The sequence below is a fragment of the Neomesorhizobium albiziae genome, from assembly GCF_900114255.1.
GTDB classification, from domain to species: domain Bacteria; phylum Pseudomonadota; class Alphaproteobacteria; order Rhizobiales; family Rhizobiaceae; genus Neomesorhizobium; species Neomesorhizobium albiziae.
Genome location: NZ_FOSL01000006.1, coordinates 225632 through 272513, shown reverse-complemented (window position 1 = coordinate 272513; position 46882 = coordinate 225632). Strand labels below are relative to the sequence as shown.

The 46882-nt window shown below is 59.2% G+C and carries 42 protein-coding genes and 9 pseudogenes (1 of these 51 only partly in view); 22 read left to right on the top strand and 29 right to left on the bottom strand.

Features of this window, described 5'->3' with window-relative positions:
• From F3H98_RS13195 to F3H98_RS31750, 9 genes and pseudogenes are all read right to left on the bottom strand, one after another.
• Window positions 1-92, bottom strand: a pseudogene (locus F3H98_RS13195) (IS6 family transposase); the annotation flags it as partial.
• Window positions 93-159: 67 nt separating this feature from the next.
• Window positions 160-342, bottom strand: a pseudogene (locus F3H98_RS13190) (LysR family transcriptional regulator); the annotation flags it as partial.
• A 399-nt stretch (window positions 343-741) separates the two neighbouring features.
• Window positions 742-966: a sensor histidine kinase gene (locus F3H98_RS13185; protein WP_188130412.1), complete on the bottom strand. Its 225-nt coding sequence runs from the start codon at window positions 964-966 to the stop codon at window positions 742-744.
• A 197-nt stretch (window positions 967-1163) separates the two neighbouring features.
• The gene (locus F3H98_RS13180; RefSeq protein WP_149760596.1) at window positions 1164-2621 is read right to left on the bottom strand and encodes an efflux transporter outer membrane subunit; all 1458 of its coding nucleotides are present in this window, start codon (window positions 2619-2621) and stop codon (window positions 1164-1166) included.
• A 2-nt stretch (window positions 2622-2623) separates the two neighbouring features.
• On the bottom strand, window positions 2624-4573 hold the full coding sequence (locus tag F3H98_RS13175) for a MacB family efflux pump subunit (protein WP_149760595.1): 1950 nt from the start codon (window positions 4571-4573) through the stop codon (window positions 2624-2626).
• A gap of 4 nt (window positions 4574-4577) precedes the next feature.
• Window positions 4578-5750, bottom strand: a complete 1173-nt coding sequence (locus tag F3H98_RS13170; RefSeq protein WP_149760594.1) for an efflux RND transporter periplasmic adaptor subunit — start codon at window positions 5748-5750, stop codon at window positions 4578-4580.
• Window positions 5751-5939: 189 nt separating this feature from the next.
• On the bottom strand, window positions 5940-6932 hold the full coding sequence (locus F3H98_RS32535; RefSeq protein ID WP_425294841.1) for a DUF930 domain-containing protein: 993 nt from the start codon (window positions 6930-6932) through the stop codon (window positions 5940-5942).
• Window positions 6851-7345: a cytochrome b/b6 domain-containing protein gene (locus F3H98_RS32530; protein ID WP_425294840.1), complete on the bottom strand. Its 495-nt coding sequence runs from the start codon at window positions 7343-7345 to the stop codon at window positions 6851-6853. Before F3H98_RS32530 ends, F3H98_RS32535 begins: the two co-directional genes overlap by 82 nt.
• 103 nt (window positions 7346-7448) lie before the next feature.
• On the bottom strand, window positions 7449-7628 hold the full coding sequence (locus tag F3H98_RS31750; RefSeq protein ID WP_244621701.1) for a PepSY domain-containing protein: 180 nt from the start codon (window positions 7626-7628) through the stop codon (window positions 7449-7451).
• A gap of 163 nt (window positions 7629-7791) precedes the next feature.
• Between F3H98_RS31750 and F3H98_RS13150 the strand changes: the two genes are divergently transcribed.
• Both F3H98_RS13150 and F3H98_RS13145 read left to right on the top strand, forming a co-directional pair.
• Window positions 7792-8451: a response regulator transcription factor gene (locus F3H98_RS13150; RefSeq protein ID WP_149760593.1), complete on the top strand. Its 660-nt coding sequence runs from the start codon at window positions 7792-7794 to the stop codon at window positions 8449-8451.
• Complete coding sequence (locus tag F3H98_RS13145) at window positions 8448-9788, top strand: sensor histidine kinase (RefSeq protein ID WP_149760592.1); 1341 nt, start codon at window positions 8448-8450, stop codon at window positions 9786-9788. The genes F3H98_RS13150 and F3H98_RS13145 overlap by 4 nt, the downstream gene beginning before the upstream one ends.
• Window positions 9789-10823: 1035 nt before the next feature.
• Here the strand turns inward: F3H98_RS13145 and F3H98_RS13140 are convergent.
• A pseudogene (locus F3H98_RS13140) lies at window positions 10824-11741 on the bottom strand (LysR family transcriptional regulator); the annotation flags it as partial.
• Between the two features lie 228 nt (window positions 11742-11969).
• Between F3H98_RS13140 and F3H98_RS31745 the strand changes: the two are divergent.
• The 5 genes and pseudogenes from F3H98_RS31745 to F3H98_RS13115 form a co-directional block, all read left to right on the top strand.
• Window positions 11970-12086, top strand: a pseudogene (locus tag F3H98_RS31745) (acyltransferase); the annotation flags it as partial.
• Window positions 12060-12290 (top strand): annotated as a pseudogene (locus F3H98_RS13135) (polysaccharide deacetylase family protein); the annotation flags it as partial. The pseudogenes F3H98_RS31745 and F3H98_RS13135, both read left to right, overlap by 27 nt.
• A 115-nt stretch (window positions 12291-12405) precedes the next feature.
• On the top strand, window positions 12406-12684 hold the full coding sequence (locus tag F3H98_RS13130) for an acyl carrier protein (RefSeq protein WP_149760590.1): 279 nt from the start codon (window positions 12406-12408) through the stop codon (window positions 12682-12684).
• A 2-nt stretch (window positions 12685-12686) separates the two neighbouring features.
• Window positions 12687-13892, top strand: coding sequence for a beta-ketoacyl-[acyl-carrier-protein] synthase family protein (locus tag F3H98_RS13125; protein ID WP_149760589.1), 1206 nt, complete (start codon window positions 12687-12689; stop codon window positions 13890-13892).
• 667 nt (window positions 13893-14559) lie between these two features.
• Complete coding sequence (locus F3H98_RS13115; RefSeq protein WP_149760588.1) at window positions 14560-15600, top strand: IS110 family RNA-guided transposase; 1041 nt, start codon at window positions 14560-14562, stop codon at window positions 15598-15600.
• 428 nt (window positions 15601-16028) lie between these two features.
• On the opposite strand, the gene F3H98_RS13110 is transcribed toward F3H98_RS13115, so the two are convergent.
• Window positions 16029-16973, bottom strand: a complete 945-nt coding sequence (locus F3H98_RS13110; protein WP_149760587.1) for a LysR family transcriptional regulator — start codon at window positions 16971-16973, stop codon at window positions 16029-16031.
• Window positions 16974-17278: 305 nt separating this feature from the next.
• Here F3H98_RS13110 and F3H98_RS13105 point away from each other — a divergent pair, with 305 nt between their 5' ends.
• The 8 genes from F3H98_RS13105 to nolL all read left to right on the top strand — a co-directional run bounded on the left by F3H98_RS13105 (window position 17279) and on the right by nolL (window position 25116).
• Window positions 17279-17869, top strand: a complete 591-nt coding sequence (locus F3H98_RS13105) for a NodA family N-acyltransferase (protein WP_149760586.1) — start codon at window positions 17279-17281, stop codon at window positions 17867-17869.
• Window positions 17866-18525: a chitooligosaccharide deacetylase NodB gene (nodB, locus tag F3H98_RS13100; protein ID WP_149760585.1), complete on the top strand. Its 660-nt coding sequence runs from the start codon at window positions 17866-17868 to the stop codon at window positions 18523-18525. The genes F3H98_RS13105 and nodB overlap by 4 nt, the downstream gene beginning before the upstream one ends.
• 15 nt (window positions 18526-18540) lie before the next feature.
• A complete protein-coding gene (gene nodC, locus F3H98_RS13095; RefSeq protein WP_149760584.1) occupies window positions 18541-19896 on the top strand; it encodes a chitooligosaccharide synthase NodC in 1356 nt (451 codons plus the stop codon).
• A 337-nt stretch (window positions 19897-20233) separates the two neighbouring features.
• Window positions 20234-21148 carry a nodulation factor ABC transporter ATP-binding protein NodI gene (gene nodI, locus F3H98_RS13085; protein ID WP_149760582.1) on the top strand — a complete coding sequence of 305 codons (915 nt, stop codon included), beginning with the start codon at window positions 20234-20236 and terminating at the stop codon, window positions 21146-21148.
• 3 nt (window positions 21149-21151) lie between these two features.
• The gene (locus F3H98_RS13080) at window positions 21152-21940 is read left to right on the top strand and encodes an ABC transporter permease (protein ID WP_149760619.1); all 789 of its coding nucleotides are present in this window, start codon (window positions 21152-21154) and stop codon (window positions 21938-21940) included.
• A 493-nt stretch (window positions 21941-22433) separates the two neighbouring features.
• Window positions 22434-23423 carry a nodulation protein NodZ gene (locus F3H98_RS13075; RefSeq protein WP_149760581.1) on the top strand — a complete coding sequence of 330 codons (990 nt, stop codon included), beginning with the start codon at window positions 22434-22436 and terminating at the stop codon, window positions 23421-23423.
• A 329-nt stretch (window positions 23424-23752) separates the two neighbouring features.
• Window positions 23753-23995: a hypothetical protein gene (locus F3H98_RS13070; RefSeq protein WP_149760580.1), complete on the top strand. Its 243-nt coding sequence runs from the start codon at window positions 23753-23755 to the stop codon at window positions 23993-23995.
• Window positions 23995-25116, top strand: coding sequence for a nodulation factor fucose acetyltransferase NolL (nolL, locus tag F3H98_RS13065; RefSeq protein WP_149760579.1), 1122 nt, complete (start codon window positions 23995-23997; stop codon window positions 25114-25116). Before F3H98_RS13070 ends, nolL begins: the two co-directional genes overlap by 1 nt.
• Before the next feature lie 74 nt (window positions 25117-25190).
• Here nolL and F3H98_RS13060 read toward each other — a convergent pair.
• A pseudogene (locus F3H98_RS13060) lies at window positions 25191-26062 on the bottom strand (IS3 family transposase); the annotation flags it as partial.
• A gap of 70 nt (window positions 26063-26132) precedes the next feature.
• Between F3H98_RS13060 and F3H98_RS13055 the strand changes: the two are divergent.
• Window positions 26133-27164: an IS110 family RNA-guided transposase gene (locus F3H98_RS13055; RefSeq protein WP_149760578.1), complete on the top strand. Its 1032-nt coding sequence runs from the start codon at window positions 26133-26135 to the stop codon at window positions 27162-27164.
• 248 nt (window positions 27165-27412) lie between these two features.
• Here the strand turns inward: F3H98_RS13055 and F3H98_RS13050 are convergent.
• Window positions 27413-27757 (bottom strand): annotated as a pseudogene (locus tag F3H98_RS13050) (transposase); the annotation flags it as partial.
• 251 nt (window positions 27758-28008) lie between these two features.
• On the opposite strand from F3H98_RS13050, the gene tnpA reads away from it, so the two are divergent.
• Window positions 28009-28377, top strand: coding sequence for an IS66-like element accessory protein TnpA (tnpA, locus tag F3H98_RS13040; protein ID WP_188130411.1), 369 nt, complete (start codon window positions 28009-28011; stop codon window positions 28375-28377).
• Between the two features lie 22 nt (window positions 28378-28399).
• The gene (gene tnpB, locus F3H98_RS13035) at window positions 28400-28738 is read left to right on the top strand and encodes an IS66 family insertion sequence element accessory protein TnpB (protein WP_280177990.1); all 339 of its coding nucleotides are present in this window, start codon (window positions 28400-28402) and stop codon (window positions 28736-28738) included.
• A gap of 231 nt (window positions 28739-28969) precedes the next feature.
• Here tnpB and F3H98_RS13030 read toward each other — a convergent pair whose 3' ends face one another.
• The 11 genes and pseudogenes from F3H98_RS13030 to ccoN all read right to left on the bottom strand — a co-directional run bounded on the left by F3H98_RS13030 (window position 28970) and on the right by ccoN (window position 40219).
• A complete protein-coding gene (locus tag F3H98_RS13030) occupies window positions 28970-30145 on the bottom strand; it encodes an NAD-dependent epimerase/dehydratase family protein (protein WP_149760575.1) in 1176 nt (391 codons plus the stop codon).
• On the bottom strand, window positions 30142-31293 hold the full coding sequence (locus F3H98_RS13025; RefSeq protein ID WP_149760574.1) for a polysaccharide biosynthesis protein: 1152 nt from the start codon (window positions 31291-31293) through the stop codon (window positions 30142-30144). The genes F3H98_RS13030 and F3H98_RS13025 overlap by 4 nt, the downstream gene beginning before the upstream one ends.
• Before the next feature lie 385 nt (window positions 31294-31678).
• Window positions 31679-31828, bottom strand: a pseudogene (locus tag F3H98_RS13020) (mobile mystery protein A); the annotation flags it as partial.
• 322 nt (window positions 31829-32150) lie between these two features.
• On the bottom strand, window positions 32151-32327 hold the full coding sequence (gene ccoS / locus F3H98_RS13010) for a cbb3-type cytochrome oxidase assembly protein CcoS (protein ID WP_149760573.1): 177 nt from the start codon (window positions 32325-32327) through the stop codon (window positions 32151-32153).
• On the bottom strand, window positions 32324-34612 hold the full coding sequence (locus F3H98_RS13005) for a cation-translocating P-type ATPase (protein WP_149760572.1): 2289 nt from the start codon (window positions 34610-34612) through the stop codon (window positions 32324-32326). Before F3H98_RS13005 ends, ccoS begins: the two co-directional genes overlap by 4 nt.
• Window positions 34609-35106, bottom strand: a complete 498-nt coding sequence (locus tag F3H98_RS13000) for a FixH family protein (protein WP_149760571.1) — start codon at window positions 35104-35106, stop codon at window positions 34609-34611. The genes F3H98_RS13005 and F3H98_RS13000 overlap by 4 nt, the downstream gene beginning before the upstream one ends.
• Complete coding sequence (gene ccoG / locus F3H98_RS12995; protein ID WP_149760570.1) at window positions 35103-36662, bottom strand: cytochrome c oxidase accessory protein CcoG; 1560 nt, start codon at window positions 36660-36662, stop codon at window positions 35103-35105. Before ccoG ends, F3H98_RS13000 begins: the two co-directional genes overlap by 4 nt.
• Before the next feature lie 168 nt (window positions 36663-36830).
• Complete coding sequence (gene ccoP / locus F3H98_RS12990; protein ID WP_149760569.1) at window positions 36831-37694, bottom strand: cytochrome-c oxidase, cbb3-type subunit III; 864 nt, start codon at window positions 37692-37694, stop codon at window positions 36831-36833.
• A gap of 3 nt (window positions 37695-37697) precedes the next feature.
• Window positions 37698-37847: a cbb3-type cytochrome c oxidase subunit 3 gene (locus F3H98_RS12985; RefSeq protein WP_149760568.1), complete on the bottom strand. Its 150-nt coding sequence runs from the start codon at window positions 37845-37847 to the stop codon at window positions 37698-37700.
• Between the two features lie 11 nt (window positions 37848-37858).
• A complete protein-coding gene (gene ccoO / locus F3H98_RS12980) occupies window positions 37859-38590 on the bottom strand; it encodes a cytochrome-c oxidase, cbb3-type subunit II (RefSeq protein ID WP_149760567.1) in 732 nt (243 codons plus the stop codon).
• A gap of 12 nt (window positions 38591-38602) precedes the next feature.
• A complete protein-coding gene (ccoN, locus tag F3H98_RS12975) occupies window positions 38603-40219 on the bottom strand; it encodes a cytochrome-c oxidase, cbb3-type subunit I (RefSeq protein ID WP_149760566.1) in 1617 nt (538 codons plus the stop codon).
• Between the two features lie 162 nt (window positions 40220-40381).
• On the opposite strand from ccoN, the gene F3H98_RS12970 reads away from it, so the two are divergent.
• A complete protein-coding gene (locus tag F3H98_RS12970; protein WP_244621700.1) occupies window positions 40382-40903 on the top strand; it encodes a hemerythrin domain-containing protein in 522 nt (173 codons plus the stop codon).
• Here F3H98_RS12970 and F3H98_RS12965 read toward each other — a convergent pair.
• Entirely contained in the window at window positions 40900-41628 is a 729-nt protein-coding gene (locus F3H98_RS12965) for a Crp/Fnr family transcriptional regulator (RefSeq protein WP_149760565.1), read from the bottom strand. The genes F3H98_RS12970 and F3H98_RS12965 overlap by 4 nt on opposite strands.
• 147 nt (window positions 41629-41775) lie before the next feature.
• Here F3H98_RS12965 and hemN point away from each other — a divergent pair, with 147 nt between their 5' ends.
• Window positions 41776-43119: an oxygen-independent coproporphyrinogen III oxidase gene (hemN, locus tag F3H98_RS12960; RefSeq protein WP_149760617.1), complete on the top strand. Its 1344-nt coding sequence runs from the start codon at window positions 41776-41778 to the stop codon at window positions 43117-43119.
• A 324-nt stretch (window positions 43120-43443) separates the two neighbouring features.
• Here the strand turns inward: hemN and F3H98_RS32525 are convergent.
• From F3H98_RS32525 to F3H98_RS32410, 4 genes and pseudogenes are all read right to left on the bottom strand, one after another.
• Window positions 43444-43623, bottom strand: a pseudogene (locus tag F3H98_RS32525) (UbiX family flavin prenyltransferase); the annotation flags it as partial.
• Window positions 43624-43667: 44 nt separating this feature from the next.
• Entirely contained in the window at window positions 43668-44024 is a 357-nt protein-coding gene (locus tag F3H98_RS32520; protein WP_188130418.1) for an HFCD family protein, read from the bottom strand.
• On the bottom strand, window positions 44021-45139 hold the full coding sequence (locus F3H98_RS12950; RefSeq protein WP_342211610.1) for a UbiD family decarboxylase: 1119 nt from the start codon (window positions 45137-45139) through the stop codon (window positions 44021-44023). The genes F3H98_RS32520 and F3H98_RS12950 overlap by 4 nt, the downstream gene beginning before the upstream one ends.
• Window positions 45021-45389 (bottom strand): hypothetical protein, encoded by a 369-nt coding sequence (locus F3H98_RS32410; RefSeq protein ID WP_342211609.1) that lies wholly within the window; start codon window positions 45387-45389, stop codon window positions 45021-45023. Before F3H98_RS32410 ends, F3H98_RS12950 begins: the two co-directional genes overlap by 119 nt.
• A gap of 310 nt (window positions 45390-45699) precedes the next feature.
• Here F3H98_RS32410 and ubiT point away from each other — a divergent pair, with 310 nt between their 5' ends.
• A complete protein-coding gene (gene ubiT, locus F3H98_RS12945; protein WP_244621698.1) occupies window positions 45700-46251 on the top strand; it encodes a ubiquinone anaerobic biosynthesis accessory factor UbiT in 552 nt (183 codons plus the stop codon).
• Window positions 46251-46882, top strand: the 5' portion of a protein-coding gene (ubiU, locus tag F3H98_RS12940; RefSeq protein ID WP_149760563.1) for a ubiquinone anaerobic biosynthesis protein UbiU. It continues 355 nt past the right edge of the window; only the first 632 of its 987 coding nucleotides appear in the window; the start codon lies at window positions 46251-46253; its stop codon lies beyond the right edge, outside the window. Before ubiT ends, ubiU begins: the two co-directional genes overlap by 1 nt.

The following is a 46882-nucleotide window of genomic DNA, read 5'->3' as shown; positions in this document are numbered from 1 at the left end:
TCCTCAAGTTCACGCAGGCTCAGATTGTAGGCCAGGTACCAGCGCACGCAAAGCAGGATCACAGATTGGTCGAACTGGCGGCCTTTGAACATCGCAATCGTCCGAAATGGTTGAAGGATCCCTTGCCACTCGCGAGTAACAAAACGTTGCAACACATCCATCGGTGAATGCGGGAAGTGGCAGCGGAAGGTCGACGATCTGCAGGGGGATCGTTTTTGCGAAATGCTTAACGAGCCGAAGGGGCATGGTCGCTATACGATCTGTATCTGAGGCCATGGGCGGGATCATGCTAAAGGCCTGCACGACGACCTCGACACGTCTCTTAAGACCATGCTCAAGCAAAACCTTTCTCGACCAGGCCAACCAACGTTTGTCCAAAGGCAGGGGAAGACGAGACATCTGAGATGGAGCGGGAACACCGGATCCACCCGCCCGACACCTCAGGCGATCTGCCACGGGTGGGTGGCCCTCAAGATGAGAAGCCGTCGTCGCAATGCTCAGCGGACGACGAGAATTGCGGCTATGAATCCCTCAATTGAAGGAGATGTGACGACGGCGACAGTCGAGGTCATTTAATCGGCTGCTGGACTTTGTCGAACAGCTCGCAACGGCAGCGAGATTGGATGATGGTGCCGCTCCCGTGCGTCGAACTGTCGACGGCATCGCCGCCATGAGCTCGGGCGATGGCCCGCACGACGGATAGTCCCAGACCCGTATTCCCGCTTTTTTCGGTATCGTGAATTATCGGCCCCAAAACCGCTCGAAGACCTTTTCGTGCATCCCGGCCGGCAGTCCTGGGCCAGTATCGGAGCAGCGGATAACGCCGGTCAGGCCGACGGCGCAGATTTCTACACGGATTGTGCTCTGCGGCGCATACCGACGGGCATTGTCGAGTACGGCTAGCAACGCCTGCCGAATGCGCGTGCGCGCCGGCAGCTCGTCGATCAGCGTGATCGAGCGGGACATTACGGTCATCGTGGATACAATCGCTGGCTCGGCAGCTTCGCCTTAGGGAGGCGCACCGCCCTTCTCTGGCGAAAAAGCGGCCAGGAGCATGCACAAGAGTGCAGGCGGTGGTCCGGTCGTGCGAGGTCGAGTGGGGTAAGACGGTCATAGTGGAAAGACGTTCTCCGAAAGCCATCCTTCGTCACGCGAATTTTGGTTCAACGTCGAGAATGCGTGGAGATTGGTAGGGAAGGTCGAACCCCTTGGCCCGCCTTTGACCTTTGTTCCATCGCGGTGCTCTTGCGATCCGGTCCGGCCGTGGCGGCGCTGCCACCCAGGGCACGGTACAGCAACGATTCGTTGAGCAACTGGTCGAGGCGGACATTGGCAAGCTCTACCTCGGCTGAGCGGCGGCTCTCCTGGGCCTCGAGCCACTCGCGGAGGCTGATGGCACCCGCCCGGTAACGGGCCTCTTTCAGCTGCTCAACTTCCTGCGCGGCCGCTAGCGCATTGCGGAGGCGTCGAACCTGTTCGGCATAGTTGGCCCGAGCACCGAGTGCCTTGGCAACGTCTGAGAAGGCCGTGAGCAAGGCATTGCGGAACTCCAGGACGCGTTCTTCATACTCAGCCCTGGAAACCGCGACCTCCAGCTTCATGTCCTTGAGCTTGAGGAAGGACAAAGCAACGTCTGCAGTTAACGTCGCGACGGGATTGGAGATGAACGCGAGCAATTGCGGGCTGCTGGTGCCGAGAGTGCCGGTGAGCGAAATCGGCGGATAGAAACTGGCCCTCTTCTCATCGACGGTTTTCAGCGTGGCACGCAGCCTTGCCTCTGCGGCTCGCAAGTCTGGGCGACGGGCGAGCAGATCGGCCGGCAGCCCAGCCTGGATTGAGGGCAGCTTCTTGCGTGGGAGACGCTGCGGCTCCGGAACAGGATTGGGTGCGCCATTCAAGAGCACAGTCAGGTCGTTCCGCAGTTCAAGACGCTTCTGCTTCAACGCCGAAACCGCCGCTGCCTGCGTCTCGACCTTCTGCTCGGCCTCCCTTAGTTCTAGATCGGAGACCGCACCGCCCGCCATCTGGGTGCGCACAAGCGCCTGAATCTGCTTGACATCGGCAAGGCTGCTTTCCGCCGACGCGAGCGACTGATTGGCGTGTGCGATCCGGAAATAGGTCTCGATGGTTCGGCCGATAGTTGTGAGGCGCGCGGCTTCGTAATCTTCTGCTGTCGCGTGGGCCTCAAAATTCGCCCTGTCCCTCTGTGCTGCGAGCTTGCCCCACAGATCAATCTCATATGACACATAGATAGAAGCCGACGACGACGTGGCCGCCTTTCCGTCAAGAGGTTGATTGTTGCCTGTGGCGAGATAGCCGTTCAGCTTGGGGAACAAGGCGTTTGCAGCGATATCTGCCTTAAGTCGGGTACGATAAGCGCGAGCGGCCGCGAGTAGGACATCGTTGTTTCGGCCGATGACGTCGCCGACAAGTTTGTCGAGATTGGGATCCCCGAACGCCAGCCACCAGCGGTCTGCGCTGGCCTGCACAGCACCCGCGGCCGCAGCGGTCGACCAGCGGGGCCCGGCTGGGAGTTCGGGGCGAAGATATGTGCTCGACAGGCTGCTGCAACCCGCGAGCAAGACAAGGGAATAGGGTACGATCAGTCTGACGAGCTTCATTTTCACTCTCTTGAGAGCGCGTCCACGGGATCGAGGCGGGAGGCGTTACGGGCGGGAAGGAAGCCGAAGGTCAGGCCGATCCAGAGCGCGACCAGGCAGGCAGCGACAATCGCATTGGCGGTGATGATCATCGGGAACTTGCTGCCCGGTCCGCCCAAGACGGTTGCTATGCCGAGCGCCAATGCCACGCCGAGAATTGAACCGGCAATGCAGATGGTGACGGCCTCGATCAGGAACTGAAGCATGATGTCGATGCGGCGCGCTCCGACGGCCATGCGCAAGCCGATCTCGCGGGTCCGTTCGGTCACGGAGACCAGCATGATGTTCATGACACCAATGCCCCCGACAACCAGCGAGATCACGGCAACGGAGGAGATCAGCAGCGACATTTTCTGAGATATGCGCTCGATCGTCTTGCGCACCTGGTCGCTGTTGAAGACGAAGAAGTCCTTCGTGCCGTGCCGACGAGTCATCAGGCCGACGACGGCGCGCTCGGCGACGGTCGTGTCGACAGAATCGGCGACCCGTACCGTCAGAGCGGCAAGACTTGTACCGGCACCCAGCAGTCTGCCCGTCATGCCCGTAAAGGGAAGATAGACCTGCAGACTCCTGCCACCCGAAGACGACGATGGTCGCGCAGAAACGCCGATAGTGACGATGGGAACACGGCCGATCATGAAGATCTTGCCGAGCGGAGATTCGCCGCCAGGGAAGAGAGTTGCGGCCGTCCTGTCATCAATCACCGCTTCCTGGCGGCGTTCAGAGATGGTCTCGGCCGAAAAGAATGAGCCCTTCAGCCGCTTGAGCCCGTTGACCCGGAAATAGTCCTGGCCGACGCCGATGACGTCCGCCGCGACGGAGATGCGCCCAAAGCGGATTTTTGCGGATGTCTGGACTTCCGGGGTAACGCTATCGACATAGGTTTGGGCGGCGAGCGCATCGGCATCCGAGACGACCAGCGTCGTGATGCTCGAAGAGCGCTCGTCACCCCAATGGCTCCCGGGAAGGATCGCCAGGGTGCTGGCTCCGAGTTCACTAATCTCGGCCAGAACCTTCTGACGGGTGCCCTCGCCGATACCGACGACCGCCACGACCGCCGCTATTCCGATAATGATGCCAAGCATTGTGAGGAAGGTACGCACGCGATGCGCGGCCATCGATCGTATCGCCATCGGAAGGGCCTCCGCCAGGCGATGCCTGAAGGCCGAGAGCGCACCGACCGGCCTGCCGTCGTGGAACGTGAGCGCCTGCGCATCGGTCTTCTGGTCGCGAGTCCGGCGGTCGGAGAGGATGACACCGTCGCGGATCTCGATAATGCGGTCAGCGTGACCTGCGACCTCCATGTCGTGAGTCACGATGATGATCGTATGACCGTCGGCATGAAGTTCCTTCAGGATATCGAGAACGGTTTCGCCGCTCTTGCTGTCGAGAGCGCCGGTCGGCTCGTCGGCGAGGATGATGCGGCCGCCGTTCATCAATGCGCGGGCGATCGAAACCCTCTGTTGCTGGCCGCCGGAGAGCTGGTTCGGACGGTGGTCGAGACGATCACCGAGACCCAGCCTGCGCAGAAGAGACGTCGACCTTTCCCGGCGTGAGGCGGCGTCGAGACCGGCATAGACGGCAGGCATCGCCACGTTGTCGGCCGCGTTCAGCGTTCCGAGAAGATGATAGCGTTGGAAGATGAAACCGAAGTGTTCCCGTCGCAACGCCGCCAGGTTGTCCGGGGTCAAGCCGGCAACGCTGCGTCCGCCGACGCGATAGTCACCAGAACTCGGCTGGTCCAAGCAGCCCAGGATGTTCATCAGCGTCGATTTGCCCGAGCCGCTTGCGCCGACGATCGCCACCAGTTCGCCACTCGCGATGGACAGGCTGACGCCGGCCAGCGCCATGATCGTCTCGTCTCCGGCCTGGAAAACCCGCGAAACGTTCTTGATCTCAAGGAGTGCGCTCACATTATCACCACGCGCCAAGATCGGATGCCTCTCCGTCGGCAGGGATGACGACTTCGTCACCAACAGCGAGGCCGTCGATCACCTGCGCCTTGATCCTGTCAGTCAAACCTATCGTGACGAGGCGCTCCGTGAGTTCGTCGGTTGGCGTGCGCACCTGCACATGGTAGCGACCTTGCTCATCGCGCTCAGTCAGTGCCGACCATGCTACGAGCGGTACGTTTTCGGCATGGCCACAAATAACCGTAACGACGGCGCTCATCATGGGTCGAAGTCGCCCTTCCGGGTTTGGCGTGGCGAAAAGTCCGTTGTAGTAGACTGGCGGCGCCGTGATTTCCGCACCTGTTGTGACTACCGTGCTGGGATCATTGGCAATTGATTCCGGTGCTGGCTCGATCTGTTCCAGTACGCCTGCAGTAGCGGTTCGAGTGTCCCCCATGATTGTGAAGCGAACCTTCTGGCCTGGCTTTACCCGGGCGATGTCGGCTTCCGATATCTGCACCTTGACCCGCATGACGTCGAGCTGTGCAAGAACCACAATCGTCGGCACGTCCTGATTTGAGTTCAACGTCTGACCGGCTTTGGTCACCACTGCAACAACGACGCCGTCCATGGGCGCGCTGACCTTCGTGTAGTCGAGTTTTGCGCGAGCATTCTCAACCTCGACCGTCGACTGAGCGATCTGCGCTTCAAGTGACTCGACTTGCGTCTCCAGCGTCAAGAACTCCGCTTGCGCCTTCTCCAAATCGGCGGCCGATGCTGCCTTTTGCCCACTCAGCGTCTTCTCTCTCCGGAAGACCAATTCGGCCTTTTTCAGCTCTATTCCGCGTCCCTTGCGCTGCGCTTTGACATCGGCGAGTTTGGCTTCGGCGGTGCGCAGTGCGTTCTGCTGTTGCGTAGAATCGATTTCGGCGATCAAGTCGCCAGCCTTGATGGTTTGACCGAGCACGACATGCAGCGCCTTCAACTGGCCCGATACTTGGGCGCCAACGCTTACCATACGGGCAGGTTCCAAAACGCCGTTCGCAAGAACGGTCTCCTCGACCGAACCGAGCACCACAGGTTCCGTGAGGACAGGATCGCGCTTTTTGCCTTCGAAAGCGCCGGTCGCGGATGCGATCGCGAACACCACCGGGGCGATCCCCAGGACCCAGACGAGCGCCCTTGCCTTACCCTTCAACAAAACTCACATCCGCTTTGAGAACACATTGTTTTTGCCGGACGCAGTCGTGCGACGGAAACGCCGAGATGGTGAAGTGCCGGGCGAGCATCATTGTCCCTTTCCGAGGTAGGTACCCATCGCTGAGCAGTCTTCGTCTTTCGTTCAACCGCCACGAAGGTTGTGGGGAGGTTTTGTGGAGGCGCCTGATCAGCAATCGGATCGGCCGTCGAAGACGGGCAAAGAATGCTCTTCCCACTCGCTTTCGGGGATTTCCGCTCCTAGCGAGAACCCAAACGCGACGACTTGTTCCAGATCGGGGGTGACCTCGCATCTGAACTTGACGTCGTACCAATGCCGTTTGCTTCGAAGTGCTCCGCCATCCGCTTGGAGCGTCAGACCAGACAGCTTTGTGTCGGCCTTGGCGTAAGCGGACACGGAATCCGGCTGGTAGTCGGAATTCCATCTGTGAACTTGCTCCATGACCTCGAAGTTGCAGAGCTGAATAATCCGATCATCTCTGGCGAGCTGCCTAAGCGCGGCCAGCGCTCCCTTGCTCCGCGGATCCGCCAGTATTTTTGCTGATAACAGCTGTTTCGCGTGCACCATCCTGCCTCCTTCCGGGGCTGGTTCAACAGACGCAATCAGCTTCGTGCCCGCTTCTTTATGTGCCTCATCAGCCGACGCAGGTAATGGGAGGGGCGTGCTTCCCTTCTCGATAATAGCGGGGGCTCGCGACACTGCAGCTTGCGGCTCCACCAGAATTTCGACGGTGATGCTTTGTTCTGATGGCGGGGGCACAGGTTTGTTAGCCGGAAGCAGCCCAACTGCGAAAGATGAAACTCCGAACGAATTCTGAATAACTGGGCAATTGCGCCTCGTACCTCGTGTCCGGTCTGATAAGCAGCGGGCGCTCAAGTGCTTGCGGTCATGTGTCAGGTCGGATGGCAGCAGCAACACGCTGAGGGCTAGTGCGATCGGGCCGAAGAGAAGGCTGGCCCGAACAAAGCTCCTGTGTCGGTGCATTCGCGAAATTCGGACGTTTGCTTTGGCCGCACTCCGGGGACGGTTTCCCGTCAAGAGACGTCGCCCGCTTCGGGGAGCCTGCTTGCGACCAGTGATCATGGCGCGCATGAGGTTCTCGCTGTGACGGAAGCTCCCCAGGACGACACAACCCATATGAAGCGCGACCAGAGCCAGCATGAGATTGGCAAGCGCCTCATGCGCCTCCTCGACCCATTCGATGCCCCAAAAGGCGTCAGTCGTTTGTAGCCAACGGTGACGGCCACGAGTGTTGTCGAGGTCAGCAAGGCAACCACCATCAATGCTCCCAACGGATTGTGGCCGAGATAGCGCGCTTCACGATTGAAGATCATGTCCTCGGTGTATGAGAGTGTCTCCTTCTGGCCGCGGATGAATTGCGTAAAGCAGGCATATCGCGACCCGACGATTCCCATGCCCAGCCGAAATATGATGAGCGCCGCGGCTGCGGAGCCAACCCACTCATGCAGATCCTTGACTTCGTCGGCAAAGAACCACGCCACCGCAAAGCTGGCCACGAGGCTCCAGTGGAAGATCCGAACACACGGATCCCAGACCTTCACGGTGGCGCGCATCGGTTCAGCCGTCGCTCTCTTCGTCGGCACCACGCACACGCTCGAAGGTCTTAGGGCCGAAGTGCGCTTCGACCTTGTTCCCCTTCGAATCGTCGGCATAAGCCTAGTAGCAGCCGTCTTCGGTCTTGATCGAACGGATCTGCCATCCGTCAGCTTCAAGCTTGGTCTGTAGCGCTTCGCGCGGTTGCCATTCGGCGATCGGCACGTCGCATTTCTTGCCGGCCAGTGCAGCGCCGACGGCGGTCACGTTCAGAAAAAGTGCTGAGATCAGGAGGGTCTTCATAAGGGATCTCTATTGGGGTGTTGCAATAACAGCCCTTCTGGCAGCCGAAGCTGACAGCAACCTGAAAGCTTCCAGCGATTTGCGCGACGGCGATTCAGCGTGGCGTCAGGTTCTGTCAATAAGGGAAGAGTCTTGCCCTCGATCTGGAAGCTCGGCACGCCTGATGCGAATACTGCTCATTGAAGACGACAAGGCCATTGGCAGTGCTGTACGCGAACATGCGGCGGCGGGTGGCCACGCGGTCGACTGGGCCAGAACCCTGTCCACAGCGCGGGATTACGCAGCTGTGGCCCCCTACGGGCTTGTCCTGCTCGACCTTCACTTGCCAGACGGCAACGGTATCGACTACCTGCGCGAGATGCGGGACCGGCTGGATGCGACTCCGGTCATCATCCTGACCGCCCGCGATCAGATCTCGGTTCGTATCGAGGGGCTCAACGCCGGTGCCGACGACTATCTGGTCAAGCCGTTCGATCTCGGCGAACTCTCCGCGCGCATCCATGCCGTGGCGCGTCGCTACGGGCTCCGCCCGGAACCTATATTTTCTCTCGGGACGCTGACCATAGTGCCGGCCGAGCGACGCGTCGACCGCGACGGCCAGACAGTCGACTTGACCGCACGGGAATGGGCGGTGCTCGACAGCCTTCTGCGTCGGCCCGGAGCAATCGTGTCGAAGACGCAGATCGAGGACGCGCTCTATTCTTTCGGTTCGGAGATCGCGAGCAATGCGGTGGAGGTCTATGTCAGCCGGCTCCGCAAGAAGATCGGCGCGGACCGAATAGCGACCGTGCGTGGCGTCGGCTACCGGCTCGCGGTCACATGACGAAGTCGGCCAGCATGACGCGCAGGCTGATGCTGTGGCTGGGCGGCGCAACCCTCCTGTTTTGGGTTTGTGCCGCGCCCATCGGTGCGCTCGTGATGCGCGAAGAGTTCGACGAGGTCTTCGACAGCGCGCTGCAGCGAAACGCGCAGCGCCTGATGCCGCTGGTGATCGATGATCTGTTTCAGCGCGCGCATTCCCATGATCCGCGTCGCATAGGTAACCTTGCGCCCGAGCACAAAGAGTATTTCACCTACCAGGTTCGCGATCGTGTGGGGCGCGTGCTCCTCCCTTCGCATGGCGCGCTGGCGCAGTCGTTCGATGATGCTCCCTTGCGTCACGGCTTTTGGGAAACCGCTACTCACTGCATCTATACGGAGGAGGTCGTAAGCGGCACGCTGTTTCTTCAGATCGCCGATCCGCTCGATCATCGCCGTGAGGCGGCCATGGAAGGCGCACTTTCTCTCTTCGTTCCGATCCTCCTGCTCGCGCCTTTGAGCATGGCTGTCATCTGGGTCGTGATCCGGCGGTCGCTGGCGCCGATCGAAGTACTGCGACAGGAGATCGGAGCGCGCGACGGCGGCAATCTCTCACCGATCGGAATGATCGGTCTCCCGGTTGAATTGGACACCATCGCCGCCTCCGTCGACCGCCTTCTCGAACGTCTGCGGACGGCCCTCGATGCCGAACGCGAGTTCGCCGCCAACAGTGCGCATGAACTGCGCACGCCGATCGCAGGCGCGCTCGCCCAGACGCAGAGACTGGTGGCCGAACTTCCCCAGGGCGCGGCGAAAGCGCGGGCGCGCGGCATCGAGACATCGCTGTCGAGCCTCGCCCATCTTGTCGAAAAGCTGCTTCAGCTCGCACGGGCCGAATCGGGGATCGGCATAGCAGACCATGCGATCGATCTCGTCCCGACGATCCGGCTGGTCGTGGACGACTTCGGGCGAAAGCCGGAAAATGCCGGACGACTGATTCTCGATATCGACGGCTGCGCCACGTTGATCCGCAAGGTCGACGTCGACGCCTTCGCTATCGTCCTTCGCAACCTGATAGAGAATGCACTCATTCATGGACTGCCCGACACTCCGACAACAGTTTCCGTCCGTATTGACGGAACCATCGCCATCGCAAACGCGGGACCGGGGGTCCCAATCCCAGAGCTTCAAGAGGTAACAAAGCGATTCAGGCGTGGTGCGACGACCATAGCGGCGGGCTCAGGCCTTGGTCTACCCATCGCCGCTATGCTTATCCAGCGGATGGGTGCCAGTCTCGAACTTGCGTCGCCTGCCCGTGGTCGCGAGGATGGTTTTGAGGCGATAATTCGCATCTCTCGATGACCCTCCCCCGAGTGCGACTTTCGGGAAGTCGAAGGATCGCTCGCCTTTGCCGACCTTCTCCGAAGCAAGACCACGGGCAAATCCTGATCGATGGACGGCATCGCCCCGAAGCAGTCTTCGCCGAGAGAGCGCGAGCCGGAGAACGAGAAGCCGAAAACGCGAAACTTTCGAATCCGAGCGGGATTGGGACGGAATCCTTGCGAACTAACGTAGCGGCGACCGGACGGACTGCGGCCTGTTTCAGAAACCCAGCCTTCGCGCCGCCCGTGTCACAAGGGCAGGCGAGGCCCTCGCGCCGTCGGCTTTGCCCTTCTCGAAATTGCCCTCGACACTGGCGCGAGGACACGCGTTTTCACGGCAACCGCCGCCAGACTTTTAGCCTCCTGCGCACGGTACGGGCGCGGACAACCTCCCCGCTTCCTCTCCGGCTACTGGCAGGGCAACAAGCCCTCGGATCTGATCTGCGAAGGCAAGGCCGTCGTCTAGGCGGCGATCTCCCCTAACCATTTCACTGCCGTCGACCCTTTCCGGCCCGGCGCGCACGCCCTCGCTTGACCAGGGAATTGAGGGCGACCGAACCGTGCGTCGTTAATTTGCGCCAGTGACGGACCGTCGGCTGGAATTCCGTTCCGTGCGGCAATGAACGACACGCATTGCGCGATCGACAGGGGTTCTCCGCCTCCCGCAAGACTTCCAGCACGTTTTGCATCTTGCGGATCTCAGTCAACCTGCGGGAAGCGCAATGGTACGCCACTTCGACCATGCCTTCGCGCCACTTTCCGGCGCCTACGACGGATCATAGATAGCGATCAAATGGTCGATCGCGGCGACGCCATTCTGAAGGCTTCGCAACCTGTCCTTCAGAGCCCTCCGTCTCGGCGGACAACTCCGCCCCGCTTTTCACTTCAATTCGTCTACGACATCCAATTTCGCGCACCGCAAAGAGGCTGCGAATTTAACAGAGTGCCGAAGGCGAGACTGGTGGTTTTTGCTACCTAATGCCGGTAAATTAGGAGTGGCTGAGACGTCCCTGCTCTCACTTGGAGTAGCCATGCAGGACGCCTCCTGCAACATTATCTCCCGCATCCAGATGCTTGCCGGATCACTATTGTGAAGGGCCGGCCATTGGACGGCCTCGGTGAATGCGGGAAGTGGCAGCGGAAGTTCGATGATCTGCAGGGGGAACGATTTTTCGAAATGCTTGACCAGCCGGAAGGGCATGGTCCCTATACGAGCTGTGCCCGACACCATGGGCGGGATCATGCTAAAGGCCTGCACGACGACCTCGACACGTCTCTTAAGACCATGCTCAAGCAAAAACCATTCCTCGATGGAGGGCTTCATCGTACGCCCGAACCTGGCCACGACGTGCCTCATCGACATGTACCTCTCGAATGTAAGCTGCCGTGGCAGCTGCTTGTTCGTGGGACAGCCCACGCACACGAGCGTCTCGTCGAACAGAGCCACTTTTGGATGCGCGCTCGACATGAACATTTCCGGAAGAATTAGAAAATCGACGTCACCGCGCCGGAGAAGCTCATCGGGGTTGTCGTCGAGAGGCAGCAATTCGAAGCTGACGGCGGGTGCTTCCCGTGCAACACGCTCCACGACCTTTTCAAAAAACACGAGTGTGACGAAATCGGAAACAATGATCTTGAAGCGGCGATCGGATTGAGCTGGGTTAAACGGATCCCCAGACACAATCGAGCACTGGATACGCAGGAGCGCGTCGCGAACTGCGGGGGCGAGTGCTTCTGCACGCGGTGTTAGAGTACGTTCGCGGCCGCTCATCGCAAATAGTTCATCGCGGAAAAAATCGCGCAGCCGGGCGACAGCCGCACTCATGGCCGGCTGACTTAGGTTGATGCTGCGTGCCGCCGCCGTGAGATTGCGCTCTGTCAGCAGTGCGTCGAGCACAACGAGGAGATTTAGATCAAGCCCTTTGAAACGCATGTCTTCAGCTAGCTATCCATAGCGTGGATGCGTCTAATCGAAACAAACGATTTTATCAATTTTCCGAAAGATTGCATAGACAAAAGCACCTGACGCGCACCGATCGCCCACTGCCTCTATCGCGTGACGAGTGCGTTAAAAAAGAGCCCGAAAAGAGAAAAACTTTCCATGCGCTCTGACGTGCGGTGGAGGTTGTGCTGAGAAAATGAGTTGCAACTGGCCGACCATATGCGGTCCACCCTCGCAGATGTGTATCCCGACCTGCCCCCCACGCGCGTGGAGGACTTACTCGTTGTGGTTTTGCCGATTGGATGCTCGATGAGGGAGTGGCCGTCCGGCACCCTGATTGATCGGAAACATCTGGACTACATATGCGAAGTGCCGAGTGCCTGCGCTGACGGCACCGAAGATCGCAGCGACTATTTGACGTTCGACGACGGTCCCAATTCATTTTTCACACCGCAGATCCTCGATGTGCTGGCGGAACATCGGGTGCCGGCGACGTTCTTCGTCATCGGGGCCTACGCCGCAGAGCAGCCGGATCTCATCCCGTTTCTATAAGCATTGGGCTTGGTCAGTCGCACAAGCTCGACGAGGGCAATTTTCGCAACGCGGCGCGGCTCAGCATTGAGCCAGGTCGAAAACGCAAGCTGGAAGGAACAAGATGGCAGATCAACTGACTAACGAAATAATCGCAATTATCAAGAGGCGCGCCGCGTTGGAGGGCGGCAACATAACGCCTGCGTCGGGCGGCGAGATAACAACTGCCACGGGACTGACTTCGCTCGGCATCGATTCACTGGGATTGGCGGACATGCTCTGGGACCTGGAGCAAGCCTACGGCATCAAGATCGAGATGAACACGGCCGATGCCTGGTCGGATCTCCAGAATGTCGGCGACATAGTGGAAGCCGTCCGCGGCTTGCTCGCTAAGGAGGCTTGAAAATGGACAGGCGCGTCGTCATCACCGGAATGGGCGGGCTGTGCGGGCTGGGCACTGACGCCGCCTCCATCTGGACAGGAATGCGCGAAGGCCGCTCCGCCATCGGCCCAATCGTCAACTCCGAGTTCCATGAATTGAGGGTCAGGATCGGTGCCGAGATCAAGGCGCTGCCGGAGCATGACATCGACGGCAAGCAGCTCGTCTCCATGGACCGCTTCAGCGTGCTCGCTGTGCTTGCGGCGCGCGAAGCCATGCGTCAGGCCGGACTTTCCTCCAAAGAAGGAAATACCTATCGCTTCGGTGCGACGGTGGGCGTTGGCGGCTGCGGCTGGGATGCGATCGAGCAAACCTACCGCGCCTTGCTTCTGGGCGGTAAGCGTGCCGCCCTCTTGACTGTACCCAAGGCGATGCCGGGCGCCGCCACCGGCCAGGTCAGCATGAGTCTCGGCCTGCGCGGGCCGGTCTTCGGCGTCACGTCCGCCTGTTCCTCGGCAAACCATGCGATTGCCTCCGCGGTGGACCAGATCAGGCTCGGCCGGGCCGACGTGATGCTTGCCGGCGGCAGCGAAGCGCCGCTCATATGGGGTGTGCTGAAGGCATGGGAATCGATCCGCGTGCTTTCGCCCGATACTTGCCGGCCCTTCTCCGCCGACAGACAGGGATTGGTGCTAGGCGAGGGTGCGAGCATGGCCGTGCTGGAAAGCTATGAGCATGCCGCGGCCCGCGGTGCCACAATGCTTGCCGAGATCGCCGGCATCGGCCTTTCCGCCGATGCCTCCGACATCGTCGCGCCGACTGTCGAGGGGCCGGAGGCAGCAATGCGCGCCTGCCTTGCCGATGCCGGGCTGGCTGCAACGGATGTCGATTATCTCAACGCGCACGGCACCGGCACCAAGGCCAACGACCAGATCGAGACGGCGGCGATCAAGCGCGTCTTCGGTCAGCACGCCTATTCAATGTCCATCTCTTCTACCAAGTCCATGCACGCGCATTGCCTCGGCGCGTCCGGCGCGCTCGAGTTGATCGCCTGCGTGATGGCTATCCGCGAGAGCGTCGTGCCGCCGACTGCCAATTATCGTGAGCTGGACCCCGATTGCGATCTCGACGTCACGCCCAATGTGCCACGCGAGCGCAAGGTGCGCGTGGCACTGAGCAACGCCTTCGCCTTCGGCGGCACGAACGCGGTTCTGGCATTCAGGCAGGTGTAGAAGCCATGAGAGATACTCCCTGTAACTTATCTCTCGCATCCAGATGCTTGCCGGATAACTATTGTGAAGAGCGGGTCATTGGCCGCCTCGGCGAATGCGGGAAGTGGCAGCGGAAGCTCGACGATCCGCGGGGTATCGATTTTGCGAAATTCTTAAATGTTGAAGCGGCGTGGACGTATCGCTACCCCGTAAAAGGTAAGCGAGGCCCTGCGGGCTCCGCTCGAGGGTTTGTCTAAAGCTGTACGCGACAATGTCTGGAAGGCGCAGGGCCGGCTCTGCGCCCGCTATAGTCGCCTGAGTGCTGCCGGCAAGAAGCCACGGGTGGTCATGGCCGAGATCGTGCATGAGATGGCCCCTTCTTGTGGTCGTCGGGCGAGAGGTCTCACCGTCATTGCGGTCTCGAGCCAACGTGCGGCACAGCGCCCGGGGCGGAGCCACGGTGGGGAACTCCCGTCGGTAGTTATGTGGCCGAGCCAAGTCCGCCCTGCGCCCGCTCCTAGACCAAGGACAGCCCCGAGCTGAAGACACTGAAGGCGGTACCTCACCCGAGGATGAGAGATGGGATATTCGGCTTGAGCCCCATCTTTGACGGAGGTGCTGCGCTTCGAGCTGATGGTAAACGTGGTCTGCGTGGAGCAGCCACAAGCATCAGAAGGAGAAGCGCAGCATGAAACATTATGCAGGATTGGACGTCTCGGTGAAAGAGACCGCCGTTTGCATAGTCAACGAAACCGGCGAGATCTGCCGCGAGGTGAAGGTTGTTAGCCACCCCGACGACCTCACTGCGGTTCTGAAGGATTCTGCCTGGAATTTTGACCGGATCGGTCTTGAAGCCGGGCCCTTATCGCAGTGGCTGTTCGAGGGGCTTGCCAAAGCCGGCTTGCCGTTGATCTGCATCGAGACCCGGCACACGAAGGCATTCCTGAAAGCGCAGCCCAACAAATCCGATCGCATAGATGCCCGCGGGATCGCTCAGATGATGCGGGTCAACCTGTTCCGCCCGGTGCACGTGAAGACAATGACAAGCCAGAAGCGCCGGGCGCTGCTGACGGCGCGCAAGCTGCTGCAGGAAAAGGCGATCGCCATTGAGAACGACATCCGCGGGCTCTTGCGCAACTTCGGGCTCAAGGTTGGCATGGTCGGTGCCGTGAAATTCGAACAACGTATCCGTGAACTCGTCGATGGCATGCCCGATCTGGCCGAGATCATCGAACCGCTGCTCGACGCGCGCAGCAAGCTGCGCCGGAATTCTGCCGCCCTTCACCGCAAGCTTCTGGTGATCGTCCGGAATGATCAGGTCTGCCGCCGGCTGATGTCGATCCCCGGTGTCGGCCCGGTCGTGGCGCTGGCCTACACCGCGACCATCGACATTCCGGCCCGCTTCCGCAACTCCAAAGCGGTCGGGCCGATTTTGGGTCTGACTCCAGTGCTCCATGAGTCAGGCGAGAGCCGCCGCATCGGCCGGATCTCGCTGTGCGGTGATGGCATGATGCGAACGCTGCTTTACGAGGCCGCGCAAGTCCTGCTGACCAACGTGAGAAAATGGTCATGGTTGAAAGCCTGGGCGATGAACGTCGCCAAGCGGCGCGGTCGGCAGAAGGCCGTTGTTGCGCTCGCACGACGACTGGCGGTGATCATGCATCGCATGTGGAGTGATGGCACACAGTTCCGCTGGACCAGGAAGGAAATTATGCCGGTTGCGGTCTGATTTGGTCCGTTAAGTCAGGAAGGAGACAACAAGTTCCACTTGCCGGTGGAGAAGACGTCCTTCGCGGGACGATGGATGAGGGTGAGTTCGCTGATCAAGGAGTACCGATCGCATCGCAGCGATCAGGACGCATGAGAGATTGTTCCACCTCATTCTGGTGAATCCCATGGAGGGAGGGCCAGAGAGCCGATCCCGTAGAGAAGCAAGACCCCGCGAAAGACGTCAGACGCCAGCAAAGCGGAAAGCTCGAAAGTGCTTGCTCTCAACCCGCCGAATAGAGAAGTCTGATCAACCGTCGTTCTGAGCTCCACTTCTCGCCCCGTGCAGCTTCAGCCGATCCGACTGCTCGCAACAGCTGCCGAGCAGCCGATCTCTCGCCCTCAGTCTTGACAGGGAACATGAGAGTCGGTGTGAGGCGCTGAGTAAATCTAGGAGCGCGTGCGACGTTCCGGGGTCTTGCGTGGAGTAGCCATGCGGGACGCCTCCTGCAACATTATCTCCCGCATCCAGATGCTTGCCGGATCACTGTTGTGAAGGGCCGGCCATTGGAGGGTCTCGGTAAATCCGGGAAGTGGCAGCGGAAGTTCGATGATCTGCAGGGGGAACGTTTTTTCGAAATGCTTGACCAGCCGCAAGGGCATGGTCGCTATACGATCTGTGCCTGATACCATCGGCGGGATCATGCTGAAGCCCTGCACGGCGACCTCGACACGTCTCTTAAGACCATGCTCAAGCAAAAACCATTCCTCGATGGAGGGCTTCAGAATTCGCCCGAACTTGACCGAAACGTGCTTCATTGACATGTATCTCTCGAACGTGAGCTGCCGTGGCAGCTGCTTGTTCGTGGCGCAGCCCACGCACACGAGCGTCTCGTCGAACAGCGCCACTCTTGAATGCGCGCTCGACTTGAACAAATCCGGAAGAATTAGAAAATCAACGTCACCGCGCCGGAGAAGCTCATCGGGGCTGTCGTCGATAGGCAGCAATTCGAAGCTGACGGCGGGTGCTTCCCGTGCAACACGCTCCACGACCTTTTCAAAAAACACGAGTGTGACGAAATCGGAAAGAATGACCCTGAAGCGTCGGTCGGATTGAGCCGGGTTAAACGGATCCCAAGAAATAATCGAGCCCTGGATGCGCAAGAGTGCGTCGCGAACTGCGGGGGCGAGTGCTTCTGCACGCGGTGTCAGAATACGTTCGCGGCCGCTCATCGTAAATAGTTCATCGTGGAAATAGTCACGCAGCCGAGCGACGGCCGCACTCATGGCCGGCTGACTTAGGTTGATGCGGCGTGCCGCCGCCGTGAGGCCGCGCTCGGTCAGCAGCGCGTCGAGCACGACGAGGAGATTTAGATCAAGCCCTTTGAAACGCATGTCTTCAGCTATTCATAGCGTGGATGCGTCAAATCGAAACAAACGATTTTACCGATTTTGCAGAACGTCGCATAGGGAGAATTCAAAGAAGCCCTAAAGGAAGTTGTCGATGTTTGCGTTGGCTCCGAGGAGCATTTTCTGGTGTACGCCTTCCGGTGTACGCCACAACATCAACCAAGTCGTATGTCCATTGCGGCTAGGTTCCTCGGTGATCCGCGCAAGCTACATCGCGTCGGCTCGACGCGACACGCTCTCCATGCGTAGGCGCTTACCTCAAGAAACAGCAATAAAGATGAGGTTTTTCCATGCGCTCTGAGGTGCGGTGGAGGTTGTGTTGGGAAAATGAGTTGCACCTGGCCGACCATGTCGAACTCTCCGACTTCTTCCGAAAGACCTATGGACCGACTGGGGCCTTTAATGGAAAGCTATTCGAAGGCGGTCGTAGTTGGGCTAGGGCAAGGCCTGAGTTCCGTGCGATCGGCTACGACTCGCGCGGTGTAGCGGCTCATATGGGCCTACTGCGCCGCTTCATCAAGGTTGGCGAGGTCGATCTATTAGTGGCCGAACTGGGGTTGTACGGGGTGCGTCCGGATCTTGAGGGGCTCGGAATCAGCCATTCATTCCGCGTTGTGTATCCAGTGCTACAGCAGCTTGGCGTTCCATTCGCTTTCGGCACGGTTCGGCACGCGCTGCGGAACCATGTTGAGAGGTTCTGCAGAGACGGCCTGGCGACCATGGTGTCGGGCGTTCGCGTGCGGTCGACCCACCCAGATGTGTATCTCGACCTGCCGCCCACGCGCGTCGAGGACGTGCTTGTTGTGGTTATGCCGATTGCGCGGCCGATGAACGAATGGCCGACCGGTACAATAATTGATCGGAACGGGCCAGAGCTATGAAACAGCCCAATTACATATCCGAGGCGCCGAGTGAATGCGCTGACGGCACTAGCCGACGCAGCGTTTATCTGACGTTTGACGACGGTCCCAACCCACTTTTCACACCGCAGATCCTCGATGTGCTGGCGCAACATCGGGTGCCGGCGACTTTCTTCGTCGTCGGTGCCCACGCCGCAGACCAGCCGGAACTCATCCAACGAATGATCGCAGAAGGGCACGAGATAGGCAACCACACGATGACTCATCCGGATCTGTCCAGATGCGGATTGGGCGAAGTACAACGTGAGGTATTTGAGGCGAACGGGGCCATAATCATGGCGTGCCCGCAGGCCTCGGTGCGCTACATTCGCGCGCCATATGGGGCCTGGAGCGAAGAAGTGTTCACTGCGTCAGAGATCGCTGGGCTGGCGGCCCTTCATTGGTCGGTAGACCCACGAGACTGGTCGCGCCCCGGCATCGACGCGATTGTCGATGCAGTGCTCGCCTCTGTCCGGCCGGGCGCAATCGTGCTCTTGCACGACGGGTGCCCTCCCGACGTGTTGAGACGGGGCACTCACGCCAGTCTGCGCGACCAAACCGCCGGGGCGCTGTCCCGCCTGATTCCGGCATTACATGCCTGCGGATATGAAATTCGCTGCCTCCCACAACATCACTGAACAAAGCGAGATCCTATGGACCTGCTTGCCCCAGCCAGTACCTTCGTCGTCTCGCTTTATGCGCTGTTCTCGGCTGCCTATAAAGGGTTACAGGCGGTTTATGCCCTGCGGACAAACGCTTCGTCGGCATCGGACGAACTGGTCGGCTCCGACCTTTGGCCGAGCGTAGATGTCATCGTCCCCTGCTACAACGAGGACCCGCGCACGCTGTCGGCATGCCTAACTTCCATTGCAAGCCAACAATACGCCGGAAAACTACAAGTCTACGTGATCGATGACGGTTCTGCAAATCGCGACGCTGTCGTACCTGTACACGACACCTATGCGCGCGACCCGAGATTCAACTTCATTCTCCTTCGCAAAAATGTCGGAAAGCGCAAGGCGCAGATCACCGCGATACGCCGCTCATCTGGAGATTTGGTGCTCAACATCGACTCGGACACGACAATCGCATCCGACGTCATCACCAAGCTTGCACGGAAGATGCGAAATCCAGCGATCGGCGCGGCCATGGGCCAGTTGACGGCCAGCAACCGGAGAGACACTTGGTTGACCCGGTTGATCGATATGGAGTACTGGCTGGCTTGCAACGAGGAACGCGCGGCACAGGCTCGCTTCGGTGCGGTTATGTGCTGCTGCGGCCCATGCGCTATGTACCGCCGTTCCGCACTCGTTTCGCTGCTGGATGAGTACGAGACGCAACTGTTTCGGGGCAAGCCAAGCGACTTCGGTGAGGACCGCCATCTTACGATCCTCATGCTGAAAGCAGGCTTTCAAACCGAATACGTTGCGGACGCTATCGCCGCAACAGTCGTTCCGGACAGGCTAGTGCCGTATCTGCGCCAACAACTCCGCTGGGCGCGGAGCACTTATCGGGACACGCTGCTGGGGCTGCACCTACTGCCCAGTCTCGATGGCTACCTCACGTTAGACGTGGTCGGACAGAATTTCGGCCCGCTATTGCTCGCCCTTTCGGTACTAACAGGGATCGCGGAGCTCGCATTCACGGGCACAGTGCCGTGGTGGACAGTCCTGATGATTGCATCAATGACCTTGATTCGCTGCAGCGTGGCAGCGTTTCGTGCTCGTGAACTTCGATTTTTCGGCTTTGCTCTGCACACATTCATCCACGTCTTTCTGATAATTCCCGTGAAAGCCTATGCGCTGTGTACATTGAGCAATAGTGATTGGTTGTCGCGCAAGATTCCCACGGTGCCAAACGGGGAAAACAAGCAAGTCATCGTGCGAAGCCCGATGGCCGGGTCAAATACCACAGCAGGTTCGGCAATTACTGAGTCAACTCACAGGGCGGATCTTTCGCACAGGTCTGCGAGGCTGGTGACGTCTGACGGGATTTGCAGCGACGAGTGATAGCCGGTTTCGTGGCATTCCGGCGACCTGCGCTGTTTCAACAGGCCGATCACACTGACGACGGGACACGCGCCCGATAACTAGCGTCGCGAAAGCCGAAGTGACGCCTGGCTCGATTAGGTGCGAGATTTTGAGGCAGTACAAAGAGAATCAACTGTTGGATCGGGAAGTGAGACGGTCATTGCCAATCACCAGGGACATGAGTTTTTTCCAGATGCCGCTGCGGCCTGCCAGTGGGGACGCCGTGAACACATATGGCGACGGGGTGCTTTCGACGAAACGCCCGCAACGGAGATAGGGTCGGCCGAATAGCTTTTTGAAGGCTGACATAAAACGCATGTCTACAGTCGCAATCGAACTTACCGGGGTAAAAAAGTCGTACGGCGACAAAATCGTTGTCGACGGGCTGTCGTTCACCGTTGCACCGGGAGAGTGCTTCGGTCTTCTGGGACCGAATGGTGCGGGCAAAAGCACGATCGCACGTATGGTCCTTGGCATGATATCGCCTGACGCGGGTAAGATCACGGTTCTTGGTGAACCAGTGCCGTCACGCGCTCGCTTGGCCCGCATGCGCGTCGGCGTGGTCCCGCAATTCGACAACCTTGATCTCGAGTTCACGGCGCGCGAGAATCTGCTGGTCTTCGGACGCTATTTTGGCATGAGCGCTCGCGAGCTTGAAGCGGTCATCCCATCGCTCCTCGAGTTCGCCCGCCTTGAGAGCAAGGCGGATGCACGTGTCGCCGAATTATCCGGCGGCATGAAGCGGCGCCTGACGCTGGCACGTGCGCTGATCAACGACCCGCAGCTACTCGTAATGGACGAGCCGACCACCGGCCTGGACCCGCACGCGCGCCACCTGATCTGGGAGCGCCTGCGTTTCCTGCTGGCGCGCGGCAAGACGATCATTTTGACGACCCACTTTATGGAAGAGGCTGAGCGGCTGTGCGATCGGCTGTGCGTACTCGAGCATGGACGCAACATCGCCGAAGGCAGCCCTCACGCCCTCATTGAGGAGCATATCGGGTGCCACGTGATCGAGATCTTCGGCGGCAACCCACACGAGCTGAGTTCGCTAATCAGGCCATACGTTCAGCACATCGAGGTGAGCGGCGAGACGCTCTTTTGCTATGCTCCCGATCCCGAGCAGGTGCACGTGCAGCTGCGCGAGCGCGCGGGTCTGCGGCTTCTGCAGCGTCCACCTAATCTGGAGGACGTCTTCTTGCGGCTGACCGGGCGCGAGATAGAGAGGTGAATGATGGGTGAAGGTTTTGCGGCGGCTCTACCCGCCAACGCGTGGAACTGGGTTGCGGTGTGGCGCCGCAACTATCTGGCATGGAAGAAGGTTGCCCTTGCGTCAATTCTCGGCAACCTCGCCGATCCTATGATCTACTTTTTCGGACTCGGCACTGGCCTCGGAATAATGGTAGGTCGCGTTGAAGGTACCTCGTACATTGCATTTTTGGCAGCCGGAATGGTCGCCGCAAGCGCGATGACCGCGTCGACCTTCGAAACAATTTATGCGGCTTTCGCTCGCATGCGAGATCACCGCACCTGGGAAGCAATCCTGTACACACAACTTACCCTCGGCGACATCGTCCTCGGTGAGTTGGCGTGGGCAGCCAGCAGGGCCTTTCTGGCCGGTACGGCAATTACGATTGTTGCCGCCATGCTGGGCTATGCGGCATGGCCGTCCGTCCTCTATGCGCTGCCAGTCATCGCTCTCACTGGGTTCGCCTTTGCGAGCCTGGCGATGATCGTCACGGCGCTTGCGCCCAGTTACGACTATTTCATATTCTACCAGACGCTCATCCTCACACCCATGCTGTTCCTGTCCGGCGCGGTCTTCCCAGTCACCCAATTGCCCGGCCCCTTTCAGCAGGTAGCGCGTTTCTTGCCGCTGGCACATTCGATCGACCTCATTCGTCCGGCGATGCTTGATCGCCCGGCCGGCGGCATCACCCTGCATATCGGTGCGCTTTGCATGTACGCGGTGTTGCCGTTCTTCCTCTCAATGGGGCTATTTCGCCGGCGCCTAATGCGTTGACACTAGTTCCGCAAAAGCGAACGAGATACGCGATGCAGTACCGGGAACTTAGGTGCAGGAAAGGAACTGCGCCGATTGTGGGAGCAGCGCCGTGGGTGAAGGCGTGAGTTCTTGTCCGAGAGCCGGATGCGGGAGATCTGCATGTCCGGTTCGACGAGCGGGGTGTGGAAACGGAGCCAGGGTTGAACCAGTGAGGCACCGCCAGACGAAAGAGGCGGCAAACAGATATGTTCAACCTACCGCCACCGCGCCACACCTCGACTCTACCATCGCGTTTGGTTGCATCCCTCATATGCTGCTCGCGTCCATCAAGACCGCGATCAACCGCTGGACGAAGCATAACAGGCTCTCACAAAAATGGCTCTCTCCCCAGTGCGGTGTTGCGAAGGTTCTACCGCTGCAATTGGCTAGAATCGCGATCGCTCATGATTGGATCGGGCGAGGCCATACATTGTCCGTAACCCCCTAATCCCTTTGGTATTCCGGAACGCAAATGCTTGTTAGTGGCTCAGTGAAGGATCGATTCGTTGTATCTCGACGGCGTACTGGTTTCGGTGATTGCCTGTGGTCTCTGGCGGCAGCTTGGTCCTACGCGCAGCGGACCGGGCGGACGCTAGCGATAGATTGGCGTGGCTCCTGTTATCTCGATGAACCCCTCACGAACGCCTTTCCGGTGTTCTTCGAGCCAATTCAGGACATCGCTGGCGTACAGGTCATTTGCGACGATCAGATCAACCAGCTCTCATTTCCTGGGCCTTTCTTCCCGCCGTGGTGGAATAAGCCATCGATCGACTGCGTTTACCGCCCAGATGAACAGATTTTCCGGGAACGCGACGAGCTGAGAGAGCTTTTCGAGGGTCAAGATGATACTCAAGCCAACACCGTAGTGTGTGATGCTTGCTTGATGTGGCGTTGCGGGGAGGATGCCGAACGACAGGTTTTTCAGAACATCAAACCGAGGCCTGAAATTGAGGCGCGGATTGAAGCCATCTACCAGGAACACTTTAAGGGGCACAGCATAATCGGGGTTCATGTCCGGCACGGCAACGGCGAAGATATTATGGGGCACACGCCCTACTGGGCTGATTCGGAGCTCGCCTTGCGGCAGGTATGCACTGCTATTCATAAGGCCACAGCTCTACCGCATCCAAGACCTGTGAGGGTGTTCTTGTGTACGGACAGCGCGCAGGTGCTTCATGACTTGTCGGGCGTGTTTCCCGATCTTTTCACTATCCCAAAACGCCTTCTGGCGGATCGGGCTGGGCCATTACATAGTGCAGCACTGGGGGTTGAAGGCGGCTTTTCTGCTCTCGTTGAGATGTATCTCCTTGGGCGATGCGATACCGTGATTCGCTTCCCGCCCACTAGCGCCTTCTCGCGCTATGCCCGCCTCTTCGTGCCGCGCGTTGTTGAGTTCCATTTGAACGATCCGGGTTGTTTGATCTTGATTGACAACTCGTCCGAACATCTCTCGATTTCATAAAAGTCCCTACTATCCCCGCGGAGTGGAGGGTGATGTATTGCTTAGGAACACGAGCCTCTAGAAAACGCCCAGTTCTGCTTCTGTCCCGCTGCAGGTCCCCCATCCTCTATTGGAGAATCCATAGCGGCTGGATTGGGGTGTGAGGATTGCACCTTGACCGTGCGCAGTCGCAGCATGCTTGATTGGCCCGAAGACTGGCTGCCCTTACAGATCCGCAGGACGTTCTGCAAGGGTGAGGCAGGGGCATTGGGCCCCGTGAAGCACTCAAACTTCAGCTTGAAGCGACCTGAATCGCGGGCTTGAGCCGGGTTAGGAGTTGGAGAAATCAAATGAATAGAGCCTTCGCCGAGCTCAGTGCATCGAACGGGATCTGGGATGAGGAGCCGCAGGCGCGCGGCATCTTTTCACTGAACCAGGCGCGATGCGAGACGATGTTGCCACACACGGTCGCGACCGCGGCTGCGCTCGAAGTTTGCGACCAGGCACGGGGATTTCGTCCGCTCGGTTGCAGCCAGTCGGCCCCTCGATATCACCGCCGCGATCATGGACACAACAGATACCTGGGGGTCTGATGCTTGATCACACAACAGTTGGAGCGACGGAGCGCGGCTCGCGCTCAGCAGGGGCAAACGAGCGAGACCTAAGCTTTGATTTCGTCAAAGGCGTACTCATTATCTTGGTGATAATGGGACATCTATTACAATCTGTCATCTATCGAGACACTGATGGCTTTTGGTTGTCGCCGTATTTTAAGTCGATCTACATGTTTCACATGCCTCTCTTTATGGCGATAAGCGGATATCTTTCTTCGGGAGCAATTGTGCGAAAATCGTTCACTCGCGGCGTCAATGATCGTGCGGGGCAGTTACTACTACCAATGATTTTTTGGTGCGCGTTAATCTGGGCAGCTAAGTTCTTTGTAATTGCTCCATTGAGCAGTTTAACTGGCGAACTTTTGGACTTTTCAATGGAATTCATTGGAACATACTGGTTCATATGGGCAGCATTTGCTTCTTTCCTTCTCATTAAGCTTTTTACGACTTCCAATCGCTTATCGATGTGTATCATAGGCGCGTCTGCAATTGTGGTCGCATTCGTGCCCATCACATTGTCGATAGCGCCGCTGGTAAGATACACTTACCCGTTCTTCTGTTTGGGGTTCTTGTTTGCCCAGTCGATCGCATGGCAGACGAGCGTCATCCTGCGCCACAAATCTCTTTTGATGGTCTTACTCTCGATGGTAACTTGCCTGTGCTTCCTTGCTTGGGGCAAGGAGACTTACGCCTACAACAATCTTGTTTTAATTCACGATGCACAGTCGGCTAAACAAGTGTTGCTGATGTTCGCTGGCTCTGGAGCGGCTTCTGCAGTGGCGATGCAGTTTATGTTCCAATGCTGGAGAGTCGGCTGCTCAGTTCGAGCAGCTCGCTTCGTCGCGGTGGAGCTTGGTCAGAGCACGCTGCTGCTTTACCTGGTCCAGGGTGCCGTCTTTCGCCTCATGGATTTGATAAAGTTCGGAGAACTCTGGGATCTCACGACCAGAATCGCGGTCGCAGGTGTGCTTGGAGTGGCGATTGTTGTCATAGCGATAACAATTCGCAGGATTGTGCGCGACCTTGGATATGTGTCGCGGGTCGTTGTCGGAGCGCCGCCACGCTCAGGTCTGCTCAAATCTCAATCTGTAATCAATTAGCTCTTATGACCGTGGTCAAGAGTGAAGGATGAACTTGTTCGCCCCTGTTGTTGCCCCCGAATGATCGGACACGATCAGGGTTGGGTTTGATCCGCGATGAACTCGCAGGGTGAACGATAGCCGAGCGCCTTGTGCGGATGAAGGCTGTTATAGTGTTCGATCCACAAAGGCAGGCGCTCCATTACGGTTCTGGCATCCGGCAGCGGTGATACGCGGATGTAGTCGCGCTTGATCGTCTTCACGAAGGCTTCCGCCATTCCGTTCGATTGAGGGCTCCGGACCGGCGTCGTTCTGGGCTCCAGGCCGATGTCACGTGCCATCGCCCTGGTCTCGTGGGCGATGTAGCCGGAGCCGTTGTCGCTCAGCCACTCGATCGTTTCGGGCAGCCGGTTGACCTGGCCGAAGCGGTTTTCGACGGCGGTGATGATGAGATCGCGCACGTCTTCGCCCTTGATGTCATCGGTGGTGGCGACATGAGCGATGGCCTCACGGTCGCAGCAGTCGAGCGCGAAGGCGACGCGAACCTTCTCGCCGTTGCGCAGCCGATCTCAAAGCCGTCGGAACACCAGCGCAGGTTCGATCGGTCGACGGCGACCCGCCCGTCATGGCGGCGTTCTTCAAACCCTCCGGCATGCCGATTGAGAAGCAGGCCGTGCAACTTCATGATCCGGTAGACCCGCTTGTGGTTGGGCGCGGGCGTTCCCGCTGTGCGAGCCGTTCTGCGCAGCACGGCATGAACGCGGCGGTAGCCGTAGGTCGGCAAATCCTTGATGATCTCCTCGATCCCGGCGACCAGATCGCCATCGGGCTCGGGAGGACGGCCAATCCGCCCCCGATCCCGGCCCTTCGAACGCTCGGTGACGTTGGAGCGGGCAACGCCAATCGTCTCGCACACCGCCTTCATCGGGAACCGTCCTTCGGCCACGACAGCGACCGCAACATCTGTTTATGGAATGGCTCGCCCCTCAGGTTCAGCGCATCATGGTGATGTGATGTGGAAGACAGAGGAGCAAATGATGAACGGGATTGCAGTTCTGGGTATAGATCTTGGGAAAGACAGTTGCAGCGTGACCGGTCTCGATGCCGGCGGCCACGTTGTTCTGCGCCGCCGCATGCGCCGTGACAGCGTCATCAAGTTGGCTGCCGGACTGCCGCCTTGCGTGATGGCGATGGAGGCCTGCTGCGGTGCTCATCATCTGGGACGGTTGCTTCGAACGCAGGGGCACGACGTCCGACTAATGTCTCCGGAATATGTCCGGCCTTATGTGAAGGCTCAGAAGAACGATGATCGGGATTCGGAGGCGATCGCCGAAGCCGCCACTCGAGGCACAATGCGCTTCGTCGATCTGAAGAGCGAGGAGCAGCTCGACATGCAAATCCTGCATCGAGCCCGTGATCGTCTTGTCGGCGAGCGAACCGCGTTGATCAATCAGCTTCGGGCCGTTCTTTTGGAGCGAGGTATCGTCATGGCGAAAGGGCGCCGAAAGCTGGAGATTCATCTCGACAGACTGCTCACCGACGAGGTCTCGTTCAGCCGAAGAATCCGTCTTCTGATGGAAGACATGCGCGACCAGTGGCGAGCGCTCGACGCGCGGATCACGGACTTAGACAAGGAATTCGCCTCGCAGGCTCGATCCGATGAACCAGCCCGGCTTTTGACGACGATTCCAGGAATTGGCCCGTTGAATGCGACCGCGTTCGTCGCCGCGATCGGCGCAGCCGAGACGTTCGGGCGCGGACGCGATCTTGCCGCTTGGCTCGGCCTGGTCCCACGACAGATGACCACCGGCGGCAAGCCCCGATTGCTGGGCATCAGCAAGCGGGGTAACGGATACCTTCGCAAAATGCTGATCCATGGCGCCCGAGCCGCCCTTCCGGTGCTGTCGAAAGGCGACACGCCGCTTGGGCAATGGCTGCGAGGACTGATGGCCAGAGCCCATATAAACACCGCCGTCGTCGCTTTGGCCGCGAAGATGGCTAGGATCGTCTGGGCTGTACTGAGAAGCGGGCGCCCCTTCGACATGAGGACGACCACGGTAGCGGCATGAACGGTTCGGCAGGGGCGTTTAGCTGGCCTAGCCCAAGATGTCTGTGAGTGGACCTACGAGATGGCCTGACGATCGACCGGTGTTCCGAAAACCTGATCAAAAAAATGGCGTGTAACGCCGCTCTGTTTATGAGGATCGGAACGCGCGAAGCTCCATCTTGGCCAAGGGGTCACCCTTGAGACCGGATACGTTGGCGCAGATCAAACGGCAGAATCAAAAACCGCTTGCAGGCGGGGCGAGCCATACGTTTTTGAGCCCGCCGCCACCTCAAGAGCATCCTTGAGAATCTCGGCTTCCATCGTCTTCTTGCCAAGCAGCCGCTGCAGCTCGCGCACCTGGTTCTGAAGCGCTCGATACTCGGACGCCGCCACGACCTCGCCCTCGGCGCTTGTGGCCGCCAGCGCGCCCTGCGCGGCCAGCTTGCGCCAGTGGAAGAGCTGATTGGGCTGGACGCCGTTGCGACGCGCAACAAGGCTTACCGTCACGTCCGGCGCGTAGGTCTCCTCGACCATCGACAGCTTCTCCGCCGTCGTCCACCGCCGCCGTCGCTCACGGCCGTCCGGGATCTCTACCTTCGCTATTCTACCAGTCATAGACACGACATTACTCCTATCCCTTATCAAGATGGAGAGCGTGTCCGGGTCATTCGGGGGCTATTTTAGCCCCATGCCCTGTGCCGCAGGTTTGGTTTGTCGTTGATGGCAGCACGGGGACGGGATAGGATCTTGAGACGACGGTTGATCAGTAACCGCCCGATTGTCACCGCCTGCCGGCTATCGTCGTGATGGCCTAAAGACACGTGTTTAACGACGTCGTTTGCGACGTGTCTTAGGCGAGGTTTGCGATGCGTGTGGAAATTCTTGGGCAGGAACGGCGGCGTCGATGGGTTGATGAACAGAAGCTCGACATTGTCATGTCGGTTGGGGTTTCTGGAGCTACGGTAACGGAGGTGGCTCATCGGCACGATGTGACGCGGCAGCAGATTTACACCTGGCGCAGTGAGCTGAAGAAGAAGGGACTGTTGTCGCGGTCTGCGAATGCGGTGTTTGTTCCCGTGGACATGAATGCCGTGCAGACCGAGCGCGGTGGGGACCGTCAGGGCCTGTCTGGGATGATCGAGTTGAGATTGACCTGCGGTCGCAGCCTTTGCTTCGACAGCGGCGTGAATGCCGCCACCCTGACGCGGCTGATCCGGGCGGTGGAGTCGGCATGATCGGACCGGAACTGGCGTTCGAGTGTACCTTGCCTGCGGGATAACGGACATGCGAAAAGGGATCGAGGGTCTGGCGGCGCTTGCGCAGGACGTGTTGCGCCAGAAGCCGACAGGAGGTGCGGTTTTTGCGTTCCGAGGACGACGCGGCGATCGTTTGAAACTTCTCTATTTTGATGGCCATGGCTTTTGCCTTTATTACAAGGTCCTCCAGAGGGGCCGCTTTCCGTGGCCGTCGGCCGCCGATGGGACGGCTCGCCTGACAACGGCGCAATTGGCGGCGTCCCGACTGGGGCGCCCCACCGGCGCGTGTCGGTTAATTGATCCCACTGATTTTGCTTGTTTTTATGGATATTCTTCCTGACCTATGGTAGTCGGGCTCATGTCGAACGCGACCCAAAATCTTCCCGACGATCCGGCCTTCCTGAAGACAATGATTGCCGCCTTGCAGGCGGAAAATGCGAAGATGTCGGCGACATTGCAGGCGCATGACCAATTGATCCAGACCTTGCGGCTGGAGAAAACCTGTTCGTCGTGTTGCTCATGATGGCTCCACCTTCTCAAGGTTTGGAGCCTCCGGCAAACCCGGTGCGGTTCATGCTGCTGTAGGGATCTGATCATTGCTGTCCCAACTCACGCCGCGGAAGATGCAATTTGTTCGAATTCGCTCTTTGTATTTCAAAATGAGGCGCATCATCTCATCCATCACGTCATTCGTCAGAAAGTGTGGTTTCAGTCCCAACTCGATAAGGCCGGTGTGCGTGGGATTATAATAATGTTCCTCCAACTCCGTCCTCGGGTTTGGGAGGCTATTTACCTGTACATCCAACCCAATACGGCTGCCCGATTGTTGCACCATCTCCGCCAGTTGATTCACTGAGAACGTTTCCACAAGTTGGTTAAAAATACGAAGTTCACCCGGATTGGCAGGATTTTCGATAGAAAGACGCAAGCATTGCAATGTGTCTTTGATGTTCAAATATCCACGTGTTTGCCCGCCTTTCCCGTAAACGGTCAGCGGATAACCGGCCACAGCCTGAACCATAAAACGATTGATTACCGTGCCCCATAGTTCGTCGTAGTTAAGAAACGGATACAGTTCCTCATTCCCGGAGTTTTCATAAGTCTCCAGACCGTATACCGGACCTTGCATGAGATCAGTAACTCTCAGTCCCCATGTCCGAACATAAAACCAAAGAAGATCTGTATCCAGAACTTTGGTGGTATGGTAGAGGCTTCCGGCAGCCCGAGGGAATAAGAATTTTTGGCTACGGCCCTTATGTTCCACCTCAAGCCAGCCCTCTTCAATATCGATATTGGGAGTGCCATATTCACCCATAGTGCCAAGCTTGACGATGTGGCAGTCAGGGGCGAATTCGTGAACTGCCTGAACGATATTGAACGTGGCCGTCAGATTGTTCTGAAACGTCAGCGTGGCCGTCTTGCGATTTTTCATTGAATAGGGGGCTGATGGTTGTTCAGCATAGTGGATCAGTGCTTGCGGTAAATGGGCACAAAACAGTTCGGCGACAAAGTCCCAGTCGCACAGGTCCCCGATGGCAACGCTGATTTCTCTGCCGCTTTTTGCCTTCCAAAGCTGCGCTCGCTGATGCAGATTTGGAACATCAAATAAGGGCTCCGAATCCTCTTCGCGACTCAAGTAGCGCCTCAGATAGTTGTCTGCGACTATCACTTCATGGCCGTGCTTTGATAAGTGCATTGCCGTTGGCCACCCAAGGTAACCGTCTCCGCCTAGAACGAGAATCCTCACGCGGCCTCGCTCTGGGCGCGTCGCATTTTTGATATTAAGGCCCGCACTTCGGTAGGCAAAACGCCATCGATCATAAGGAAATCCAGAATTTCATCATAAGACATTTTGGGCTCAGTGTGGCTATTGTAGACACGAACGGCCCTCTTCAGTCCTAATTCTTTGTACCTGTCTTCAATATCTGGCTGCATGATGTTAGCAGCTGGTAGAACACATAAGTAGCGCTGGCCCTCCAAAATTCTGCGACTTTCTTCGTCTGTGCTTAGCTCTTCCCAAAGCTTTTCACCCGGCCGAGCACCAACGATTCGTGTTTCGATCTCACTTGGGGCATACCCATATATAGGTCCCAATACATCGATAAGAACTTGCGTTAGGTCAGCAACTCGCAAGGATGGCATTTTTGTTATGAATGTGTCTCCACCTTGCGCATAGACCATGCTTTTGATCACCAGTTCAGTGGCTTCTCTCAAGCTCATAATGAATCGGGTCATCCGTTCATCAGTCAGTGTGAGCGGACCTCCACGCTGCAACTGCTTACAAAAAAGAGGAACTACGGAGCCTCGAGAGCCGGCGACGTTCCCAAAACGTGTGCTAGCAAACACAGTCCCATTGTCGGGTCCAACAGACATATGGTTGGCGGCAACAAAGAGGCGCTCACCCATCAGTTTCGAAGCCCCCATCACGTTGGTCGGGCTTACCGCTTTGTCAGACGACGTAAAAAGCACCTTTTTCACGTGATTGCTTTGTGACGCCCGAATTATCGACTTTATTCCATTAATGTTTGTATCGACTGCGCTAAATGGATTTCTTTCACAAGAGGGAACATGCTTCAGCGCCGCAGCGTGAAATACATAATCGACACCCGAAAAAGCTCTGAGGGTTTCCCATTCATTGGTGATGTCACCTTGAAAGGCCTTGAACCGCGGTTCGTCCACATACTTTTGTTCGGCTTCAAATAGTGCGGACTCGTTATTGTCCAACACTCTTACTTCGGAAACATCCATCTCCAAAAGTTGGGCCACGAGTTCGGCACCAACACTACCGACTCCTCCAGTCACTGCGATCACTGACTCTTCGTAAAAACGGCGGACGGTATGCCGGGTTGGGGGTAAACTATCTTTTCGGCCGAGGTCGGACAGTTTCAAGTTCATCGAGTGCAACCTTCTCAGGCTCCATGCTCCAATTGCGCATAGAGAGAGCAACCTTTTTCATGCCAGTCATTCTTCGTAAAATCGATTGTTTTGATAAAGCGCATCTACAGGATGGATATATTACGCCGTCAACCGCAAGCTGGAGGCAGGCGGTATAGCGTTTCGGCCATCGCCATAAAGTTCGCGATCCGTCGGGAGACGATCATTCGCCTCCAAGACGTTTCAAGACGGCGGAACGGTTCTGTTCCGAGGCGTGCGCGGCCTTTTTGGGCGTGATGCCGTGTCGTTTGAAGAAGCGTTGGGTCGACCCTCGAACCAAATTTGCCTCAACGCGGGAGCTTCCATGCACCTACGCTGAGGACTGATCGTGACTATCGCGGTCGCACACCATCGCTTCGAGCGAGGTGTTCGGTACGAGGGCGTAGACCAGCGTACAGTCGAGTGCTTCGGCGGCGCGGCGCAGCGTATCCAGTTTGATGGACCCGTTGGCTTCGAATTTTTCGAGCGCCTCGACGCTCTGGGGGCGGATGCCCAAGCTGGCCGTGCAAGCCATGAAGGCCGGTGCCTTGGATTTCATTGAAAAGCCCTTCGAGGATGAAGTGCTGATTGACGCGATGAAACGTGCTGCCGAACGACTTGTGGCGAAGCCTGCTTATGCAGCCATGTTACCGCAATTGAGAACAGGTTAAACCAGTTGACCGACCGCAAGCCTGCCGGAACGCGTGCGCATGGTCCTTGCGGCAAACTTCGCTCCCGGCTGACCATCTACATCCGCTGAGTCGTCCGATCGACTGGCCGTTCCGACGACTTGTAACGTCCTTGAGCGGTTTGCCGCGATAGTTCAGTCGTGCCTCCCCTTACGATCCCGTTCGCCGCTCGGGACCGTTCATGTTTTCCATCGGGTCGAAAAGAACCCGTTCGGCCGCGCCGTCGAGATCGTCATACTGGCCGCTTCTGAGCGCCCATATGAAGGCGGTCAAGCCAAGACCGCCAAGGAACAGCGCGACGGGAATGAGGTAGACGAGCGTGGTCATGAGTCTGCCATCATATCCCAAGGAGCCATACGTTCGCCGACAGGTCGAGCGCCTGAATAAGGCCGCCTCTCCTCACCTCCCAGCCGCATCGCATTGCCGATTACCAGGATCGACGAGAGCGACATGGCGACGGCCGCGATAAGAGGAGTGACATATCCAAGGATCGCAATCGGAACGGCGATTGCGTTGTAACCGATCGCCAGGGCGAAATTCTGCCGGAACAACCGGTCGGCCTTCCGGGAAATTTCGACAGCAAACGGCACCGCCGTGAGGGTCTCACGGAGAAAGACGAAATCGGCGGCATTTCGGCCGACATCGGCGGCGGTCGCCGGCGCCATGGAGACATACGCGGCGGCAAGCGCCGGCGCATCGTTCAGCCCGTCGCCAACCATCAGCGCCTTGCAGCCATGCTCGCTGAGGCCGGACAGCCTCGCGGCCTTGTCGCGCGGGAGCGCCTCGGCCTCGAAATGCTCGACGGCAAGTGCTTCCGAAACCGTTCGGGCTGTTTCGGTCCTGTCGCCGGAGAGCATCTCCACTGCCAGGCCTTGTTCCTTCAGTTCCGAAATCGCCGGACGGGCGCCATCGCGGATCCGATCCTCAAATTGGAAAGATGCAAGCAAGCATCCGTTCTCCGCCAGCACGGTGCCGGAACTCAAGATGCCGTCGTTGTTGGCCGTGGCGCTGATCGCCCAGTCGGCACGGCCAAGTCTGTAGACTTTGCCGCCTTTGCTCGCCTCGATTCCGTATCCCGGGCGTTCGGCAACCGTTTCAATCAAAGCGTGCGGTTGGGCGCTTTGCGGATAGGCGTCCGCGATGGCGCGCGACAGGGGATGCCGCGAGTGCCAGGCGATCGCCGAGGCCAGAGCCAGTGTATCCCGATTGAGGTCGCCGGCATTCGAAAGCACGGGCCGCCCCACCGTCAGTGTACCTGTCTTGTCGAAGACGACTGTGTCGATTTCGGCCAGCCGTTCCATGGCCGATCCGTCCTTGACCATGATGCCGTTTTCAAAGAGTCGCCTTGCAGCGACAACCTGCACGATGGGTACTGCAAGTCCAAGTGCGCAGGGGCAGGTGATGATGAGCACCGCAATCGCAATGGTGATCGCCCGGTGCCAGTCGCCGGACGCGACCATCCAGCCGATAAAGGTGAGCAACGCGGTCAGGTGCACGACAGGAGAGTACAGGGCAGAAGCGCGGTCAGCTATGCGGCGATAGCGAGCGCGCCCGCCCTCGGCTGCCTCCATCAGCCGAACCATCTCCGCGAAGAAGGAATCCTTTGCCGCGGCGATCGCTTCGATGGTGAGCGATCCGGTAAGATTGAGCGTACCGGCGCGTACTGTATCGCCCGGCTGCACTCTCTGCGGCTCGCTCTCCCCGCTCACCAGCGAACAGTCGAGATCGGAGGAGCCGTACGTGACACGGCCATCCACCGGCACGCGTTCGCCGGCGGCGATGAGGAGACGCATGCCGGGTTCGATAGAGGCGACGGAGAGATAGCCCCGGGACTCGTCCTCCCGCACGACCACGGCGCCGCGCGGGGCGAGCTTGGCCAGTCCCGCAACGGCAGCCCGCGCCCGATCGCGCATGACATGATCGAGCGTGCGGCCAATCAACAGAAAGAAGAGCAGGGAGACCGCAGCGTCGAAATAGGCGTGCTCCCCATGATTGATCGTCTCGTAAAGGCTCATGCCGAAGGCAAGCGAGACACCGAGCGCGATCGGCACGTCCATGTTCATGCGGCCGTAGCGAAGGGCGCTCCAAGCCGACCTGAAATAGATCCCACCTGCAAACACCATCGCAGGGATCGCGATCAATGCGGAGACCAGGTGGAAAAGATCGCGCGTCGCGCCGTCCGCGCCCGACCACACCGAAACCGAAAGCAGCATGATGTTTCCGGCCGCGAATCCCGCCACTGCGAGGGCGCGGATTAGCTCGGAAAGCGTCTTATCCCTCCCCTCTGCCCCTTCGTCGAAAAGATGGGCGGCATAACCCAGCCTGTTCAGCGTTTCGACGAGCGGCGGCACATTCCCCTCCCGCCAGTGTACCGAGACCCGCTTCGTCGAGAGGTTGACCCTGGCGTGGTCGACGCCGTCCAGCCTGGAGAGAGCCCTCTCGATGCTTTGGATGCAGGCGCCGCAGTGGACAGACGGAACCGACAGATCGATCTGCCGGAGACCGTTGCCAAGCGGACGGCTCGACAATTCCAGTTCCTCCGCCGACGATCCCGCATGGGCGGCCCGTTCCAATTCCAGAGCCATCTCCGATCCAGGCGCACAGCAACTCATTGGAGCGTTCCGTCCCTGACCATGATCCGGCGGACATCCCGATGGGGGTTGCCAATCCCGGCATCGGCCTCGATTTCCATAATCCAGGCGCCCTCGCGGAGCGTTAGCGCCGCTGCGAACTCACCGTTCGTTGCGGGCGAAAGATCGACAGTCTGGTCTTGTGCCTCATAGGCAGGATGACGGAAATGAGCGGTGACGCCGCGCAAGGCGACGGCCTTCCCGCCTGCGTCAATCAGCTTGTAGCGGATTTCGCCGCCCGAGATCGACAGTCGGCTCGTCCAGCCAAGCGCGGCCTGCGCTCGAGCTTCATCTGACTTCCGATTGAATTCCTGGCTCGCCACGTAGGAGTTGCGGACCACGAAGCCGGTCCAGCTGGTGCTGGCTAACATCGCCATGGTCAGGTTGACCGCGACGATCACGCCGAAGAAAGCGAGCATTATGCCGAGCATATGCGTGCCGGTGAACCTTCCCGAGGCGCCCGATTGCGAATTCATTTGTTGACCTCCAGCGCGTTGAATGTGGCCGTGTATTCGTCCGCCTCGTAGCTTGCCTTGTCTTCGACGATAAACTTGAAGATCTGGGACTCGGTCTCGACGGACTCTGCAGGTTGCCGCACAAAGATTTTCAGGGTTTTCAACCGATCCGGATCGACGCTGATCGCGAAGGCACGGTCTTCTGGTTGATCGATGCCTGTGACCGTCATGGTTGCGCCTCGCAGCCCTTGAAGCGTAACGAAAATCGTCCGGGGCTCGGGGATCATGTTGAGGAGCTTGACCGTGTATCCATTCCGAATGGAGCCGTCCGCAAGAACGACGAATTGCGGGTTGCGATCGTGCAGGACATTGACTTCCAGCCGGTCGCGGCTGAGCAGAGCGTAGAGCAGCGCCAGCCCGACGAGCGACCAGACGCCGAAATAGACAAAGGTGCGCGGCCGAAAAATCTTGCCGAGATGGAAATGGGCAATCCGGCTGGACAACCGCCCGTCCGTGTCCCGCACGAGTGCCGGAGTGATGGGCTGGCTGCCTCCGCCGGTCGCGAACGCCATGTTGGCATTGTAGTCGCTCAGCGTGGCATAGGAGATCAGCCCGCGTTCCTTGCCTAGCTTGTCCATCACGCCATTGCAGGCGTCTATGCAAAGCGCGCAGGTGATGCATTCGAGCTGCTGGCCGTCGCGGATGTCGATGCCCATTGGGCAAACGGCGACGCAAGCGTTGCAGTCGACGCAGTCGCCGACGCTCTGGCCACCTGCAGCGGCTTTCTTCGCGTGCCGGGAGCGCGGTTCGCCGCGCCAGTCATTGTAGGTGACGGTCAGTGAATTTTCGTCGAGCATTGCCGCCTGGATGCGCGGCCACGGGCACATATAGGTGCAGACCTGCTCGCGCATGTGACCGCCGAATGTATAGGTCGTGGAGGTCAGGATCGCCACGGTCATGTAGGCGGCGGGAGCGGCTTCGCCTTTGAAAAGCTCGACCAATAGGGTTGGCGCATCCGCGAAATAGAAAATCCAGGCGCCGCCGGTCGCGATGGCGATGGCAAGCCAGATCGTATGTTTGGTGGCGCGTAGCATAATCTTGCGTTTCGTCCACGGCTCGCCGTCGAGCTTGATCCGGGCGTTCCTTTCGCCCTCCACTGCACGCTCCACGACCAGGAAAAGGTCAACCCAGACCGTTTGAGGACATGTATAGCCGCACCAAGCGCGGCCGACCGTGGACGTGATCAGGAACAGGCCGATGCCCGCCATGACCAGAAGGCCGGCGACAAAGAAGAATTCCTGCGGCCAAATTTCGATGAAGAAAAAGTAGAAGCGGCGGTTGGCGATATCGACAAGCACGGCCTGGTCGGGCGCATAAGGTCCGCGATCCCACCTGATCCAAGGGGTGAGATAGTAGATGCCGAGCGTTACGGCCATGATCAGCCATTTGAACCGGCAAAAACTTCCCGACGCACGTTTCGGGAACACCTTCTTGCGGGCGGCATAGAGCGGCTGACGTTGCTTGGCCGAATTGACCGGTTTCGCGTCCAGTGTTTCCACTTCCATTCGCTGGAGCATTTCTGTTTCCCGTGGCGTCGCACGTGGCTTGCCCGTCAAGCTCCGACCTGACCCGAAGCGGTGCCGACGTGCGTTGACCCAGATCAAACCGCACGGCGCGAGACCGGACCGACGAAACGGGGACCCGACCGAAGTCGGGTCCGGGCTCGGCAAGTGTGAGAAGGGGCCCTACTCTCCACCCCCAAGCGAATGGATATAGACGGCGAGTTCCTTGACTGTCCTATCGCCGAGGCGCGCGCTCCACGCCGGCATGACACCGTGCCTCGGGGTGCGGATCTGACGCGCGATGTCGGCCGCACTCGAACCGTAGAGCCATATCGCATCGGTCAGGTCGGGCGCGCCGACCTCACGGCTACCTCTGCCGTCCTCGCCATGGCAGGAAGCGCAGTTCTCGGCGAACACGGTGCGACCCGCTTCGACGACTGCGGCATCGGCCTCGCCTCCGCCGAGCGAGGCTACGAAGGTTGCCGCCTGTTCGATCTGCGGTGCCTCGAGCATGTCGGCGAAAACCGGCATCTCGGAGATCCGCGTGTCCCTGTCAGCCGTAAAGCGGATGCCATGCGATATCGTTTGCTGGATCTGGACGATGTCGCCGCCCCACAGCCATTCGTCGTCGTTGAGGTTCGGATATCCAGCCGAGCCTTGCGCACCCGAACCGTGGCACTGCACGCAATTCACCTTGAACGCGGCCGCTCCTGCCGCCGTCGCGAACTGGCGCAGTGTCTCGTTGGACAGAATTTCCTCGACTGTTTTCGACTGCACAGCCGCGACATAGTCGCCTTTCGCCGCTTCTGCCGCAGCCAACTCGTTCCTGATTTCCACGCGACTGGAGTATCCCAGCAAGCCGCCGGTCGCTGTCGTCAGCAACGGCCAGGCCGGATAGGCGACCGTATATGCCAGCGCCCAGACGATTGTCGCGTAGAAGGTCCAGACCCACCAGCGCGGCAAGGGATTGTTGAGTTCCTTAATCCCATCCCACTCGTGGCCGGTCGTTTCGACGCCGGTCGCTTCATCGACATGCTTTTCGCTCATCGTTCAATCGTCCTTAAGAGGGACTCTGGCGGCCTCGTCAGCGTGTTTGCGGCTGCCGGGCCGAAAGGCGAAGGCGGCTGCCCCGACGAAGAAAATGGCCATAAAAAGGAGGCCCCAGCTGTCAGCGAATTCCCGCATGACGTGATAGTTCATTTGTGTCCTCCTCAGCGGTAACCGGCGGCTTCGTCGTAGGTCGAGAAATTGACCAGCGTTCCTAGCATCTGCAGATAGGCAACGAGCGCATCCATTTCGGTGAGTGCCTGCGGATTGCCGTCGAAGTCGCCGAGCTTCACCTTCGGATAACGCTCCTCGACACCGGAAGTGTCGGCATTCGGATCGGCCTGCTGCTTGAGATCCTTCTCTGCGTTTTCGATCATGTTTTCGTCGTAGGGCACGCCCAAACGCGCGTTGGCGACGAGGTGCGTGGAGAAGTTCTTCACCGCCAGGGGCGTATCCCTCAAGAACGCATAGCTCGGCATGATCGATTCCGGCACGACCGAGCGTGGCTCGATCAGGTGCTGCACATGCCAGTCGTTGGAATAGCGGTCGCCGATACGGGCAAGGTCAGGCCCGGTCCGCTTCGATCCCCATTGGAAGGGATGGTCATACATCGACTCCGCGGCCAGGCTGTAGTGGCCGTACCGCTCGACTTCATCCCGGAAGGGCCGGATCATCTGCGAGTGGCAGACGTAGCAGCCTTCGCGGACATATATGTTGCGGCCGGCGAGTTCCAGCGGCGAATAAGGCCGCATGCCCTCGACCTTCTCGATCGTGTTCTCAAGGTAGAAGAGCGGCGCGATCTCGACGATGCCGCCGATCGTGACCACCAAAAAGGAACCGGCGAGGAGAAGCGTGGCGTTCTTCTCCAGGATCGCGTGTTTGTCCATCAAGGCCATTTCAAGGTTCCCTTATTGGGCAGGCTGAAGGGCAGGCGCGTCGCCACCGATTGATTTTTCCTCGCGCTGGTAGCCGAGAATGGTCATGGCGACGTTGAACGCCATGACGAGCGCGCCTGCGAGGTAAAGGGCGCCGCCGGCCGCGCGCATCACGTAATAGGGATGCGTGGCGGCCACGGTTTCGGCGAAGGAATAGACGAGGAAGCCCTGCTCGTCGTATTCGCGCCACATCAGGCCCTGCATGATGCCCGACACCCACATGACTGCCGCGTAGACGACGATGCCGAGCGTGGCGAGCCAGAAATGCCAGATGACCAGCCGCAGCGAATAGAGCCGCTCCCGGTTCCAGAGCTTCGGCACCATGAAGTAGATCGCGCCGAAAGAGATCATCCCGACCCAGCCGAGCGCGCCGGAATGCACGTGCCCGATCGTCCAGTCCGTGTAATGGGACAGCGAGTTGACCGCCTTGATCGACATCATCGGACCTTCGAAGGTCGACATCCCGTAGAAGGCGACGGCCATCACCATCATACGGACGATCGGATCGGTGCGGATCTTGTCCCAAGCGCCCGAGAGCGTCATCAGGCCGTTGATCATGCCACCCCACGAAGGCATCCACAGCATGATTGAGAACACCATTCCCAACGTCTGCGCCCAGTCAGGCAACGCCGTGTAGTGGAGATGATGCGGGCCTGCCCAGATGTAGAGGAAGATCAGCGCCCAGAAGTGGATGATCGACAAGCGGTAGGAATAGACGGGCCGGTTAACCTGTTTCGGAATGAAGTAATACATCATGCCAAGGAAACCGGCCGTCAGGAAGAACCCGACGGCATTGTGGCCGTACCACCACTGCGTCAGCGCATCCTGGACGCCGGCGAACGCCGAATAGCTCTTCGAACCGAGGAGAGAAACCGGTATCGCCAGATTGTTCACCACATGCAGCATCGCAATGGTGACGATGAAGGAAAGGTAGAACCAGTTGGCCACATAGATGTGTGGCTCTTTGCGCTTCAGGATCGTGCCGAGGAACACGATGAGGTACGCGACCCAGACGATCGTCAGCCAGAGGTCGACATACCACTCCGGCTCGGCATATTCGCGGCTCTGGGTGATGCCGAGCAGATAGCCCGTGGCTGCCATGACGATGAAAAGCTGGTAGCCCCAGAAAACGAACCAAACCAGATCGCCGCCGAAGAGCCGCGCGCGGGAAGTGCGCTGGACGACGTAGAAGGATGTCGCGATCAGCGCGTTTCCGCCAAAGGCGAAGATCACCGCCGAAGTGTGCAGCGGCCGCATCCTGCCGAAATTGAACCAGGGTTCGACGTTGAGGTCCGGATAGGCGAGTTGCAGCGCCACCACGACCCCTACCAGAAGTCCTACGACGCCCCAGAACATGGTCGCAATCGAACCGTACCGAATCGGCTTGTCCATATAGGACGAACGATCTTCCGATTGTGCGGACGCGGGGCTGAAGCTCGTATTCCGCAGGAGGACGATGACCGCCCCGAGCAGCACGAAAAACAGAACCCACATGTGGGATCGAAAAAGCTCGTCCTGGCCGAAGGCCGCCGCCAAGAGGGCCAGAAAGGTCGCAGACCCTAGTCCGGCTATCGCGGTATCATGTCTCATCGAGGGCATCCCCAACGCGCGTTGCGCTCTAGTGTCGGATCCGCCGTTGAAGCAGTCCGCGGCCACTTTTCCGCCGTGCGGTGGAGCCGTGCTTTGATCCAGGTCAAGGCCGCGGACAGGACTGCCGAGCAGTCTTAGCGCTCGATGTGCGGAGAATCCCCTTTGCCCAGAAAAGAAGTTCCGGTGGCCTCCAGTTACGAAGCGCCACGTGACGACAAGGCGCTGCCGGTCGATCCGACCATCGAGCTTCTCCCGGCTGCCGTAATGAAACGCGCGCATCACGAGAAGCTTCGACTCTGCCAGGCACTGGAGGAAATCGCCGATGCACTACCAGGATCAGTCGACCGGCGCAAGGTTCTTGGCGTGGCGAACACGCTCGTTCCCCTTCTGAGCAGCATTCACCACTACGAGGAAGCCGTTGTCTTCCCGCTCTATGACGCAGTTTTGGACGCAAGCGGAACGCGGTCGTCGACGGTTCGGCGGCTCAAGGCCGAGCACGTCCAGGACGAGTGCTTCGCCGGTGAAATTGCGGAAGTTTTTCTCGCAATCGGGCACGGAAAGGGGGGCGAAAGCGCAGATGCCATCGGTTTCATGCTGCGCGGCTTCTTCGAGGCGCTGCGGCGGCACATCGCATTCGAGCGCGAACACATCTTGCCGATGATCGGCAGCAGCTATACCGGCTAGGAACCCGCGCGAGCCTCGAGACGAGAAATGTCTACGACGACGACGTGACGGTTGTTCTCGATCCGGATGACGCCGTCTGCACGGAGCTTCGTGAGCTGACGGCTGACGGTCTCGATCGTCAATCCGAGAAAATCGGCGATGTCGTTCCGCGTCAACGGGAGATCGAACGCCGCCGTCCGCATGTTCGGATCGGAGACACGATCGATGTTTCTCGCGATCAGCAGCAGAAAACTCGCTATCTTTTCGGCAGCCGTCTTCCGTCCGAGTGTCACCATCCACTCGCGCGCTGCGTCAAGGTCTTTCAGGGTCTGCCCAAGCAAGCGACCCTGAAGGCCGGGAGATTCCTTCATAATCCGTTCCAGGGCCGCTTTGGGGAAGGAGCATAGCGACACCCTGGTCGCGGCTTCCGCATTGATCGCGCTTTCGGCTCTGAAGGGTCTGCCGAAAAAATCCGGAGCGAATTGCAGGCCCACAATCTGCTGACGGCCGTCGGAAAGGGTTTTTGTCAGCTTCACGACGCCGGAAAGAACATTCGCATAGCTATGGATCGCCTCCGCGTCGCCGATGAGCTCGGTTCCGGCATCGACCTGTCGCCTCGATGACGTCTTCGCGAGCGCGACCAACTTGTTTGGATCGAGTGCCCCGCAAACGCCGTGGTGGCGCGCCTCACACGCCTGGCAAAGGACAGGGATGTCCGAATTATGAATGTCTTGTCTGACGGTCATCGCGTCGTCCGCTATTTCAGCTCCTTAAGGATATACCACCCGAAGCTACCGACTTGGCCGCGTCAGTTTGTCCACCGCGGATTGATCGAAATCAAGAAATTGATCCGTGCATCGGCGAAAGAGACCCAATCAAGGATGGGAAGGCCAATGAGTCCCAAGACAGCCGCCACGTTGAGCAGAGCCGTACCACGTTACACCAGTTATCCAACGGCGCCGCATTTCCACGCCGGCCTACCTGCTGCGACGTTCCGCGGCTGGCTCGCTGAGTTGGCCGATGGCGAAGAGATCTCCCTCTACGTCCACATCCCCTATTGTGACCGGCTTTGCTGGTTCTGTGCCTGCCACACCAAGCAGACGCGCCGATACGAGCCAGTGGACGCCTATCTCCGCTCTCTTCGTGACGAGATCGCCATGGTCGGCGCAATCACAGCCGGAAAAGTCCGCGCCGTTCATTTCGGCGGCGGCTCGCCGACGATGCTGCGGCCGGACGATCTGATCGCGCTCGACCGTGCCTTGAGAAAGGCCTTCGCCTATCTCCCAGATACAGAGATCAGTGTGGAGATCGACCCTAACGACATGGACGAGGCGAGATTCGATGCTCTTGCTGCGATCGGCATGACGCGAGCGAGCCTTGGCGTGCAGGATTTCGACCCGAAAGTCCAAAGAGCAATCAATCGCGAACAAAGCTTCGAGCAGACCGCCGCCGTGGTCGAGGCGGTCCGTTCCTGCGGCGTGAGATCGGTCAATCTCGACCTGCTCTACGGTCTGCCACACCAGACCCGAGATAGCGTTGCTTCGACGGTCAAATGTGCATTGGCGCTCGAACCCGACAGGATCGCGCTGTTCGGCTATGCCCATGTGCCCTGGTTCAAGAAGCACCAAATGATGATCGACGAGGCGTGGCTTCCTGGTGCCGGTGATCGGTTCGCGCAATCGCGGCTGGCATCTGATCTGATTGAAAGATCAGGCTACCAGGAGGTTGGCCTCGACCATTTCGCCCGACCGGGCGATACACTTGCCGTCGCCGCGCGAAACGGCCGTCTGCGCCGGAATTTTCAAGGCTACACGGACGACCGGTGCGCAACCTTGATCGGGCTCGGTCCCTCTTCGATCAGCCGGCTTCACCAAGGCTATGCGCAGAATACAACGGTTACAGGGGACTATGAGCGGAAGATCGCAGGCGGCGAACTGGCAGTCGCGCGGGGTATGCAGTTCACCGACGACGACCGTATTCGCGGCTGGGTGATCGAACGGCTCATGTGTGATTTCGCGTTTTCGAGCCAGGAACTGGTCAGGAGATTCGGTGAAAGTGCACAGGCATTGGTGGCCGAAGCAGAGTGTCACGCGGCATCCGACCCAGACCGGCTGTTCGAGCGGCGCGGCGACCTCTTCGTCGTAGCGGACGAGGGCCGTCCACTTGTCCGGACAATAGCGGCGAAGTTCGATCGCTATCTTGGAGCGAACCAGGCCCGACATTCAGTCGCAGTGTGAGCTGTAGCGCTCGGGACTGGCTGTCGCTTGGGATATCAACCGGCGTGCCGGCCCGTCCCGCTGCAAATCCGTAAAGCGATAGGGTGGACGCGGCCAAATGCAAAACCGTCTCGATGCTTAGATCGGGACGGTTAGCGAGTTATGACGAAAATGGAAGCGGGAACCCGCAGTCCTCATTGTTTTAACGGCCGACCTATCTTGGCTTTTTCGTCCGGTGGTCAAGTCGAGAATGCCCACCAATTCGCCGCGTTGGCGCGGCCCTGCGTCGGCAAGGCCTCGTCGCTTATTCCATGCACCGGCTGGCGACCGCCGCGGTCGCGCCGGTCACGAAACGCTGTTTCCGTCGCCCCATCGCGTCATCTCGTCGCCGGGATCGACACCAACCCAGTTCACAAGACGGGCGGCGATCTCACCGATCATGTGCTCGACCGAACGCAAGCCGGCATAGAATGGAGGAACCGGCGGTGCAATGACCGCTCCCATTCTAGCCAGCGCGAGCATCGAATTTAGATGCCCCTCGTGAAGAGGAGCCTCGCGCGGCGCGAGGACTAGGCGGCGCTTTTCCTAGAGCACGACATCGGCGGCGCGGATGAGAAGGTTGTCGCCAAGGCCGTGTGCCATCGCCGCCAAGGATCGCATGGAACAAGGCAGCACGACCATTCCGTCGGTCCTGAAGGAACGCTGGCGATGGGAGCGGTGAGGCTATCGGGAGAATGAACGGATGTAGCGTTCGTCGAGAGACGGGTAAGACCGTCGCTGCCGAGCTCGTGGCAAATGGTGGCGTGTTCGCCATGCGAGACGACGAGATGCGTTTCGGCTCCGGCCTTGGCGAGTTGCCGAACCGTCTCCAGCGCCACGGCCGAGCCCGAAGCCTCCGTCACGCCGACGATGACGCGCTTGGTCATGCGGTCCCTCCTGTTTTTATCGGGAAAATCTCGTCCCACCGCCGGGAAACCTGTTCCTCGACGTCGGCGGACATCCGCAATTCCAGTCCCCAGTCGCGGGTCGTTTCCGATCCGATTTTCCGCGTGGCATCCAGCCCCAGCTTGCCGCCCAATCCCTCCAATGGCGACGCGAAATCGAGACGGTCGATCGGTGTTCGATCGACCGTCATCAGGTCCCGCTTAGGGTCGAACCTGGTCGCGACCGCCCACATGACGTCCGGCCAGGAGCGTATATCGACGTCGTCATCGACGACGTCGATAAGCATTTTTGTCATGGAAAACTGCGGCAGAAGCGACCAGAAGCCCATCATCACGCGCCGGGCCTGACCGGGGTACTTCTTCGCGATCGACAGTACCGCAATCCGGTAGGAGCAGGTCTCGGGCGGAAGCCAAACGTCAAGGATCTCCTCGCTCAGTGCTTCGCCCAGCACCGAAGGTTCATCCGGAGCCCGCCCGGTGAAGGTCGTCAGATAGCTTGATCGCGGATCAGGATTCGAGAGATGAAACACAGGGTACCGGTCAGACGCGTTGTAGTACCCTGTGTGATCGCCGAACGGGCCTTCAAGAGCCGTTTCCGTGGCGGATACGGTACCTTCAAGTACGATCTCCGCACTTGAAGGTACATGCAGCGATATGGTTCGGCACGGTGTCAGTTTCGGTCTTTGATAGCCGATCAGACCGGCCAGCGCCAGTTCCGTAACTCCCTCGGGGACAGGCATGACCGCGGCAAGCAATGTGGCGGGATCCGCGCCGATGACCACCGCGACCGGCATCTCCACGCCTTTGGCAGCCCATTGCCGGTGGTGCGCCGCGCCGCCGCGCATCGGCAACCAGCGCACAATAGCGCGGTCGCCCTCGATCACCTGCATTCTATATATTCCCATATTATACCGGCGCGGATCATCGTCTCCCGGGGGGCGAGTGACGACGACCGGCCAGGTGATCAGCGGCCCCGCATCACCCGGCCAGCAGGTTTGAACAGGGAGGAGCGACAGGTCGGCATCGATTTCGGTCCAGCTCGGCGGGAATCCGACAATCTTTGGCCGCGCAAAAAGAACGCTTCGGGCAGCAGGCAGCACCGAACGGGCCTCGGCGAGGGTCTGTGGCGCCTGGCGACCTAAGCCATGCAAGAAGCGTTCCCAGCGTGGAAAGGCCTGGCACATCGGTGCCCAGCCCGACCGCGACACGCTCTTTCGTCCCAAAAAGATTTGTGACGACATGGAATCCCGAGAGCCCGCCCGACCGGTCGAGCGGCCGGGTCAGCTGAAGTACAGGCCCTTTTGCGGCAATCGTCCTGCGATGCACCTTGGTTGCTTCCAGATACATCGAGACGGGCGCAGCGACCCGACGAAATTGCCCTTCCGATCGAGGTAAGCGAGGAATAAACCAAGGTCTGGAAAGCGTGGAAGTGAGCGCTGATGCACGACAAAAAGGCCTCGGCCGACCGAAGCGGCAGCCAAGCCTCATCTGTCACTACAATTCGCCACAATCTTTGATCTCGCACAAAGACACTGCGATCTGACCCGCCCGCGAATATGGCGGAGGACGACAATTCATCCCGTTCCTTGATCCAGGACAAACAATATCCGTGGAATGGTACCTATGACGGTCCGGTTGGCGCGCCATGGAGGGTCACGTGGTCGAGAGAACTAAGGCGGGCGAGTTGCCGGCATTCATTCGGGTTCTTTTTCCAACCGTCGCTGCCTTGCCGTTCGGTTTGTTGCTGACCCGTTCCGTCCGAGTACTCGCCGCTCGACAGCCACGGTTGTTCGAGCGGCTGGCCGAACACCGTTCGGCTTGCTTCTTTGTCGACCCGACCGACCTGGCTTTCGCTTTCACCGTTGTCCCGGATGGAGAGCGGTCTCTCGTCCGCATCGTCGGCAAGGCAGAAACGTCGACGGCGAGTGTGGTGATCCGGGGCCCTCTCCTGATGCTGCTTGGCCTGCTCGACGGCACTCTCGACGGCGACGCCCTGTTCTTTCACCGGGTCATATCCGTCAGCGGTCGCACGGAAGCGGTGGTGGCTCTAAGGAACGCGATCGAAGATGCCGAGCTTCGACCAGCGGATCTCCTCGGCCTTCACGGAGCTGTCGCCCGTTTTGCGGACGCAGGCATTCTCGGTGGTCTCAGCGCCGCGCGTCGCCTAGCCGCCTCCTCTGACGGCGACCAGGCTGCACGGATGCAATGATGACCGTCGGGCAGATGGAACTGGTTTGTCCCGCCGGGGCCCCGGCGACGCTTCGGGCAGCGATCACTGCGAGAGCCGACGCCGTCTACTGCGGTTTCCAGGGCGAGACCAACGCGCGAAATTTCCCCGGCCTGAATTTCTCGCCAGCGGAATTGGCCGACGGCGTGCGGTTCGCCCGCGACCATGGAAAGAAAGTGCTCGTCGCGATCAACACCTTCGCGCCGGCCGGCCGTGTCGACCAGTGGCGAAAGGCGGCGGACGAGGCCGCTGCGTGCGGCGCCGATGCCATCATTGCGGCAGACTTGGCTGTCCTGGATCACGTAGCGAACAATCACAAGGGATTGCGCCTTCATCTTTCTGTTCAGGCGGCCGCCGCGACGCCGGAGGCGATCGGCTTTTATGCCGAAGCGTTCGGAGTGCGCAGGGTCGTGCTGCCGCGCGTTTTGTCGATCCAGGAAATCGCGACACTCAATCGCAGCATTAACGTGGAGACCGAAGCTTTCGTGTTCGGCGAACTTTGCGTGATGATCGAGGGCCGCTGCTTCCTTTCTTCCTACGCTGCCGAAAAGTCGCCCAACCTGAACGGCGTCTGTTCTCCCCCAGAGGCCGTGAGCTACGACCAAGAAGCCGG

Excerpts from the sequence above, each read along its gene's own strand:
- F3H98_RS13185 (WP_188130412.1), bottom strand. The coding sequence starts at position 966 with ATGTCCCGCTCGATCACGCTGATCGACGAGCTGCCGGCGCGCACGCGC.
- F3H98_RS13180 (WP_149760596.1), bottom strand. The coding sequence starts at position 2,621 with ATGAAGCTCGTCAGACTGATCGTACCCTATTCCCTTGTCTTGCTCGCG.
- F3H98_RS32535 (WP_425294841.1), bottom strand. The coding sequence starts at position 6,932 with ATGCTGGCTCTGGTCGCGCTTCATATGGGTTGTGTCGTCCTGGGGAGC.
- F3H98_RS32530 (WP_425294840.1), bottom strand. The coding sequence starts at position 7,345 with ATGCGCGCCACCGTGAAGGTCTGGGATCCGTGTGTTCGGATCTTCCAC.
- F3H98_RS31750 (WP_244621701.1), bottom strand. The coding sequence starts at position 7,628 with ATGAAGACCCTCCTGATCTCAGCACTTTTTCTGAACGTGACCGCCGTC.
- F3H98_RS13150 (WP_149760593.1), top strand. The coding sequence starts at position 7,792 with ATGCGAATACTGCTCATTGAAGACGACAAGGCCATTGGCAGTGCTGTA.
- F3H98_RS13145 (WP_149760592.1), top strand. The coding sequence starts at position 8,448 with ATGACGAAGTCGGCCAGCATGACGCGCAGGCTGATGCTGTGGCTGGGC.
- F3H98_RS13130 (WP_149760590.1), top strand. The coding sequence starts at position 12,406 with ATGGCAGATCAACTGACTAACGAAATAATCGCAATTATCAAGAGGCGC.
- F3H98_RS13125 (WP_149760589.1), top strand. The coding sequence starts at position 12,687 with ATGGACAGGCGCGTCGTCATCACCGGAATGGGCGGGCTGTGCGGGCTG.
- F3H98_RS13115 (WP_149760588.1), top strand. The coding sequence starts at position 14,560 with ATGAAACATTATGCAGGATTGGACGTCTCGGTGAAAGAGACCGCCGTT.
- F3H98_RS13110 (WP_149760587.1), bottom strand. The coding sequence starts at position 16,973 with ATGCGTTTCAAAGGGCTTGATCTAAATCTCCTCGTCGTGCTCGACGCG.
- F3H98_RS13105 (WP_149760586.1), top strand. The coding sequence starts at position 17,279 with ATGCGCTCTGAGGTGCGGTGGAGGTTGTGTTGGGAAAATGAGTTGCAC.
- nodB (WP_149760585.1), top strand. The coding sequence starts at position 17,866 with ATGAAACAGCCCAATTACATATCCGAGGCGCCGAGTGAATGCGCTGAC.
- nodC (WP_149760584.1), top strand. The coding sequence starts at position 18,541 with ATGGACCTGCTTGCCCCAGCCAGTACCTTCGTCGTCTCGCTTTATGCG.
- nodI (WP_149760582.1), top strand. The coding sequence starts at position 20,234 with ATGTCTACAGTCGCAATCGAACTTACCGGGGTAAAAAAGTCGTACGGC.
- F3H98_RS13080 (WP_149760619.1), top strand. The coding sequence starts at position 21,152 with ATGGGTGAAGGTTTTGCGGCGGCTCTACCCGCCAACGCGTGGAACTGG.
- F3H98_RS13075 (WP_149760581.1), top strand. The coding sequence starts at position 22,434 with ATGCTTGTTAGTGGCTCAGTGAAGGATCGATTCGTTGTATCTCGACGG.
- F3H98_RS13070 (WP_149760580.1), top strand. The coding sequence starts at position 23,753 with ATGAATAGAGCCTTCGCCGAGCTCAGTGCATCGAACGGGATCTGGGAT.
- nolL (WP_149760579.1), top strand. The coding sequence starts at position 23,995 with ATGCTTGATCACACAACAGTTGGAGCGACGGAGCGCGGCTCGCGCTCA.
- F3H98_RS13055 (WP_149760578.1), top strand. The coding sequence starts at position 26,133 with ATGAACGGGATTGCAGTTCTGGGTATAGATCTTGGGAAAGACAGTTGC.
- tnpA (WP_188130411.1), top strand. The coding sequence starts at position 28,009 with ATGCGTGTGGAAATTCTTGGGCAGGAACGGCGGCGTCGATGGGTTGAT.
- F3H98_RS13025 (WP_149760574.1), bottom strand. The coding sequence starts at position 31,293 with ATGAACTTGAAACTGTCCGACCTCGGCCGAAAAGATAGTTTACCCCCA.
- ccoS (WP_149760573.1), bottom strand. The coding sequence starts at position 32,327 with ATGACCACGCTCGTCTACCTCATTCCCGTCGCGCTGTTCCTTGGCGGT.
- F3H98_RS13005 (WP_149760572.1), bottom strand. The coding sequence starts at position 34,612 with ATGAGTTGCTGTGCGCCTGGATCGGAGATGGCTCTGGAATTGGAACGG.
- F3H98_RS13000 (WP_149760571.1), bottom strand. The coding sequence starts at position 35,106 with ATGAATTCGCAATCGGGCGCCTCGGGAAGGTTCACCGGCACGCATATG.
- ccoG (WP_149760570.1), bottom strand. The coding sequence starts at position 36,662 with ATGCTCCAGCGAATGGAAGTGGAAACACTGGACGCGAAACCGGTCAAT.
- ccoP (WP_149760569.1), bottom strand. The coding sequence starts at position 37,694 with ATGAGCGAAAAGCATGTCGATGAAGCGACCGGCGTCGAAACGACCGGC.
- F3H98_RS12985 (WP_149760568.1), bottom strand. The coding sequence starts at position 37,847 with ATGAACTATCACGTCATGCGGGAATTCGCTGACAGCTGGGGCCTCCTT.
- ccoO (WP_149760567.1), bottom strand. The coding sequence starts at position 38,590 with ATGGCCTTGATGGACAAACACGCGATCCTGGAGAAGAACGCCACGCTT.
- ccoN (WP_149760566.1), bottom strand. The coding sequence starts at position 40,219 with ATGAGACATGATACCGCGATAGCCGGACTAGGGTCTGCGACCTTTCTG.
- F3H98_RS12965 (WP_149760565.1), bottom strand. The coding sequence starts at position 41,628 with ATGACCGTCAGACAAGACATTCATAATTCGGACATCCCTGTCCTTTGC.
- hemN (WP_149760617.1), top strand. The coding sequence starts at position 41,776 with ATGAGTCCCAAGACAGCCGCCACGTTGAGCAGAGCCGTACCACGTTAC.
- F3H98_RS32520 (WP_188130418.1), bottom strand. The coding sequence starts at position 44,024 with ATGACCAAGCGCGTCATCGTCGGCGTGACGGAGGCTTCGGGCTCGGCC.
- F3H98_RS32410 (WP_342211609.1), bottom strand. The coding sequence starts at position 45,389 with ATGTATCTGGAAGCAACCAAGGTGCATCGCAGGACGATTGCCGCAAAA.